50 protein-coding genes are annotated in these 57668 nt (G+C 30.0%); 31 read left to right on the top strand and 19 right to left on the bottom strand.

The window, feature by feature from the left end; all coding sequences use genetic code 11:
• Window positions 1-871 (bottom strand): hypothetical protein (locus ACXLDF_RS06910; protein ID WP_457557771.1); only part of this gene is annotated, 871 nt, incomplete at its 3' end.
• Window positions 872-971: 100 nt separating this feature from the next.
• On the bottom strand, window positions 972-1898 hold the full coding sequence (locus tag ACXLDF_RS06915) for a hypothetical protein (protein ID WP_457557772.1): 927 nt from the start codon (window positions 1896-1898) through the stop codon (window positions 972-974).
• Window positions 1899-2252: 354 nt separating this feature from the next.
• Here ACXLDF_RS06915 and ACXLDF_RS06920 point away from each other — a divergent pair, with 354 nt between their 5' ends.
• Together ACXLDF_RS06920 and ACXLDF_RS06925 are read left to right on the top strand one after the other, a co-directional pair.
• A complete protein-coding gene (locus ACXLDF_RS06920) occupies window positions 2253-2783 on the top strand; it encodes a Rab family GTPase (protein ID WP_457557773.1) in 531 nt (176 codons plus the stop codon).
• Window positions 2784-2949: 166 nt separating this feature from the next.
• Window positions 2950-4239 carry an MFS transporter gene (locus tag ACXLDF_RS06925; RefSeq protein ID WP_457557774.1) on the top strand — a complete coding sequence of 430 codons (1290 nt, stop codon included), beginning with the start codon at window positions 2950-2952 and terminating at the stop codon, window positions 4237-4239.
• A 78-nt stretch (window positions 4240-4317) separates the two neighbouring features.
• On the opposite strand, the gene ACXLDF_RS06930 is transcribed toward ACXLDF_RS06925, so the two are convergent.
• A complete protein-coding gene (locus ACXLDF_RS06930; RefSeq protein ID WP_457557775.1) occupies window positions 4318-4926 on the bottom strand; it encodes a carboxymuconolactone decarboxylase family protein in 609 nt (202 codons plus the stop codon).
• A 323-nt stretch (window positions 4927-5249) separates the two neighbouring features.
• Window positions 5250-5537 (bottom strand): hypothetical protein, encoded by a 288-nt coding sequence (locus tag ACXLDF_RS06935; RefSeq protein ID WP_457557776.1) that lies wholly within the window; start codon window positions 5535-5537, stop codon window positions 5250-5252.
• Between the two features lie 271 nt (window positions 5538-5808).
• Here ACXLDF_RS06935 and ACXLDF_RS06940 point away from each other — a divergent pair, with 271 nt between their 5' ends.
• A complete protein-coding gene (locus tag ACXLDF_RS06940) occupies window positions 5809-7296 on the top strand; it encodes an NAD(P)/FAD-dependent oxidoreductase (protein WP_457557777.1) in 1488 nt (495 codons plus the stop codon).
• Between the two features lie 215 nt (window positions 7297-7511).
• Here the strand turns inward: ACXLDF_RS06940 and ACXLDF_RS06945 are convergent, their stop codons facing one another.
• On the bottom strand, window positions 7512-7940 hold the full coding sequence (locus tag ACXLDF_RS06945) for a type II toxin-antitoxin system VapC family toxin (protein ID WP_457557778.1): 429 nt from the start codon (window positions 7938-7940) through the stop codon (window positions 7512-7514).
• A gap of 9 nt (window positions 7941-7949) precedes the next feature.
• The gene (locus ACXLDF_RS06950) at window positions 7950-8234 is read right to left on the bottom strand and encodes a hypothetical protein (RefSeq protein WP_457557779.1); all 285 of its coding nucleotides are present in this window, start codon (window positions 8232-8234) and stop codon (window positions 7950-7952) included.
• Window positions 8235-8512: 278 nt separating this feature from the next.
• Between ACXLDF_RS06950 and ACXLDF_RS06955 the strand changes: the two genes are divergently transcribed.
• Together ACXLDF_RS06955 and ACXLDF_RS06960 are read left to right on the top strand one after the other, a co-directional pair.
• The gene (locus ACXLDF_RS06955) at window positions 8513-10003 is read left to right on the top strand and encodes an MFS transporter (RefSeq protein WP_457557780.1); all 1491 of its coding nucleotides are present in this window, start codon (window positions 8513-8515) and stop codon (window positions 10001-10003) included.
• Window positions 10004-10018: 15 nt separating this feature from the next.
• Entirely contained in the window at window positions 10019-10747 is a 729-nt protein-coding gene (locus ACXLDF_RS06960; protein ID WP_457557781.1) for a hypothetical protein, read from the top strand.
• Window positions 10748-10996: 249 nt separating this feature from the next.
• On the opposite strand, the gene ACXLDF_RS06965 is transcribed toward ACXLDF_RS06960, so the two are convergent.
• A complete protein-coding gene (locus ACXLDF_RS06965) occupies window positions 10997-12106 on the bottom strand; it encodes an aminopeptidase (protein WP_457557782.1) in 1110 nt (369 codons plus the stop codon).
• A gap of 291 nt (window positions 12107-12397) precedes the next feature.
• Here ACXLDF_RS06965 and ACXLDF_RS06970 point away from each other — a divergent pair, with 291 nt between their 5' ends.
• From ACXLDF_RS06970 to ACXLDF_RS06995, 6 genes are all read left to right on the top strand, one after another.
• On the top strand, window positions 12398-12880 hold the full coding sequence (locus tag ACXLDF_RS06970) for a hypothetical protein (protein WP_457557783.1): 483 nt from the start codon (window positions 12398-12400) through the stop codon (window positions 12878-12880).
• A gap of 290 nt (window positions 12881-13170) precedes the next feature.
• The gene (locus tag ACXLDF_RS06975) at window positions 13171-13722 is read left to right on the top strand and encodes a cob(I)yrinic acid a,c-diamide adenosyltransferase (protein WP_457557784.1); all 552 of its coding nucleotides are present in this window, start codon (window positions 13171-13173) and stop codon (window positions 13720-13722) included.
• 201 nt (window positions 13723-13923) lie between these two features.
• A complete protein-coding gene (locus ACXLDF_RS06980; protein WP_457557785.1) occupies window positions 13924-15636 on the top strand; it encodes an acyl-CoA mutase large subunit family protein in 1713 nt (570 codons plus the stop codon).
• 34 nt (window positions 15637-15670) lie between these two features.
• On the top strand, window positions 15671-16066 hold the full coding sequence (locus tag ACXLDF_RS06985; RefSeq protein WP_457557786.1) for a cobalamin B12-binding domain-containing protein: 396 nt from the start codon (window positions 15671-15673) through the stop codon (window positions 16064-16066).
• A gap of 99 nt (window positions 16067-16165) precedes the next feature.
• Window positions 16166-17212, top strand: coding sequence for a methylmalonyl Co-A mutase-associated GTPase MeaB (gene meaB, locus ACXLDF_RS06990; RefSeq protein ID WP_457557787.1), 1047 nt, complete (start codon window positions 16166-16168; stop codon window positions 17210-17212).
• Window positions 17213-17247: 35 nt separating this feature from the next.
• Entirely contained in the window at window positions 17248-18012 is a 765-nt protein-coding gene (locus ACXLDF_RS06995) for a hypothetical protein (RefSeq protein ID WP_457557788.1), read from the top strand.
• A gap of 68 nt (window positions 18013-18080) precedes the next feature.
• Here the strand turns inward: ACXLDF_RS06995 and ACXLDF_RS07000 are convergent, their stop codons facing one another.
• The 3 genes from ACXLDF_RS07000 to ACXLDF_RS07010 all read right to left on the bottom strand — a co-directional run bounded on the left by ACXLDF_RS07000 (window position 18081) and on the right by ACXLDF_RS07010 (window position 22337).
• Window positions 18081-18533 (bottom strand): hypothetical protein, encoded by a 453-nt coding sequence (locus ACXLDF_RS07000; RefSeq protein WP_457557789.1) that lies wholly within the window; start codon window positions 18531-18533, stop codon window positions 18081-18083.
• A 285-nt stretch (window positions 18534-18818) separates the two neighbouring features.
• The gene (locus ACXLDF_RS07005) at window positions 18819-21227 is read right to left on the bottom strand and encodes a hypothetical protein (RefSeq protein WP_457557790.1); all 2409 of its coding nucleotides are present in this window, start codon (window positions 21225-21227) and stop codon (window positions 18819-18821) included.
• 6 nt (window positions 21228-21233) lie between these two features.
• Window positions 21234-22337, bottom strand: coding sequence for a hypothetical protein (locus ACXLDF_RS07010; RefSeq protein WP_457557791.1), 1104 nt, complete (start codon window positions 22335-22337; stop codon window positions 21234-21236).
• A gap of 300 nt (window positions 22338-22637) precedes the next feature.
• On the opposite strand from ACXLDF_RS07010, the gene ACXLDF_RS07015 reads away from it, so the two are divergent.
• The 3 genes from ACXLDF_RS07015 to ACXLDF_RS07025 all read left to right on the top strand — a co-directional run bounded on the left by ACXLDF_RS07015 (window position 22638) and on the right by ACXLDF_RS07025 (window position 23744).
• A complete protein-coding gene (locus ACXLDF_RS07015; protein WP_457557792.1) occupies window positions 22638-22946 on the top strand; it encodes a roadblock/LC7 domain-containing protein in 309 nt (102 codons plus the stop codon).
• A gap of 63 nt (window positions 22947-23009) precedes the next feature.
• Window positions 23010-23351, top strand: a complete 342-nt coding sequence (locus ACXLDF_RS07020) for a hypothetical protein (protein WP_457557793.1) — start codon at window positions 23010-23012, stop codon at window positions 23349-23351.
• 60 nt (window positions 23352-23411) lie between these two features.
• Complete coding sequence (locus tag ACXLDF_RS07025) at window positions 23412-23744, top strand: hypothetical protein (protein ID WP_457557794.1); 333 nt, start codon at window positions 23412-23414, stop codon at window positions 23742-23744.
• Here ACXLDF_RS07025 and ACXLDF_RS07030 read toward each other — a convergent pair.
• The 3 genes from ACXLDF_RS07030 to ACXLDF_RS07040 all read right to left on the bottom strand — a co-directional run bounded on the left by ACXLDF_RS07030 (window position 23741) and on the right by ACXLDF_RS07040 (window position 31497).
• Window positions 23741-24520 (bottom strand): hypothetical protein, encoded by a 780-nt coding sequence (locus ACXLDF_RS07030; protein ID WP_457557795.1) that lies wholly within the window; start codon window positions 24518-24520, stop codon window positions 23741-23743. The genes ACXLDF_RS07025 and ACXLDF_RS07030 overlap by 4 nt on opposite strands.
• Before the next feature lie 286 nt (window positions 24521-24806).
• Window positions 24807-28838 (bottom strand): hypothetical protein, encoded by a 4032-nt coding sequence (locus ACXLDF_RS07035; protein WP_457557796.1) that lies wholly within the window; start codon window positions 28836-28838, stop codon window positions 24807-24809.
• Between the two features lie 94 nt (window positions 28839-28932).
• Window positions 28933-31497, bottom strand: coding sequence for a DEAD/DEAH box helicase (locus ACXLDF_RS07040; protein WP_457557797.1), 2565 nt, complete (start codon window positions 31495-31497; stop codon window positions 28933-28935).
• A 185-nt stretch (window positions 31498-31682) separates the two neighbouring features.
• Between ACXLDF_RS07040 and ACXLDF_RS07045 the strand changes: the two genes are divergently transcribed.
• The 5 genes from ACXLDF_RS07045 to ACXLDF_RS07065 all read left to right on the top strand — a co-directional run bounded on the left by ACXLDF_RS07045 (window position 31683) and on the right by ACXLDF_RS07065 (window position 36923).
• A complete protein-coding gene (locus ACXLDF_RS07045) occupies window positions 31683-32795 on the top strand; it encodes a coiled-coil domain-containing protein (protein ID WP_457557798.1) in 1113 nt (370 codons plus the stop codon).
• A 228-nt stretch (window positions 32796-33023) separates the two neighbouring features.
• Window positions 33024-33824 (top strand): acyltransferase, encoded by an 801-nt coding sequence (locus ACXLDF_RS07050; RefSeq protein ID WP_457557799.1) that lies wholly within the window; start codon window positions 33024-33026, stop codon window positions 33822-33824.
• A 54-nt stretch (window positions 33825-33878) separates the two neighbouring features.
• Window positions 33879-34727, top strand: coding sequence for an acyltransferase (locus ACXLDF_RS07055; RefSeq protein ID WP_457557800.1), 849 nt, complete (start codon window positions 33879-33881; stop codon window positions 34725-34727).
• A 63-nt stretch (window positions 34728-34790) separates the two neighbouring features.
• A complete protein-coding gene (locus ACXLDF_RS07060) occupies window positions 34791-35609 on the top strand; it encodes a hypothetical protein (RefSeq protein WP_457557801.1) in 819 nt (272 codons plus the stop codon).
• Window positions 35610-35759: 150 nt separating this feature from the next.
• The gene (locus tag ACXLDF_RS07065) at window positions 35760-36923 is read left to right on the top strand and encodes a 2-hydroxyacid dehydrogenase (protein ID WP_457557802.1); all 1164 of its coding nucleotides are present in this window, start codon (window positions 35760-35762) and stop codon (window positions 36921-36923) included.
• A 25-nt stretch (window positions 36924-36948) separates the two neighbouring features.
• On the opposite strand, the gene dsdA is transcribed toward ACXLDF_RS07065, so the two are convergent.
• Entirely contained in the window at window positions 36949-38340 is a 1392-nt protein-coding gene (gene dsdA / locus ACXLDF_RS07070; protein ID WP_457557803.1) for a D-serine ammonia-lyase, read from the bottom strand.
• 123 nt (window positions 38341-38463) lie between these two features.
• Between dsdA and ACXLDF_RS07075 the strand changes: the two genes are divergently transcribed.
• Both ACXLDF_RS07075 and thpR read left to right on the top strand, forming a co-directional pair.
• Complete coding sequence (locus ACXLDF_RS07075; protein ID WP_457557804.1) at window positions 38464-39222, top strand: HEAT repeat domain-containing protein; 759 nt, start codon at window positions 38464-38466, stop codon at window positions 39220-39222.
• Window positions 39223-39237: 15 nt separating this feature from the next.
• Window positions 39238-39873: an RNA 2',3'-cyclic phosphodiesterase gene (gene thpR / locus ACXLDF_RS07080; RefSeq protein WP_457557805.1), complete on the top strand. Its 636-nt coding sequence runs from the start codon at window positions 39238-39240 to the stop codon at window positions 39871-39873.
• Between the two features lie 52 nt (window positions 39874-39925).
• Here the strand turns inward: thpR and ACXLDF_RS07085 are convergent, their stop codons facing one another.
• A complete protein-coding gene (locus tag ACXLDF_RS07085) occupies window positions 39926-40900 on the bottom strand; it encodes an ADP-ribosylation factor-like protein (protein ID WP_457557806.1) in 975 nt (324 codons plus the stop codon).
• A gap of 147 nt (window positions 40901-41047) precedes the next feature.
• Between ACXLDF_RS07085 and pyrF the strand changes: the two genes are divergently transcribed.
• Both pyrF and ACXLDF_RS07095 read left to right on the top strand, forming a co-directional pair.
• Window positions 41048-42073: an orotidine-5'-phosphate decarboxylase gene (gene pyrF / locus ACXLDF_RS07090; protein ID WP_457557807.1), complete on the top strand. Its 1026-nt coding sequence runs from the start codon at window positions 41048-41050 to the stop codon at window positions 42071-42073.
• Window positions 42074-42129: 56 nt separating this feature from the next.
• Window positions 42130-43116 (top strand): tetratricopeptide repeat protein, encoded by a 987-nt coding sequence (locus ACXLDF_RS07095; protein ID WP_457557808.1) that lies wholly within the window; start codon window positions 42130-42132, stop codon window positions 43114-43116.
• A gap of 24 nt (window positions 43117-43140) precedes the next feature.
• Here the strand turns inward: ACXLDF_RS07095 and ACXLDF_RS07100 are convergent, their stop codons facing one another.
• Window positions 43141-43707 (bottom strand): hypothetical protein, encoded by a 567-nt coding sequence (locus ACXLDF_RS07100; protein ID WP_457557809.1) that lies wholly within the window; start codon window positions 43705-43707, stop codon window positions 43141-43143.
• Window positions 43708-43711: 4 nt separating this feature from the next.
• A complete protein-coding gene (locus tag ACXLDF_RS07105) occupies window positions 43712-44278 on the bottom strand; it encodes an ADP-ribosylation factor-like protein (protein ID WP_457557810.1) in 567 nt (188 codons plus the stop codon).
• 195 nt (window positions 44279-44473) lie between these two features.
• Here ACXLDF_RS07105 and ACXLDF_RS07110 point away from each other — a divergent pair, with 195 nt between their 5' ends.
• From ACXLDF_RS07110 to ACXLDF_RS07145, 8 genes are all read left to right on the top strand, one after another.
• Window positions 44474-45256 (top strand): hypothetical protein, encoded by a 783-nt coding sequence (locus tag ACXLDF_RS07110; RefSeq protein WP_457557811.1) that lies wholly within the window; start codon window positions 44474-44476, stop codon window positions 45254-45256.
• Window positions 45257-45531: 275 nt separating this feature from the next.
• Window positions 45532-45882 carry a restriction endonuclease gene (locus ACXLDF_RS07115; protein WP_457557812.1) on the top strand — a complete coding sequence of 117 codons (351 nt, stop codon included), beginning with the start codon at window positions 45532-45534 and terminating at the stop codon, window positions 45880-45882.
• A 203-nt stretch (window positions 45883-46085) separates the two neighbouring features.
• Complete coding sequence (locus tag ACXLDF_RS07120; RefSeq protein WP_457557813.1) at window positions 46086-47051, top strand: serine/threonine-protein kinase; 966 nt, start codon at window positions 46086-46088, stop codon at window positions 47049-47051.
• Window positions 47052-47573: 522 nt separating this feature from the next.
• A complete protein-coding gene (locus tag ACXLDF_RS07125) occupies window positions 47574-48566 on the top strand; it encodes a 2TM domain-containing protein (protein WP_457557814.1) in 993 nt (330 codons plus the stop codon).
• A 193-nt stretch (window positions 48567-48759) separates the two neighbouring features.
• On the top strand, window positions 48760-50373 hold the full coding sequence (locus ACXLDF_RS07130) for a hypothetical protein (RefSeq protein ID WP_457557815.1): 1614 nt from the start codon (window positions 48760-48762) through the stop codon (window positions 50371-50373).
• 205 nt (window positions 50374-50578) lie between these two features.
• On the top strand, window positions 50579-52885 hold the full coding sequence (locus tag ACXLDF_RS07135; protein ID WP_457557816.1) for a GTP-binding protein: 2307 nt from the start codon (window positions 50579-50581) through the stop codon (window positions 52883-52885).
• Window positions 52886-53117: 232 nt separating this feature from the next.
• Window positions 53118-54581: a TldD/PmbA family protein gene (locus tag ACXLDF_RS07140; RefSeq protein WP_457557817.1), complete on the top strand. Its 1464-nt coding sequence runs from the start codon at window positions 53118-53120 to the stop codon at window positions 54579-54581.
• Between the two features lie 12 nt (window positions 54582-54593).
• Entirely contained in the window at window positions 54594-55988 is a 1395-nt protein-coding gene (locus ACXLDF_RS07145) for a TldD/PmbA family protein (protein WP_457557818.1), read from the top strand.
• Window positions 55989-56090: 102 nt separating this feature from the next.
• Here the strand turns inward: ACXLDF_RS07145 and ACXLDF_RS07150 are convergent, their stop codons facing one another.
• Both ACXLDF_RS07150 and ACXLDF_RS07155 read right to left on the bottom strand, forming a co-directional pair.
• The gene (locus ACXLDF_RS07150) at window positions 56091-57344 is read right to left on the bottom strand and encodes a DUF711 family protein (RefSeq protein ID WP_457557819.1); all 1254 of its coding nucleotides are present in this window, start codon (window positions 57342-57344) and stop codon (window positions 56091-56093) included.
• Between the two features lie 90 nt (window positions 57345-57434).
• Window positions 57435-57668: leucine-rich repeat domain-containing protein (locus ACXLDF_RS07155; RefSeq protein WP_457557820.1), on the bottom strand; the 234-nt coding region annotated here is incomplete at its 5' end.

Genomic DNA, 57668 nt, shown 5'->3' on the forward strand with positions numbered 1-57668 from the left:
AGGGATTTGCTGCCCTAATCAACCAAGCACGATGAAGCTCAGTAAAGCCATGCGGAAATCGTCGATCATCCAGAACAGCATCGGGGTTATTCTTGAGGGTCACATAGGTTACTGCCAAATCGGGAACGGTAGGCGTGAAAAGGGGCACGAAATAGGGCTCTCGCTCCTTGCACATCTGCTCGTAGGTATAAAAAGTGGTACGCTGCATGTGTGAATCGATATGGTCCAGATAAGGAATTTGGTCGTCGATATACTTATCATCAATAATAAAAATACCGAAAAAGCCATTGCCTGCACGAAAAACCTTCAAAAATGCATCCCGATTAAAAGGCTCAGGATTATAATTCCAACTCTTCAAATACTCCTCATCTTGATTCAATTCTTTTTGCTTGTCTCTTTCAAATGAATTCAGAGGAATACCCTTCCTATCGTAAAGCGGTATCGGATATTCGGAATTTATTCGACGAGATACCGCATAAAACAACCAGTATGTCTCATACGGTAGACCATCATCATCCACCGGCACGATATCTGGCCCAGGTAAAGGGATTGTAAACTTTGTTCCACTCTCGATGCACCTGTATTTACGGAGATCAACACCCATACGCCAATAATAATCAGAAATCCGAAAAAAATATCCAAATACCTTGTTCCATGGACAAGGTACATCTAAATATTCATCACTAAGAATCTCTGGAACTGGAAAACCAATGTGGATTAACTTTTGATAATGAAAATAACGCCAAAAAGGATGAACGGGCACGCCCCACTGATCCCGCTCAAGATTCTTAGGCAAAGGTTCACCGAATTCCATATAGTAGAGACGACTTGCACTTTTCATCATTTTTTTAAATTCATCATACCACGTCATATCAATACCCTCGCTCCCAACTTTTCCCGCCAATTATAATTTAATTTTAAAATAAAAAAACTTATACAAAAAAATTCTCGCACTTTACCAATACTAATACTTAACCGGTTGGCTCTTTTCGGATAATCGTGTCGGCCGCCGTAAGCAGCTGAACTGCCCGCCAGAATACTCTTTTTTTGGGTTTAGGATGATTTTTCACTTGTTGCCAGGTTAAACCTTCCGCAATTAATTCATGAAGTTCATCCCGCTGATCCCACCAATTTTGGAAATGTTCATCTTTAAAATCGAATGAATATTCCATGATCGAAGGATTAGAATTTCTGCGTTTAATCCCATATGAAGCATATAATCGATCAATCATTTCTGAATTCGAAAACCCACAAGCCGCTGCAAAACTATCCGTAATAAATTCATCGTTCTTCTTCTTCTTCGTCTGAAAATTCCTCGAATACCAGTTGAAAACAGGCACCTGCACATCAGATTTCAGCAAAAATAACGCAATCCGTAGCGGATCACCCTTTAATCCAGCGTAAAGACCGGGATACACTTGCTCAACTGCAGATTTTACCTCGGGTAAATTAATATACGCCATCGCTTTAAGCAAACGAACCGCCTCGGGACTATTAGATGCGGGCGAAGTCTTACCCACATTTTCGGCGTTTCTCGAATACCAGCCCATATCTGAAGGTATACCGATTGATATCGTGGGAAATTTCCAATCTTTTACTTGTTTTCCTATTTTATTATCAGAATCTGCACCGTAAAGCATTCCAGCCAGCTTGCCCCATGTTATTTTTTCACCGTAGTCAAGAATTTCAAAGCAAATAGGCCAGCCGTTTATCAGCATGCTGAAATCCAATTGACCAGGCGAATTTCCCTTCAATGCACCTTTTGATCTTCCAGACCAGTGCATTAAACTCTGCATCTCATACGGACCTTGTAAATTCTTAATGATAGCACCCCAATTGCCCGTTTTCGCCTCCACTATCTTAAATAATCCAAAATACGGAAGAAGTCGGCTTTCCAAAAGAGACATGCACCTTATCAAACGAACTCCTTCAGGATTGTCGGCATCACCCCACGATATGCTTTCATAATAAGTAAATTTCTGCATTAAAACTTATGCAATGGGAAGAATACTTGAAAAAGAATAAAAAAACTCTGTAAATTCATACATCCTTCGTTTTAATATTTCATCTTCAAAAAAATATTAATCATTTTTATTCCGATACTTTTACAAATCCAACCATTTATTTTCACCCTCATTATGGAGACTGAAAAGAATTAATAGATTCTGAACCCAAATCATTTTAAGGTGTTTTCACACAATAATAACTATAGAGTTCTTGCTCCATTCTAAAAAAAAAAGGGATCGAATATTATGGTTGACTTTGTGCTCAAAATTGTTTTATTAGGTGAAGGCGGTGTAGGAAAAACCTCTCTCGTCTACCGATATATCGAAAATAGATTCAGTCAAGATTTCAAATCCACATTAGGCGTCAATCTTTTAAAAAAAAAAGTAGCACTTGAAGATGAATTCGCAGGAAAATCCGCCTCAATTCAACTTTGGGATCTAGGGGGTCAGTCAGCTTATAGAAAATTGCGAAAGTTGTATTTAGAAGGTTCGCAAGGTGCTTTGGTTGTTTTTGACGTCACATCACAAGCCAGCTTCGATGCTTTAGAAGATTGGATTGAATCTTTGATAGAAATTCGGGGAAAAGAAGTACCCATGATTATAATTGGAAATAAAATTGATCTTGAATCTGATAGGGTAATAAGCGAGGAGCAGGCTCTGGAATATTCTAAGAAATATAATACAGATGTTCTATTTACTTCTGCAGCAACTGGTGAAAAGGTTGAAGATTCTTTTAAAGATCTGATAATGACAATTGTGCGTAAGATTTCAACATAATTTTTTCAATTTAAACTTCTTTTTAACTATTAAAAACGAATAAAAACAATTTTCTGATTATTTTTCTTGATTTTTACACAACTTGATAGATTGTTTTAAGTGCGAATAAATTTGCATTCACTTTGCTTAATATTCAATTATGATGAGAAATTAATATTTCATATATATGAAAAGAACACCCAATTCCCGGCGAATTTTATTCTTTTTGTCCTCTTTAGCGTGGATAGGTGATTTTTGCAATTCAATGCTTGATATTTTGTTTATTTTTTATGCTGTGCAGTTAGGTTTTGAACCCGGCCCAATTGGGTTAATTTCCTCAATCTATGGCATTATTTATCTTATTACACCAACGCTTTTTGGAAAATTAATTGATAAACTGCCCCACCGCCAAAGTTTACTTATAGCAACCACAGGACAAACGGGAATTTCAATCATATATATATTTTTAATTAATATTAGTCCAGCACCATCAAAAATTTTATTTTGGATTTTAGTCGGGCAAGCATTTAGAGCTACAGCTTATGCATTTTACTGGCCAACAATTGAGGTGCTTTATTCTGAAACTGCACATGGTGATGAACGAAAACACGAACGTTATATTAGCTTTTTTTGTATTGCATGGTCTTTGGGGGCAGCTTTGGGAACGTCCTCTGCAGGAATTTTTGGAGAATGGATATTAATAAGTGGATTTATTATTACTTCAATAGTGTATTTAATTGGATTTTGTATAGTTTGTTGGGGTTTACAGAGTAATAAAAGCGTGATCATAGTAAAAAATAATAGTATCCAGCAAAATGACAATAGAAAGATTAGTAATTCAACTGTAGAAATAAAAAAGCCAATATATTTTAATCCCACACACCAAAATTTTTCAAAAACATCTGTTACACCAGATTCAAGTCAAGTGATCTTGCAGACTTTGATAGGCACTTTAGTCTTTGCAATTGTTTCAAAAGGGATCTTATCTTATGTTCCTAATTATGCAGTTATTCCTGAAGGTTTGGGATTGTCTAAATTAATTTCTGGACAAATTGCATTTGCTTTTGGAATCGGTCGTTTTCTGGGTTTCATAATGGGCCAGTTTATACCTAATTCATTCCGTAAATTAAGCCAAAATATGGGATTAGTGAGTATTTTCATGATTAGTGTGGCATTTAGCAGAAATTCTTGGTTATTGATTGTAGAGCTTTTTATTATTGGATATGTGACAGGACGCATCTATTATATTGCCTTAGAATTAATGATGAAATACGTTACTCATGGAAAAGGTTCAAAAGCAGGATTATTTGAAAGTATAGTAGGGTTAGGAACGGGAATTTCACCTTTTATTGCAGGATGGTTGGCAGAATGGAATTTAATTGCACCTTTTTTCTTTTTCAGTATAATTGCAGGAATGGGTTTTGCTTATTTAGTATTTCAAAGGATTTCCAACAATTTTGGAATAAAAAACAGTTAAAATTGGAATAAAAAACAGTTAAAATTAAAATAAAAAACAGTTAAAAAACTAATTCGCACATTTTCTTCTAAAAATATTTCAATGATTTCTTCTATCGAATTTATTTAAAACTCGAATCGAGCTATAATAGAGTAATGCTTCAAAGAGGCGATTTCCGTTCTTTGGTAACCTTCCCATTAATCGATTTCTATAAGCATCAACAGTATTTCCGTATAAATTACCAATTGTAATCATCCAGCAAGATGCGATGATTTGTTTTGCCCGATGTATCCCATAATAGCGAATCAATTCTAATAAAGATTTTCGGCTTGGATTTTCACGTGATTCAGCAAAATGTTGAGCAAATGCCAAAGCAAGAAATTCTTCAGGATCAGCACAAGATAAATCTTTATCTAATAATTGTTGTATTTCTTGTTCTTCACATCCACTTTCAATTGCTACCTGCATATGAAAATAAGAGCAATATGGACAATCATTCACTGAAGTAACCGCTAGAAGAATCTGTTCTTGAAATTTTCGAGAAATTTTTGGATGAATCAACAATTCTCGAAAAAAAGAAAGGTGTTTTAATACTCGAGCAATTAAATTGAAATTTTCTTTCCAATTCAAGCTTCTTTTTGAAAATCTCTTTTTTGATAGAGTCAATGTAGAATGATGTAAAATATCAACTGAATCCATTAATGACATGAATATCAAGCGGAATTTAAAGATATTGGCAAAAAATATAAAATTTTTGAGCAATATAATTCAAAACAAACAAGAAAATAATATATTAAAAGAATATAGAGAATGAAAGATTGAAAGATTGAAAGATTGAAAGATTGAAAGATTGAAAGATTGAAAGATTGAAAGATTGAAAGATTGAAAGATTGAAAGATTGAAAGATTGAAAGATTGAAAGATTGAAAGAATGAAAGAATGAAAGAATGAAAGAATGAAAGAATCAAAAAATGAAAGAATGAAAAAAGAACCAAAAAAAAGTAATAATTATTAAAAGATTAAAATTTAAAACTATAACAATTTTTCAATTTCATTAATTTTGTTCCAAATTTCGACCCCTTTTTCAGTTAAGTATATGACTTTATTGTTATCCTTATCCAGTTTATAGGCAATGATATCATGTTTCAGTAAGTCATTTTTAACTCGGAAGTAAATATTCGGGTAAGAATTCGAATCAACAAGACGCTTGAAAAAATCCGATTGCAAAACTTCACAGTTTGGATAATCTGCTAAAATTTCAAGAGTTTCGGAAAATCCTCTACGTCTAAATAATCTAAAAAACTTTGTATTGTTCGACATAACTAATCCCCATTTGTATTTTTGGGAATAACTATCCTTTATATTAAGATATAAGAATTACTGATTAGTTAAAAACCGAATACTATTTAAAAATTTGGAAGGATAGAAAATCTATCATGGCAATGAAGAATAAATAGCACCCATTTGGTATAAAGAACTAATTACATAAATTTAGCGAAGTTTTCAACCAAAATTATAATTTTCATTTTTTTCAATTGATTTAATTTTTACGAAAATTTCAAAATAATTGCAGTATTACGTGAATTCAATCATGGAAATTGAATTTGCTATAATCGGATCAGGAATGGCGGGTTGTAAACTTGCTTATCATATTTCACAGTTCGCTTCATGTGTACTTATTGAGAAAAAGAATCAAATAAAACCCTATTCAAAAGCCAAGATAATTTGTAAACATTCTTGGAAATGGTATTCTAATCTTAATATAGAAGATCCAGATTCGCCTAAAATTCAATTTTTTCCCCATTGGAAAACAATTTACGCAAGCCGAAATCGGGAAGTATTCATAGATGGAAATGAATTTGGGGAACAATTGGGAGTAGTTATTAACGAATTTGATGTTCGAGATTGGTATTTACGAAATTCAAATCAAAAAAACTTGAAAATTATTTGGAATACAGAATGTATTGACATTCAACAACTTACAACTGAAAAAGAGAAAGAAAAGTCAACTAGTAATAAGGATAAAAAGAAAAAATGGCAATTGATTCTAAAAAATAATTCTCCAAATTCGACAGATGAATTAATTTCTTCTGAGAATATTTTCAATGTGCAGGAAAATCTTCAGAAAATTGAAGCCAATTGCATTATTCTTGCCACAGGTTCATCAAGCTTAACTTCACCAAAGTTAGATTCATCAAATTTATCAAATTCATCAAATTCATATAACTCATATAACTCATCTAATTCATCAAATTCCCTGCATAAAATTTTAGGTTTTTCAAAACCTCAATCTTTAAACACCATCGTTTGTTCTTTTTATGCCCCAAAAGAAATATTAGATCAAAATTTACCCATGCAGTATTTGTATCGTTTGCATCCTCAAATCAGTAAGAGTGGAATGCTTTTTATAAATAGGTTTATTGATTTTTTTGATATTGGATTTGTAGATGAAAGACCATATTCAGAAATGGCAGAAAAATTCTTAAGAATTTTAAAAAACTACGCACCAATACAACCCTTTTTACAACAAGTTACACCAAATCCCAGAGAGTTATCCAATCAAGATTTTATTTTTGGAACTACAAGTATAGGTAGAATTCCTTCATTAGTTCAAGATGGGGCCGCTGTTGTTGGTGATGCAGGTGGATTGTTATATTCAATGTATTTTGAAGGAACTGTTGGAATTGGTGCATCAACTACTATTTTAGCTGAAGTTTTACAAGAAATTTTCAATAAAGGTGAATCTTATTCGGAGCAAAACCTAAAAGAGTATGAGAAACAACTTGAAATATCAATTGGAAAGCGATATTTGACAGCAGGAAAGATGGCGAGGGAACTTTTTTTTCTTTTCGGAGAAACACCCCCTTTTTCTATTTGGGATACGTATTTGCAAAACATCGAAGATATTCGAAAAGTGCGAAAAAATATTCATCATGCTTATGTATATCCGCATCTAGATAAATATCCAATCGACAATGATTTATGGGTTGGAGAGAAACTCTTTCAACGATTACCAGCTGCTAAAAAATTTGTACTTCTACCTAAATTTCTTGAATTCAAGTTAAAATATTCTTTTTAAGAAGAGCTAAATAAATAAGGGAGTGCATCCGAAAATTATAGAAATTTGAGAAACATATTTTTTTTTATTTACAAGAGAGAGAAAAATGAATGGATGGCAGCTTCTATCTATTAGCATTCTTTCATTGCTACAAATATTATGCAAAATAATATGCAAAATAATATGCAAAATAATATGCAATATAATATTTTTTTAACTGTGCGAATATGTTTTTTTCATATTCGATATAAATACCCATCAAAATCACTATCAACAGCAAGGATATTTAAAATTCCATTCTCATGACATATTGCAATATTAGTTGCATCAACAAAACTTAAATATTTTTTTTTATTTTTGGCTTTTTGATTATGAATGAAGAAAATCTTCCAAGCTAATGAATTGATATGTTGACTGGATTCATAAATTCGTATAAACTTCTTTTTACCATAAATTAATTCCCAAAATGCTTTCAATGTTGTTGGATTATTGTGTGTGCGTAATAAAATAATTGTTGCTGTCTCAGAAATTACATATGATGAAGTAAATATTAATCCATACTTTCCTGAACTTATTTTTCTAAATTTTTTTTTACATAAATTATGATTTATATCTTTTTTATGTAATAATCCCAAAAAAAAACCAGTATCTAAAAACACTCCCATTAAAAAGACCTACATGCAGTAAATATCCTTATCAATTTCGTTAGCAGATGAAAGAGATAAATCATATAGAACTTCATCGAATTTTTCAATTTCATTAATAATTTCTTCTGCTAATTGAGGAGTCAATTTGGGCATGTTTGAAGCTCGAATTATCAGCTCATCAAAATTATCTTGAGCAAATTCAATGCATAAATCCACGATCTCTTGTTGAGTAAATCTTTTTCCAATTTGAAGAGTTAATTTTGCCTGAAGTTGATCGATTATTTCTTTATTTGTTGTTTTAATTACTGCCATGAGGTAACTTAGTAACTATTAATTATTAAATATAATCTATTTATTAATCTATTTATTAATCTATTTATTAATCTATTTCTGTCTTCTTTATAATTTTATTAGCAATTTTTCAATTCAGTAAAAAACCAAAAGCAAATTTTTATCTATTCAAATGAAGAAAATTATATAAATCTTTTTTACAATTCAATTTGCTACTTTCTGAATCTTTGCTTAATAATGAGTAAAAAAAAAGGAATTAGCAAATATTAAAAAAAAAATACAAATACAAGTGATACTGTATGACTGAAGAAAACGTTGATAATCGGGTAGTAACAGAAGAACTTCTTTTTATTCCGAAGATGAAGCCAAATACACCAGGAAAGCTCAAATATGGCCGAACTTTCCTAATTGGTTTGGCATTTTTCTGTTCTTCCTTAGCTTGGAATTATTATAATTTTATAATGCCAATTTTGCTGAAAGATTATTATAAAAGCATGGGAATCGTACAAGGTATTGATACTTCAATCGGTATTGTCATGATTTTGGATAATATAATCGCAATTTTACTGCTTCCTATTTTTGGCGCGTTATCAGATAAAACAAGATCAAAATTTGGTAAACGAATGCCATATATTTTAATTGGAACAACTTCAGCGATCATAGCTTTTTCTGTTATCGGATTATTATCCCATAATCGAGGAGTCGCAGCTTTTGTTGGATTTATTGCCGTTGTGATGTGGTTTAACTTTTCAATGGCATTTTTCCGCAGCGCAAGTGTCTCTCTTATGCCAGATCTGACCGATCCAGAAGTTCGATCTACAGGTAATGCCATTATTAATTTAATGGGTGCTTTTGCAATGGTTATTGCTTTAGCTGGTCCTACAATAATGAAAATGTTTTTCGATGTCCGGTGGATTCCAGAAGAAAATAAAACTCGAGCTGGAGGATTTTATTATGTTAGTATTCTTACCGCCTTAGCTTTGTTAATCCTATTTTTAACGATTAAAGAAACCCCTACCGGCAAAAAGTTTATGGAAATCGCAGATCATCCAATAGCAGTAGATCCGATTTCATTGGAATATATTGGTGAAAATGTTGAAGGCAACGAAAAAAAGGAGACGATATGGCAAAGTTTGAAAGCAATTTTCACCGAAAAAGAAAAAAGTGCAGTATTCATGCTACTCGTAATTTTCACATGGTTTTTGGGTTATAACGCTATGGACACTTACTATTCTCTTTATGCTACCCAATATATGGGATGGGAAGAAGCAAGTGCTTCACAAGCTTTGATGATTGCACCTGTTACAATGATCATTACAGCAGTTTTCTCTGGAAAAATAGCCGAAAAAATCGGTAGAAAAAAAACTATATTTATAGGCCTAATTGGACTCAGTATTACCGTTTTTATCATGATGTTCATGAAATCTTTTCCAATGATAGTATTAATGATCGCAATTATAGGAATTTTTTATGGTATGATCAATATTAATACAATTGTAATAATCTGGCAAATGGCACCTAAAGGCAAACTTGGAACTTATACTGGAGCTTATTATTTCTTCAGCCAAATGTCTGCCACCATTGGACCATTAGCTGCAGGAGCCACCTTTGATTTATATAAGATAATAACACATCCTGTTGAAGGTGCACAATATTTCATGTTATTCCCATATTTGATATTTTGGGAGTTAATTGCAATGATTTTTCTAAGTCGAGTCAAAAGAGGCGAAGCTAAAAGCTTTACCAAGAAACAAATTGATGAATTAAGAGATAAATATGAGGGGGACTAAAGGAGGTTAACAATTATGAAAAAGAATACATATTTTGCATTGGGAATCATATTAACAATTTGTTTTAACATCATAGTTATGAATGCTTCAGCAGCTACAGAATGGACAGTAAAACAAGGTGAATACTTAGAATACTCTGTAAAGATCCAAAACAATGGCATTATAACAGCCGAAGGAACTTTCAATTTGACAATAGGTGCAATCGATACTGCAGCAGAAACATTACAATATAGCATATCTTCTGATCTTAGCGTAGATACAATCAATTTGGCACAATCATTAGATGTGACCTCACAACAAATTAACGAACCTTCTTTATCCTTAACTGCATTCAATGTTATCGCCATATACGATTACAATGCATTTATTATATTCAAGAATGACACTGATAACTATATTAAAGAACTTTCAGAAGATTACATGGAAAATTACGGAGATTTTGATACTTATCGATACGGAATAAAGCAATTATCATATGGCTGGGAGATAAAACTTTGGAATATTCCAAGTAATGTTAATACTTATTTCAAAATACAATACGATAAGGATGGCATTCTTACAACGTTTGAAAACAGCACCCTTTCATCTGATGGAAAAGAAACAGGAGTAAAAATAAGCCTTTTGAAATATTCAGGTGCATCTGGAGGAATTCCAGGATATTCTGGATGGTTTGTAGCTGGATTTTCTTTGATCACATTAGGAACTCTAGCGATTATTGTGATAAAGAAACATAAATCCAAGTAATTTCGAAAAATTATTTTTTTGCATCTTTTTTGCATCTTTTTTGCATCTTTTTTGCATCTTTTTTGCATCTTTTCTGCATCTTTTCTGCATCTTTTCTGCATCTTTTTTGCTTATTCTTCTCTAGTTTCGATTTTTATGTAATACATTTACAGAAAATGAGAGAATGATAAAATAAAATTAGGAAATATAGAATATAGAAGAAAAAATTACAAAAAAAAAAAAATTCCAAAAAAAAAGATTAAAAGACCCTTAGATTAGCCATTTACCTGCTTGATAAATCACCTTACCATCTGCAATTACTTTTGATTCTGGTGATTTCATGTCTTTAAGTATATCCCAATGAATGGCACATTCTTGATTTTCACTTTTTGTTTCAGGAAATCCCATTCCCAAAGCCATATGTAATGTACCACCAATTTTCTCATCGAAAAGCATGTTTTTTGTAAATTTAGTTATTCCGTAATTAGTTCCAATTGCAAATTCGCCCACTTTATCAGCATTTTTTATTTTTAGAATCGTATCGAGCAATTCCTGCCCTTCTTCAGCAGTGGCTAGTACTACTCGACCATCCTTAAATTCTAAATATATATTCTTGATTTCTTTTCCTTGATAAATCCCAGGATATGTAAACCGAATGTGGCCGTTGATTGATGTTTCAATCGGACTTGTAAAGATTTCTCCATCGGGTAAATTCTCATGTCCGCAACAATTGATCCAAGGTCGATTTTTTACTGAAAGTGTTAAATCTGTATCTTCGCCAAGTACTTGAATTTGATCAAATGTATTTAAAATTTGAACTTTTTTGTCTTGTTCTACCTCAATTTGCTTCCAATATGCCGCTGGATCTGATTCTCCAAGTTTTAAAGCGTTATACACGAATTCTTTGTAAGATTCAGTATCCATTTTAGCTTCTTGAGCCATACTATCACAAGGATAAGGAACAATCAACCATTTTAACTCCTTTTTAGCTACTCTTTCTTGATAAGTGCGCATTAAATCAGGAAATTCTGGATTATGTTGAATCATATTCAGTTTTTCTGGTTGAATTAAAGCCATTTTTTGACGATTATAATCTGCAAAAATCTGAATTCGTTTCTGAAATTGTTTGACTATCAATTTTGAAATAGGATCAATGAATTTGAGCTGCTCATCATTTCCATATTTTAATTTTGCAACATGTATTCCCTTAATTTCAGAAATAGCATATGGATTGGCACCTTTTTTAATACATTCAATGTAAATTGCCCGAATTAAATCGTTGGCAACTTCAGAACCTTCAATTGACACTAAATCCCCTGGTTGAACATCAAGGGCATAGTTAACAGCTAATTGAGCTAATTTTTCATTAAAATCGTTCATATTGCATACCTTGTTATATTTTTCTAAAAAAAGAAAAGTAAGTATAGAAAGTGTGTATCATATATAAAATTATGTATTGATAATATGTAATTAACTATTAAAACAAAATTTAAACTTATTCGCACTAATCTCGATTTATTTGAAATTTCTTTATCTATCTTAATGAAATATATTAAATTCGAAAAAAAAAATGATACAATATAACTAGTTAAAATCAGTTGAAAATTGATGATGATTAACTAAAGAATACTAAAACGAACTTTTTTAGGAAACCAATAGTTATTCTTTTTTATGCCAACACGACGAGTGAAAGTTCCAATAAATAAAAAAGCTAAAGGAGAATCTTTTTCAAAAGAATTAGAAAAATCAGGTCGTTATATGATTGGAATTACTCTAGAGAGCTTAAAAACTGTTGGAAAATATGATTTAATGAATCGGACAAATGAATTCTATTTTAGAGTAGATTCGAAAGGTGTATTTCATACTCGAGTTCCCAATAAAGGATGTATAGAGTTACGAGAAAATCAAGCATTTCTTGGAAAATCAGATAAATTAACATTATGGAGCGAATTTGTAAAATTCAAGAAGGATGAAGAGCGTGTTGTAGAGGTGGAAATTCAAATGCGAGAAGAAGATCCAGGAAAAGATCAAATTTTAGCAAAGAAAACTTTTACAATCAAATGTCCTTCTGCAACAAAATATGAAATTTTACAAAGCAAGGATGGCTTAACCAAGGCAAAATTAAAGATTTATGCAAAAAAAACACTTTATTAAAATTTAATTCAAATTTAATTCAAATTTAATTCAAATTTTTTCAAATTTTTTCATTTTTATACTTTTTTCCAAATTCAATCTGAACTTATTCGCACTATTATATTTAAGAATCAATTCAAAAATTTCAATAAAAAAATAGAACGAAATTTGAAATGAAAACAACCGTATGTGGCAAAAGGCGCAAACTTTTTAATATTTCAAATAAATGTCTACCCAAATGAATAAGTTTGATTCTACCTAATTCTACAAGATGGAAACGAATTTATTTGTAATAAAAGAATGAAATTACTATGAAACAGTTAGAACTTGGAAAAATTCATTTTTATTATGGAATGGGAACAGGAAAAACATCTATTGCTATGGGTCGAATTGTCCGCTGCTTGGGACATAATTTACGCCCAATTTTGGTGCAATTCTTAAAGAAACACGATCCATTAGCTTCAAAAGGCTTCTTTTATGGAGAATACATTACTTTCACAGAACGTTTAGAAATTCCTGTAATACAATTTGGTAATTATAGTTTTGTCAAAACACAGGAACAGATTGAAGCAAATCGTGAATTAGCTGCAAATGCTTTAAAAAAAACTCGAGAAATTTTAAAATCTGAAAATTATGACTTGATAGTTCTTGATGAAATTGGTTCAATGGTGGAATTGGGCTTATATTCTGAAGATGATGTTATTTTACTTCTAAAAGAGCGAAATCATAAAGCAGAAATTATTATGACTGGCCACAAACCCCTTGAAAAGATAATAGATATAGTTGATTATGTGACATATTTGCAAGAAATAAAACATCCTTTTCAAAAAGGAGTACAAGCTCGAAAGGGAGTTGAATTTTAAACTAAATTAGAAGAAAATGAGAACTTATATTCAAAACCGACATTATTTATTTAATGGACTATCATTAAAAAATAAATAGATAGAAAAAAACTAAACGGATTCAATAAAACAGAATCTATATCAGAATCAAATAAAAATATTTAATCAACAAAAAAAACACAGAAGCTAAAAAGAAAAAGAAATGAAAAAAATGTGAGTAATATGACAGAAAATACGCAAGAATCGCTCAATAAAAAAATCTTGGAAGAGACTGAGCGCTGGATTAGCACTACTGTAGCCCAATCTTTAAAGAAAGTGCCGGAGCGAAAAAGAAATTTTAAAACATTATCAAACATTCCAGTAAAAGCTTTGTACACACCTGTGGATATCGAGAATCTAGAATATTTTAGAGATTTAGGATTTCCAGGAGAATATCCATATTTACGAGGTGCACAAGCCACCAGCTATCGAGCACGATTTTGGACTATGCGTCAATTTGCTGGTCTTGGAACAGCAAAGGAAACCAATCAAAGATTTAAGTATTTAATCCAAAATGGGCAAACAGGTTTGTCAGTTGCCTTTCATCTTCCAACAATTTATGGTTATGAATCAGGATCGCCCATGAGTGCAGGTGAAATAGGTAAAGAAGGAGTTGCAATTGATACATTAGCTGATATGGAGGTTGTTTTTGATGGAATTGATCTCAGCAAAATATCAACTTCAATGACAATTAACGCCCCTGCATCAATACTTCTGGCAATGTATATTGCAGTAGGTGAAAAAAAGGGAGTCCCTATGGAAAAACTCACAGGAACCATACAAAACGATATTTTAAAAGAATATCAAGCACAAAAATCTTATATTTTTCCTCCAGAACCTTCCATGCGCTTGATTGTGGATACTATTGAATTTTGCACTAAACACGTACCAAAATGGAACACAATCAGCATTAGTGGATATCACATTCGAGAAGCAGGTTCAACAGCAGTGCAAGAGTTGGCGTTTACTTTAGCAAATGGTTTCGCCTATGTTGAAGCAGGAATGGAACGAGGATTAAATGTTGATGATTTTGCGCCCCGTTTATCATTCTTTTTCAATGCTCATAACAATTTCTTTGAAGAAATCGCTAAATATCGAGCAGCTCGACGTATTTGGGCACGACATATGAAGGAGATATATCATGCAAAAGATCCACGATCATGGCGTTTACGATTCCACACGCAAACTGCTGGTGTTTCACTAACAGCGCAAGAACCATATAACAACATTGTTCGAGTTACTTTACAAGCTCTGGCAGCAGTATTAGGAGGAACTCAATCACTTCACACAAATTCATTTGATGAAGCACTAGCACTTCCATCTGAAGAAGCGGTTAAAATTGCTTTACGGACTCAACAAATTATTGCACACGAATCAGGGGCAGCTGATGTTATTGATCCTCTTGGTGGATCATATTATATTGAATGGTTAACCAATCAAATGGAAGCTGAAGCAGAAAAATATTTTGCACATATCAAGAAACTGGGAAATGGATCTATGCTTCAAGGCGCTTATGTTGGTATAAAGAATAATTTTTATCAGCGTGAAATAGCGAATGCATCTTATCAATACCAGAAAGAAATAGAAACCAAGGAACTTGTGCAAGTGAGTGTTAATGAATTCAAAATTGAGGAAAAACTAGATAAAAAACCTGAAATTCTTAAAATTTCAGAACATGTTGCTGAAGAGCAAATAGAAAATCTTCAAAAAGTAAAAAGTGAACGAAATGATGCTCAAGCTCAAGAATGTTTGCAAACCTTGCGTGAAAAAGCAAAGACTAATGAAAATTTGATGCCATATATTTTGGATGCTGTTAAAGCCTACTGCTCAGTTGGAGAAATTGTAGATGTATTTCGCGAAGTCTTTGGAGTTTACCGTGAGGATTCAATTTTTTAAAATTCTCAAAAAAAAAAAAGAAAGTTGTGATTAAATGGAACGCAAAATTAGATTAATAGTGGCTAAACCAGGTTTAGATGGACATGATCGAGGGGCAAAAGTGATTGCTCGTGGACTCCGAGACGCTGGTTTTGAGGTAATTTATACAGGATTGCATCAAACTCCAGATGATATTGTGCAGAGTGTGATACAAGAAGATCCCGATGCGCTTTTATTATCAATTCTCTCTGGGGCTCACCCAGTTTTGTTTCCTGAAATAACCAAGAAATTACATGAAAATGATATTGATGATGTTTTGGTTTTAGGAGGTGGAATAATTCCTGAAGAAGATGTTCCAGCTCTGAAAGAAGCAGGAATTAGTGAAGTATTCGGACCCGGAACAAAGATTCAAGAAATTGCAGATTATATTCGCGCTAATTTAAAGCGTTAAGAAGATTTTCAAGTTTATTTTAATTTCTTTTTTTATATCTGTTTAAAAATGAAAAATTTTTTCTTTCGGTGTTAATGCTACATTTACGGAGTTTAAAAGATGCAAATGCAATATTCTGATGACCTCATTCAATCTTACATAGATTTAATAAAACAGAAAGAAGATTCAGTCAAAAAAAAGAGAGCATTGGCGCGATTAATTACTTTAATTGAAAATGGAGGACCAGAAATCGCGCAGAAGATCATTCCTCAACTTTACAATTTAACAGGACATGCAAAAATCATCGGTATTACCGGTGCACCTGGATCAGGTAAGTCTACTTTAACTTCCCAAATAGCAGATCATTATTTAGAGCAAGGTCTAAAAGTTAGCGTAATTGCTGTTGATCCTACCTCTCCATTCAGTGGAGGTGCTCTTTTGGGAGATCGAATTCGAATGAAAAAAAATTTTACAAATCCACGATTTTTCATTCGATCCATGGCAAATCGGGGCCAATTAGGAGGTTTAGCCATGGCAACTAAAGATGTTATTCATGTTTTAGATGCTTATCATAGCGATATTATTATTATCGAAACTGTAGGAGTTGGACAATCAGAAATTGATATTTTTAAAAGTGCCCATACTACTTTAGTAATTACACCCCCAGGATTAGGAGATGAAATTCAAGCGATTAAAGCAGGTTTAATGGAAATAACCGATATATTCGTCGTAAACAAAATGGATAGAGAAGGAGCAGACAAACGCGTAGCAGAGTTGGAAACAATGCTAGATTTTGCAGAAAATATTGAAATTAAAAATGATCAAACCCAAGCAAAAGTTGTTCGTTGTGATGGATGGCGCCCTCCTGTGATAAAAACTAACGGAGTTACTGGAGAAAATGTTCCTCTTTTATTAGAGAATATAAAAAAGCATCAAGAATTTTTGAACCAAACAGGTTTTATAAAAAAAAGATTGCAATTTAGATATAAACATTATGTAGTTGAAATTCTGAAATATTTTTTGGTTAAAAATGTAGAAGAAATTGTTTTTACTAATGAGAAAATTAATGAATTCATCGAAAGAATTTTAAGTCATGAACAAGGTGCAGACCCTTACTCAATATCTGGAGCAATCATGGAAATATTTCGGGATCGTTATTTTTCATAATTTTTCATAATTTAGAAATAAGGAAATGAAATAGAATGCAAAAACAACTGCTTGTATACGGAGGTGGAAAATTTGGATCTCATGTTTTTGAAAAATTCCATGAAAGATTCCGTTTATTTATTATTGATAGTGATCCAAATTGTTCTGCGAGCAGTTTACCAATTTCAAAAGATTATAGTGCAAATTGGGAACATATTCGAGATCAAATTAATCATACAAAAAATTCACTTTTCATTTTAGGAGATATTGAAATAGTTATGCATTTTTTGGAAGAAATTCCATTTGAATACCTAATTCCAGTTGTTCCAATCCATGTTATGAAAGAAATATTACTTAGATCATTAAATAAATGGTTTCCAAAAATCGACTTTAAAGATGGTGTAATTCCACCAATTCCCACTGATCTAATTCCAAAAGAATTACAAATTTTTTCTGATAATTCACATACTCTTTTCTTTTCCTATGCAAAATGGGAAGAAAAATGCCCAATTAATTGTTCTGGACCATTAGGTTATTGTCCGATCCATAAACGACTGAAGCCAATTTCTATTACTGATCTTTGCCGCACAGCTTGGCCAAATCCCTCAAATTTCTTATTTGAAAGTTATCAATTAGCACCAGGAATAGGGGGAATTCCTTCTATAGAGATTAGGGAAAAACAGACTAAATTACGAAATTTATGTGAAAAAAAATTGAATGCTCCCAGAGAGATAAAATCTGCAAAATTATCAGAAGTAATTCTTGTATGTACCACATGCAATTGTCATGGAGTCGCTTCTGGTCTCACTTATGTAAAGTAAAGTAGAAAAAGGAAGAAAAAAACTAATCTACACCAAAATAAGTATTATATAAAATTAACATTTTTTCCTTAATAATTCGGCATTCTTCGTTTATTATGATATTCATCTTCAATAGTAGCAATATAAGTTCGTTGATCTTGCAGATCTCTAATTATTTCATTAAGGTGATAATATACTTGTTTTTGAATATTTTCAGTATAATCTCCTGCATGCATAAATCGAGTAATTTTAACAATTAACTTAGCACTTTCTTTATATTTTTTGTTAACATTTGCCAATTCACGCGATGTATTCACATTATAATAATAATCGACTGCATTTGATATGTTCTGAATATTTATTGCTAACATTTTCGCTTTTAATGGGCTGTTAAGACATTTTTCGAGATTATTCTTAATTTGTTCAAGATTTTTATTCAATTTTGCGCGTTTTACTTCATATTCTGCTTGAGAAAATTTGTGGGAAACTCTATCATCATTTTTTTTTATGTTCTTACTTCTTATCATATGATTTTGAACCATTTTAATTATACCTCCAAAATAAATTTAAGTATTTTTCTGGAAAATATTCGTATGAAAGTCGCTTCAAATATCAAGCAAATCTATGATTCTAAGGAAATATCTGCATTTCTGAAGTGTAATAAAAACATCGAAAAGACTTTTTCTTATTTCATACTTAGAAATTCAATTGACTAGATCGATCAATTTTACTTATCAAATTTACCGAGTACATGCATATTAATATTTGCTTTTTTTGAATAAAATTATTAAATAGTATTTATATTTTTTTTAATAAAAAATATTATTTTAACTTACTTCTAGCATGGACCAAATGGTAGATGCAAGTAAAATATTTCCATTATAGAACCACTTTAGCCCAATTGAGAAAAGTAACCAATTGATTTGCTGTGAAATACCGATAAACTCTTCTATAAAATAAAAACTGTTAAATTGTTCAAAGAAATTAATCATATCAGCTGAACGAATATTAACAAATTCAGCAATAAGTGAAGCATTAATATTTTTAACAATTTCAGGTATTTCAGCACGATTATTCATCAATCGAATTGCATTTAGGAAAAAGATGTATGTTTCTATGGATGAAAATTGAAAAGAACCAAGATAATCATCCCAATTATTTGTAATCTGTGCAAATTGTAAGTGTGAAAGAAGAATATTCTGAGGAATGATAGATTCATGTGGATTTCCTGTTAAATATATTTGAATTTCAGGAATTATTTCCCCAAATTTTGCTCGCCTGGAAATTAATGGATCTCGTGGAATCATTAGAACTTGAGGTCCACCTTTTGGATTGTCATAGACATAGAATTGGTGGGGAATATGAGAAAACTTATAATAATATAATGAATTTAAAGGAAGGTTAATTCCATGATTGTATAGAAACTTGATCTCTACTTGACTTAATACTTTTCTTTCATTATGTTTCTTCAAATAAACGTAAATTTGTTTCAAAGAGCGCGATTGAGCATAATTTTGGGAAAATTCTTCTATTGCTGAAGCAGAAATAATTTGAGTCTGCTCAGGATCAATTTTAAGTGTTGATTCATAAGATGTAAACCATGTTGAATCAATTAATACACTTGCAGATTTTGTCTTTGACGTGGGAGAATCTGTTAATTGTAGTAGTGGATCTCTCTGAATTGTTTTTTCAAGATCGAATGAAACATCTGGTTTTGTTTTTTTCTTCTCCTCATTAGAAAAAATATTTTGTGGTCTTTGGAATTTTAATTTTGGTGCATTATCATCTTGTTCTGCTTTTGTACTAAAAGTTAAATTCTCAAAATATTTCTCTTTTTTCATCTGTTCAATTTTCTGCCAATTGATCTTAGGTTTAAGTTGCTCAATCTCTTTTGCGATTTTATATGTGTTTTTTTCACTATTCATTTCATAACTAAGTAAATGCATTTCTTCCAATAATAGGAACTTTAACTCATAATCATGAGCTTTTTCCGCATTTATAATTGATTTAGACAATAATTTATAACGCAATTTGCTTAGTGAAGTTATTTCCATATTTACTTTTTTTAATTTTTTTATTTTTTCTCCTTTTTGATAGAAATATTTTGCTTCATTCAATAAGGATAATTTCTGAGCAATTTCTGAAATAGAATTAGCAGCAAGTTTCATAGCTTGAGAGTGAAGTTGATCTCCACGCTTTTCATTGAATTTTTGTAATCGGCTTAAAATTCGAGAGATTTCTTTTTTAGCATTTATATCCTCAAAAATATGTTTTGCTTTCTCATAATCATCTAAGGTTTTTTGTGGGTCGCATTTTAATTCAGATTTATAAGCTCTCTCTTCAAACCAACGACCAAGTAAAATTGCAGCATTTAGATACTTTGCTTTTGCGATTTTTTTTTTTGATTCATCTTTTAATACATGATATTTAGCGAAAGCTGATTTATATTTTTGTAAACTTGAGTAATAATCTAGTTGTTGTTCAAGTAATTCTCCTTGATGAAGATCGATTTCAGCTAATTTTTCTGTTAATTTTAATTCGAATTTATAGAATTGAATTTCTAATTTCTTTGAATTATTGATTAATTTTAAGATACTTTTCAATTTCTGCCAAAAATCTAAAGCTTGAATTATATTTTCTTGTATTAACATTTGATTAAGTTGTTCAATTAAATAATTAGCAATTTCTTTAAAAATAAACTGCTGAATTTTCGCAAATTCATCCTCATTTGGAATAAAATATTTTTTTAATTGAGGAATTTTCAAAAAAAAATCAGTATAAAGTGATGAAACATAACCAAATAGATTAAGAATTTCCGAAAAATGTCGTTCTAAATGTCGCCGTTTCAACTCAACACTTTGAATCGTTGATAATACCTTAAATATCCAAGTCTCAAAAAGGCTAAAGGATTTTTTATAACTATGATTTAGAGATTTATCTGATGATGGTGAAAATTGATAAAGGGAGTTTTGCAAATCTAATAGATTGATAAAATTTACGCTTGTTTGAATTTCATTGTTATTTTGAAGAGATTTTTCCGCTTTCACTAATTGCTTATCAAAAAGTATTTTTAAACAGAGCAGAAAATAGTGTTCAACATCATTTTTATCGTTTAAGGAAAGAATTCCAATATTTCGTTTTAAATAATAGAGATATTTTAAAGCTGGCTGATATTGTCCACTTTTTAAAAGACTTACTGCTTTCGAGACTGTAATTTGTGGGGGTATTCCAGCCATAATTTATTATAAAATTGGCGTAATAAAAATATTTATGCCAGAATCATCATATGATGAGAAATTTGCATGATTTTTAGATTCATCTTCTGGAATTTTTTGCCAAATTTCAATTTTTTTTCGATTTACGAGTTGTAAAAGATATAGTAATGTTTTAACAATACCTTCAGGTTCAGGAGATAAAACAAGATAGATAAATGAAATAGGTTCATTAGCTCTATATCGCTTTTGAATTGTCTGAAAGAGTTGTTGAATTTGCTCCTCAATCAATGCATGATTTTCTTCTACTTCTTTCAAGATATTTGCAGGAAAAATTTGGTCTTCATTAATATTTATATATTTTCGTTTATAGTTTTTAGAACTAGAACGAATTTGATATTTTAAAGTTTTAATTAATGCATTTCCTAACTCAGAAAAATCGACTTTACGATAGACTTTTCTCATAGGAGAAGCTAAATATCGATTTCCATTTCGATCTTGTTTAAAAAATGCATTTGTTGAAATATATTTTGCTAATTCTGAATCTCTTTCATGCAAATATTGGGAAATATTTGAGTCTGAATTAATATTTCCTTTAAATTTAGAAATTTCTAATTCTTTTTTTCCTAAAATCGCGTTTAAGCTCACCTTTTTAAGGAAATCTTTATCAAAATTATCATCTTCGAAATTTTCATCAAAATCGTGGAAATCTTCTTCAATTACTTCATTTTCTTCTAAGATTTCTTGTGTATGATGCGAATCTTTGATAATCGAATCTGATTTTGCATGAATTAGTTTTGAAGTAGAATAAAGAACGCGCCCTCCGATACGAAATTTAATTTCACTGTTTTTATATATTCTCTGCTGAATTTTTTCTAATGTAGTTTTAATATCAATTTGCCAAGGATTTTGTTTAATTATATCAGAAAATTCATCATTATTTAGTAAAATACCAAGATCTGCAGCTTTTTGAGATATAATTGAAGATTTTTTAAAACATTGCTTATTTTTACTTGCTAAATCTTGAAACTTTTGAGAAACTACTCCAGTTAGGATATTTTCTGAATTTTCTGTTTTTGTGGGTAATTTTTCGCCAATAACAGCAAGATGATTATCTGGTTGTGTTATTTCCATGATGAAATAAATTCCTGTGTCTACAAGTTCTTATAATAATTATAACAATCAAGCGAGATAATGAGAAATTGATTACAAAAATACATTTATTCAACTATTATGGAGATATCATGGAAATATTACAGAAATATTACAGAAATATTGTGTGAATCATATTACTTCATGATAATGTTAATGTTATAAAAAATTCACAATTAAAAGCATTACAAATAGAAATGTTCAAATAATTATTTAAGCGAATAAAATCAAATACTAGCTAAATACTTAAGAGTAGGATCATTTGAAAATAAGTGACGAGTTATGATTGATTCAAAAGCGATTAAAGCAATTATTAATAAATTTATGGCAGACGACCAAACGCGAGCTGTAATCATCTGTGATTCAGAAGGTTTACCAATTCAATCTTCATTTAGAGGGGAACAAATTGAAAGAACAGAAGAGATTTCGGCATATATTACTGCTTTGATTTCTCGAGGAAAACAAACCGTTGAAGTTTTAGGAGAAGGGAGATTAAATTTTGTAAGATTAGAAACTGATAAAGGTGAAGTAATGATTGCACCTCAAGAAGGCTTAATTTTAATCGTTTTACGAAATCTAACTGATTATTAAATCATAATTTTTCTTCTTTTGGAAAACACTAATTTTTTATAGATTTCTAACTAACTGAAATATATGAACATCGAAGAAATTGGTCCGAAATTGTCAGATGTAATGGATGTTGTTCCTGTCTGTGAAGGTTTAATTTTAGCAAAAATTTCTGGAGAAGTGCTAATTGGTCAAACTCTTATAGAAATGGATCATTCAAACATCGCAAAAAATCTCAGTAAATTATTTGAAGCCGATTTATCTAATATTGGAAAAGGAAACATTCAAGATTTTACCATTAATCTTGAAAATGGAGCAATAATTGCTGTGAAAAATGATGAACATATGCTTATTGGTTTATTAGGAAGTGATGGAAAGTCTTCTGTTGGTTTATTAGTTAGACAATTAAGAAATATTATGTGGAGTTAACGAAAGAGATATGGATAAATCCGCTCTATTTTTTAATTTTATTATTTATTGGTGTTATTAATGACAAGATTTGATTATTTAAGAGCGCGAAGACATCCAAAAGGTTATATTCCTCAAAATAGTATTTTAAATGATTTTTGTTCAAAACATCGAATGTATACATATGAAACAATTCCACTAAAAGATCGAGATTATGAAGTAATTCTTGAACTATATTGCTTAAGATATTATTTAAATCGACCTGTTTGTGCTTGGTGCTCACAAGAGATGTTAGAACAAGATCCTTATTTTGTAGAAAATGTGTCAAATTTCACTAAAGAGACATTAAAAAGAGAAGGTAGAACTTGGGACGAATTTGAGAGAGCGGTGAAATATAATGAGGAATTCAGTTAAAATTCAAGTACATATGCAATTTTGGCTTTTTGATAATTCCATAAACAAAGTTCATCATTTTGGACGATATTATTGAATCCACCATTTTTAAATGACCAATTTTCAACATAGACTCCCTTTGTGACCTCAATTCCATCATATCCCATCGATTTTAATCTTTTTACAAAATTAGAGTTATTTGCGGTAGGTTTTGGTAAATTAATATTAGTATGATCTACACTATATCTTGCAATAGACACATCAGGAGGAAGAAACACTAATAAAATTAATTTCCCAAATTTCAATGATTTTTCAATTTCTTTTGATATGTAAAAACCAACTCCAAAAGTGTTATTGTTTGCAGAAATTGACGCATTAAATCCTCTTCTTGAAAGATTTGAAGCTTCTGCGAAAGCAGTTCCATGAAAATACCAATTTTCTTTATAGTAAAAATCTGCAGGATTACTTCGTCCTTCAACTTTCTTTATTATATGTGGTCGATAATGATTTCCAATTATTGATATAATTTTTGTACCTTCAGTAGAATACAAATCAATTTCTTTTAAGATAATTGATGCAACATCAGTATTCATATATATTGAATCAAATATACTTCTGTATTTTTTTTTTTTTTTTGAAGTTTCAAATGAAGAAAAATTGCTTTTATATGGAAATAAATTAATGTCAGAATTGTGTTTATGTGAAAGATAAGAATCATTTACATTAGTATTTCGATTAGTATTTTTAGAGAATTGATTAAAATCAAAAATTGAACTTCTTCGTTTTTTTTTTTCCATATATATAAAGAGTAATTTAGAAAAATAAAAATATGCAGAAAAGAAAAAATCAACAAAAAATCAACAAAATATTTTTTAAATAACAAAAATTAGAAAGTGGTCTGTTAATAAGAAGATGGATAGAAATGAACTTATTCGCACTTTTCACTTGAAGAATACTGATAAATATATTGAATCTCTTAATATAAAGTAATAATGACAAAAAGGAAATTGCTATTATGATTAACTATAGGAATTTGATAATTCTTAAAAAAATAAAAATTTAAAAAATAGGTGTGAATTGAAATTAGTTTGTTTTTTCATCATCAAGCAATTCATCAAGAGAAGTACCTTCTTCAGTAGAAGGTGTTTCTGTTTCATCTGCTTTCTTAGCGGATAAATCTGCTAAATTCACATATTTACCCCCTCTTCTTCGTGATTTCTTTGATTTAACTGAAGTTTCTGGGGTTATTGGAGCATTTATTTCATCAACTTTCGTTTTGATATATTTTGCACTGAATAACCACAATCCAATTGTAAAAACGATAAATCCACCAACAAGAGCAGAAGTCAACAAAGTATTAGTATTCACTTCATAAGTAGTAAACTCGTGAACAGATCCGATTTTGAAGATTTCACCAGTCTCTTTCACAGTGGCAACAATTGTAATATTTACTATAACTGAATCTAATTGATAATCATTATCATAAAAATCAATAACAAATTCATAAGTTTCGCCGCTAGATATTACCAACAGAGCCAAAGCATCTTTAATATTTATTTCAGCATCAAAATCTGAGTTAATGGTAATAGAAACATTACTAAAGGAAGAATTACCTGTATTTTCAATTCGCACATTAACTAAATTATGTGCACCTTTAATCAAGGTTTTGCTTGTATCAACATAAACTAAGAGATTTTGTTCATATGTATTTAGTTCAATCGTTAATGAAGAGTTAACAGTCGCGTGTGTACTATTTCCAATATATTTTACCATTATCTGAACTTCTGAATTTAATGGAGTCTGTGACATATCAAATTCAAACTCAAATAAACCTTCATCATCAGTAAAAGTGCTTGTATCATTGTTTTTTGAAGTTAATGGAGTCCACACAGGTTCGCTATTATCGCTAGAGTTTTCACGAGAATCATAGAAGAATTTAATTTCAGAGTTACGCATTATTTCTGAATTTTCATCAATAAATTTACCTGTTATCGTTTGTGTTGCATAGTGATCTATTGGATCGGTTTCAGCTTGTAAATCGGAAAAGATGCCAAATATTTTATTGCCTGTAGTTGATAAATTACTCTCCATTGTCATACTCATATAATAATCATTGAATACTTGGATGAAATATGTTACATCTCCAGGAAGTTCTAACATGTCTCTTTGAATATTTGAAGTGAAGGATGGTCCTGTTAAATCATTATAAGATCTAACAGTTAAGACTTTACCCTCAAAGTCCTTATCGTTAAGATGACTATAGTATAAATATTGAGATTCTACAGAATTATATATCTCAGAATCATCAATATTAACAGAAATTTGGATCTGCATGGGCATATTGCGAATTGGACAATTTAATCCTCCAGTATTCATATCTGGAACAGTCAAATTCAAATAGAATGAATGTTCATCTGAATCATTTGCCGCACCATACATATTTAATAAATATGTTGAAGAGACATTCGATAAAATCCATTCATGATTATTTGCATATACTAAAGTGGCCATCACTGAAACATTATAATCTAGACTATGGTGTCGGTTTTCTATTATAACTTCAATAGAAATATTCTCATTTGGATTCAACACTGTTTCGTTAATCGCATAATTTGTTATATACAAATCATCTCCAAGTGAAATTTCTCGAGATTCATTTAGAATGAACGAAGATTCACTTGAAACAATTGGTTCAACTGCGTATATTGTATAATCGTATGTATTAATATCAGTTTTAAAAGGTGTTATTGTCCCAATTAATTGATTTACTTGTTCTTCTTCTAAATGATTAAATTCATGAATAGCTGCTTTATATTCATTCAAATAGAATGAAATTTTCAGAAATCCTAGTTGATTTCCATCTGTCCAATTAAGTAAAATAGTATATTCACCAAGTGGAGTAGTTTGATTTGTATTAAATAGAGCCATATTTTCAAAATTGAACCATGAATAACTTGAGTTTTCATCAATTGAATCATCTGTTAAGATATTTGACTGCATAAGATTTCCAGTTGTATTATATAAACGAGCAGTAACTTTTCCTGTTGTTGAAAGATATGAATTATCATCTGTTAATAGCCCAACAGATAAAGCAATTACATCATTTTGCATGAATCCTTTAGTTTCCCATAAGTTATCATTATATTTCAAAAATAGATTAGAATCTTTAATGTAATTTGGGGAATTTGCAGATAATGTATAAACAGCTTGCGAATCTGCAACAGAAGAATTTATTTCGATAAATGTTTTTTCATCTTCAATAAAAGGATCTTCTGCTAAGGAAAGAATTTGGGTATTATTTTCAAATAAATCTGAGATTTCCCAATTATCAGGAATTACATATGCAAATTTAGTAAAATTCCAATCAGAAAATATTGATTCATTTGGATTAAATGAAAAAGTGATATTCCAGAATGGATCACTATCAATCTCTAGTTGATAAGTGCTGACAGCGGTTTTAATTAGGTATTTTTGAACTAAATATTCAACTGTAAATGAGATATTTCCAGAATATATTTCTTGATCCCAATCAAGTGTGATTGTAAAATTCTGATTAGATAAGCCAATTGGAGTGGAAAAATCAAGTTTTATTGTTCCATAACCCCACCAATAAGAAGCATAGTAGGCTTGATCAATTGGATCATCGAGTGTATCATGTGGATAGTCCCAAATATAGGTATCTTCAACTGGAATATCATCAATAGTTAATCCAATTTCAGATGGTAAATATGGTCTGCTAAGATTTATGATAAAATTACTTGCATCTAACTGTGGATGATCACTTGTTGATTTAAGAGTTGCTTTTGCTTGTTCCCATGTAGTAGATTTTGTTAGTAAAAGATGATCAATTTTATTGTCAGGATCTTTTGGATCAAAGGGTGCGTCAAATGGAATTGAGACTAATGTAAAACGTTTTTCACCTACTACGCTTGAAGTATTTGTTGAAATAACTATGAAGTAATTTCCGACAGACAAATCAACACCAAGATGATTTGAGGTAAAATTAAACCACATAGGCTCATCATTTGAATAGTTTAGAATTGAGATCTCAGAAAGTATTGCTGTTTCATCAGGTGTTGCTAATAATTGAGAGTTTGATGGATTTAATAATTGACTTCTCGCTACTGGTTCAGAAATGTTTGCTTGACATAGTTGAATTGTTAAATTAGATGTAACAGAATCCTCGATGTCTAGTGCTCGAATCCAAGCTTGAAATCCAAAAACAGTTGAATCGCCTCTAATATCAAATTCTAAAGCAATCGGATTATTCAAGCTGAAACTTACTTCATGTCCCCTTATCACATCAACTTTAAGGCTATTAATTAACAAAGTGAATGCTTCAGTCGCATTTCTAAAATGCAAATTTAACACAAGGTTTTTTGAAATATTGATATAATTATTATTTTCATTTCGTATATAATATGTAATTGTTCGATAATTTGATGAGATCTCTTGAATATAACGATCTGAATCTAAAACATCAAAATTAGTCGAATAATAATTATAGAGAGATGAATTAAGTAATAAATCAGAACCCGATTGAATTTCTAATTGAATTTTAAATCCTAAAATAGTAGATATTTCTTTTGGATATGCAGAAGCATCAATTGAAATATTTGTTTCAACAACTTGATCACCAGATAAAGCACTATCCACTGAAATAAAATCAGCTCCTGCATTTTCAGAACCAGTTACAATTGTAAACATATCAGATGTAGTGCTAATTGAAACTTTTTCACGTTCATAATGTAAAGAGTCATCATTTTCGAGAGTGTAATTTGCTAAGTGATTTTTATTCATAGTAAAGTTGAAAGTTCCATCATTAAGATAATATGCGCCATTCTCGCTCGAAATGTTAAATTCATTAACCCCATTGGCAATCGAGTGATTTTGCATGTAGACATAGACGTCTTGAAGGTTACCTTGTCCTGAGATAGGAATTTCATAATCTAATTGGGAAACCAGTGGAGTTTGTATAGTATTCGGGTTTGTTTGAGTAGATGTAACAGAATTAAAAGGTTTATAAATCTGAATACTCATTGACAAAATAAAAATCATACCCAAAACCACTGGAACTATTTTCTTTTGTATCGATTTCCATCGTATCGTGATCATTTAATGGTCCCTTTCGTAGATTTTTTAGGTTAAAAAATTTCATTTAGTTTTTTAATATATTGGATCAGATATTGTTATTCGACAAAATCTGCTGTTATGTATTATTAAAAAGAATATTATTACGAATGAATAATACATCTACTTCAGAAAATTCTGTGAGTTGTATAAGTGACTTGGATTTTAGCCCAAAACGGATTCTTTTCATTAGTATTTTTAATTCCCCTACAAAAGTACTTGGAGATATCAATTGAATTAGATCTATTAAAACTTTTATCAATTGTGCTGTTTTTTCTGTAATGTGAAGTAGATCATTAATTGAAAATCTGTAATTTGTTAGGTTTTGAATTTTTTTAATAACATAATTATAATCATACTCTGAAATCCACAGATTTAGGCAAGTATTTATGTGATCCGCATCAATTTTTAGTACATTCTGGATAATTGGAATTAATCCTGGAAGAATATAAAATAAGGTAAATTGTACAGATGATTTAATTAAATGTTTAGCAAAATGATAAAGAGGTAATATATATTTGGGGAAAAGAAAATTATTTAAACAAATCGTTCCCAAATTTGTGCATCGAAAACGGGGAAATGCAATTTCTTTTTCGATTTTAATTTCTTCAATAACACTATATCTTTCTAAATTCTCAACAATAGATTTTTTAAAAATACTTTTATTACAAATTTTCTCTGCATCCTTTTGAAAATCTAAAATTTTTATTTGTTTTCCTGAATCAGAGAAATTCTCCGTTTGAATTGGTAAAAATAGAAGTAATTTCTCATTTTTTGACAAATATTCTACCTTTCTTAACGTATGCAGAATAATTATAAGTAAAAAAACCAGAAAATCATCATTATCAAAAGGAAATTTAGAATAAGAATTTGTAAATTTAAAATTAAATTCATTTTTTGTTATTCTCGTATACCTAACACCTTTACTGATTAATAACTGAACAACAAAAATTGAATCTTGATTTTCTCGTTCTTTCTTTGGTTTTTTATTATTCTTTAAATTAACCTTAAATATCAACTCTTTTTCTGGAATATACTCTAAAATTGTTACAGAATATCTTCTTTTTTTTAAAGATAATTCTGGAATTTTATTTGATAATACCATAATCATAGATATTAAATCTAAAGGATGTAAGTTAATTTGAGCCCAAACTGGAAGATATTTGCTAGAATTATAACTATGAAATGTGGTTCTTAGAAAATCTTCTAATTCAAAGAAATTTGATGAACCTTGTTCATATACTCTTAGAAGGACTATCTCTTCCAGTACATCTTGACTAACACTTATCGAAGATTGAATATTTTGATATTTTGGAATTAATGATTTGTTATTCTTAGTTGTGAAATAGTTTTGGATTAACCATTCCCTTTCTTGAAAATTATCAACCAAAATATATGCATAACCATTAGATTCATACTCCATCCTTCCAGCTCTTCCACAGATTTGGTGAAATTCATTACAATTGATTATCTTTTTTTTATATTTCTTTCTTCTATCAGTATTTTTTTTAAACACAGGATTGATTGAATGATCTTCAACTTTCTCATAAAGAAAGATTGACTTTAAAATTACAATTTTTGCAGGTGTATTAATTCCTGCACTTAAAGTCGAGGTCGCAACTAAAATTTTTATTAAACCATGTAAATATAATTGTTCAATCAATAATCTTTCATCAGTAGATAATCCTGCATGATGATATCCTAATCCATTTTGAATATATTTCCATTGTCTAATATTTTGAAAATCTATATTTTGAAAATTTTCAGTTAAAAATTGAAGTAAATACATTTTATTGGGTTTAGATTTGGTGATAATAGATTCTTGTAATAGAAAATCGCATGTCTTTTCTGTATCGTTCCTAGAATATGAGAAAATTAATATTGAACTATAATATACAGAAGATTTTTCTAAAATTTCTTTAATTGAATTATTTTTATTTTTACTTATTTGAACTATATATTTTAAATCAGTTGGACGCTGATTTGTGGTGACTAAATGAAATTTTTTATTAGGATTGTGAAATTTGTAAATTTTAGCACACCATTGATGAAATACTTCAGGATTTCCGATTGTTGCAGAAAAAAATAATGTTTGAATCTTATTTAATGAATTTAGAATTCGTATAATTAAATTTTCTAACCGAGCACCACGATTTTTTTCCCCCAGAATATGAATTTCATCTATTATTACTAATCTAATTTGGTAAATCCATGAGTTTTGCATTATTGAACGTAAATAAGAATCGAATTTTTCATAAGTCATAAAATATATATCAGCAGATTCAAGATTCTTTTTTGATACTTCAATTCCTCCGGTAATCTGAACAAATTTATAACCAAATTGTCGATATCTCTTATAAAATAAAAAATATTTTTCAGAAACTAGAGCTCTATATGGTAATAAAAATAAAATTTTTCCTTCATTAATCGAAATTTTATGGATGGCAGCCAATTCAGCTACAAGTGTTTTACCACTTCCTGAGGGTGTACATAATAAAAATGAATTTCCTGTAAATAAACCCTTATCTATAACTTGAAATTGGCTTTCAAATAAATTTATAATATTGTTTTTTTTTAGTATTTTAATAAATTTCTCACTAAATCCATATCTAGATAATAATGATATTGGATAATGCTTCACCATTATTTTTAGATCTTAATCAGCTTTATCATTTCCTAAATTTTCTTTTAACTAAGAAATAAAATTAAATCATTAAGCTCAAATTGTATTTATTTTCACATAACAAATTTTTTTAGGTACAAGCGACAAATTCTTATTAATTTATTAAAATTTATAAAACATGCATTTGAAAAAGTGAAGTGAAAAATATGAGTATAGATTGGCAAAAAGTGAAAGAAAAGCCGGACAAGCCCCATAAAGTATTAGGACAAACACTTCTTGATCAACGAGGGAAGATAAATGATCTTGAAAATAATCTTCAAAAAACAACTCAAGCGTTAAATAAAAATATGACTGAACTAGAAACTGCCAAAAGTCAAATTGAATCGCTTCAAAAGAATGTTGATAATTTAAATAATTCAATTTCAGCAAAAGATAAAGAAATTCAAACATTGACTAATAACCTACAATCAGTTCAAAATGAAAGAGATCAACTTAAACAATCACTAGATACCATATCTTCAGAAAAAGCTCAACTTGAATCTGATAAAGCATCTCTTGAAACAATTAAAAGCAATTTGGAGCAACAAAAAACAACCTTAGAACAGGCAAAAAATTCATTAGATATGGAAATCGATACCTTAAAAAAACAATTAACTGAAATCGAAAATGAAGTAGAAAATCACAAACAGAATGAAATTGATTTACAAGCAAAGATTAATGGATTAAATGAGCAAATAAATCAACAAAAACAAGAAATTGTTAATCTACAGGGATCAATTGATGAAAAGAACCAACAAATTGGAGAATTATCTACAAAATTAGCCCAAAATGAAGCAAGGATAAATGAATTAACAGGAACTATTGAAACAAAAAGTACTGAACTCGAAGGCATGGTTTCAAAGAAAGATGAGATGATTAATCAACTAAATAAAAAAGTGGATGAATTAACAAAAGAATTGGAAGAGAAAAAAGAAGAAATTTCCAAATATTTAAATAAAGTTCAAGATATGGAAGAAAGATTGGAGGATAATACCCAAGATATTAAAATTCAAGAACTTTTAAATAAAATTGAAGAATTAGAAGGTAAAATTACTGAAAAAGATAGCAAAATTGAAGAATATGAAGCAAAGATCACTGAACTTGAACCTCCAATTCCTGAAGTTACTACTTACGGAACGGATACTCGAATTATCTGTCCAATGTGTAATAGTACTGAAATTGTTGATTTTGAAGATAAAACCAAAGTTCTAAGTTATGTTGGTCATGTTCCATTATACGCTAAGAAAAAACGCTGTAGAAAATGTGGATATGAATTTTAATTCTTTTTCATTCTTTTTCATTTTTTATTAATAATCTGACAGAAATAGAAAAATACAATAAATTTTATTAATTAAAAACACTTTTTCGATGGTTTGACGGCTGTTTTGAAATTATTCTTAAAGATATGATAATTAATTAAATATAATTTGTATTTTAAGAGTATACTCCTTATTCAATAGTTAATAGTATGAATAATTTTAAAATTACTCTAATCTTATGAAGTGTTAATGCCAAAGCAAATTACAGAGATTCACCCTAACATTAAAAATTATCCATTAATTTCAGCTAATCTTTCAGGAAAACGAGTTTCACATTTTATACTATTGATAGAAGTATGGAGCACTCTCATTCTAATGTATTATATCAATAAAGGTTATTATTCTCATATTTTCAAAGGGCAAATTTGGGGTTATCTTTTACTTCCTATTTTTATTTATGGATTATTATGGCAATTTTACATTCTTACAATTTTAATCTCTGGATTGATCTATCATCTCATTAGAATTATAGAACCACCAAAAGAAGGTTTATTTGATCTTTCAAGCAGAGAATCTCAGTTCTATTTTATTAGGTTTTGGATGTGCTATTATGCTCTTTATGTAGCTCGTGCAATGCCACTTCCTTGGGCAGATATGTATTATTATCGAGTTTTTGGCGCACATATAGGCAAAAACATTGTTTTATATGATAGTTGGATAGATCCAGAAATGGTTGATATTGAAGATAATTGTATGATTAGTTTAAACACCCAATTAATTGCTCATGCTATTATTGGAAATCAACTATATGTTAAACGGGTCGTAATAAAAAAAAGTGGAATTGCTGGGGGCGGTGCAATTGTAGCTCCAGGAACAATAGTTCGTGAAGGTGCAGTACTTGGAGGAGGTTGTACATCCCATTTTAATCAAGAACTTGCACCATATTGTATTCATGTAGGATCTCCCGCAAAAATTGCATTACCAATAAAAATAAAAAAAGAATCAAAAAAGAATCAAAAAAGAATCAAAAAAGAATTAAAAAAGAATTAAAAAAGAATTAAAAAATAATAAAAAAGAAAAAAATTAAGAGGAAAGAGAAAAAAAATGAGTAGCCCTACAAGTACCAAACTAACACCTCCTATATATGTTGATCCCCGAATTCGTCGCAGATTTATTTGGTTATATCTTCTAGAAATCTGGATTTCTCTCATACCAGCAGCATTTCTTTTATTTTGGATTTTATATCCATGGTTTATCCAGATATTACCCACTATTCTTAATTTTCCAGAGATTTCATGGACTCTTCCTAATTTATTGAAAAATTGGTGGCAATATCCAACTTGGGTGGCGATTATTTTTCTTCCTATTTTATTAGGTTTAGTATATATAATTACAGTAATATGGTCTGCTTACATAACTAAAATCTTGCAAATTCTCTTAAATAAGATACATCCTCCAAAAGAAGGGGTTTTTTATCGACATCCAAAAGACAAAGACTATTTATTTTGGAATCTACGAAATTTAACTCGAATTTTTCTATTTTGGTTGAATTATTCAAGCCCCTTTATATTTTTTAAGAAAAAATTCACCTTCTCATTTTTTGGAGTAAAAATTGGTAAAAATTCAGAAATCAATCATACTTGGATTTCACCAGAATTCATTGAAATTGGAGATAATGTTATAATTGGCCAATCTGCTGCGATTTATTCCTATTTGATTCAAGGTGATAAAATTCTTGTAGCTAAAACAATTATTGAAGATAATGTACAAATTGGTCCACAAGTTATTTTATTACCAGGAACACATGTAAAAAAAGGAACAATTGTTGATGGGGGCTCCTTTTCTCATCCTTTTACTATAATGGAAGAAAACTCAGTTTATTCTGGTTGTCCTACAGAAAGACAAATGTCAATTTTAGAACTACAAAAAAAATCTAACCTTAATCATTCTTGATCTTAATAAATACTAATTAACCAAGCGCGAAATCCTTAAATTTTCTGAAGAGTTAAATTATCCATGTTTGAAAAACTCATTACATGGTGGACAACTGTTGAAAAACCCAAAGCAGAAAGAGTCTATTTAAAGGGAAAACCTATAAGAATGCTGAGTTACTTTATTTTGACTTTTGGATTAGGATTATTAACAGTGTGGTTAATATCACTTTGGGATAGTGTACTTACTCATTTACCAGATGGTAGATATGCATTTGAATCATGGGCTTTTTCCTATTTTGTTCGATTCTTTTTAATGGTTATTCCTATTATTGTTTCCATGATTATTAATAGTAAAACCAAAACCCCTGCTTATGGTTTCTCTGCAATTGGTGGTTTTTTTATTGCAGCTCTTACATTTATTCCGATAAAACCTTATTATGGCTTGTATATGGCATATGTAGTTTCTTTAGCAATTTTAGGAAATATACCAAGTCAAGGTAATTTCACTCTTAAATGGTATCATCTATTATATTATTTTCTTTTGGGAATATATGCATGCTATATTAACTCCATTTATCAAATGCTTGAATGGGATGTATGGGTATGGTTACAAATGATTCATGTGCACCTCTTCGTGGTTATCATAGCTGCAGTCAAAATACGACAATGGAGTTATATGTATATGTTTGGTTGGGCTTTTTGCTCTATAGTCACATTCTTTTTGCCAACCGACATGTTTATATTTCGAATTCTTGATGTTGACGTATTCCCAATTGCAAACTTGCAATTAACTGCAGGATATAATTTAATAGTGCCTCCAATGTTGACAATGGTTATAATGTATTATTTCTTTAACATTCAGCGTAAAGTCCAAGCGCGTTATATCGGAATGGATAAATAAAGAAATTTATGAAATTATCTTACCTTAAACGATAATTATTCTCACTTTTTTAAATTTAAATTTCTTTTACTAATTTAAGGTTCTTTTTTTTTAAGATTTATTAACAATTTATTATTAAAACTTAAGCCCTATTATTCATATTCTTTAATTATGGGAACAAAATTCCATTTACCAACTATTTATTTAACTTCTCCTGTTTTCTTTGAAATTGCAAATCATCCAAAAGTTTCGAAAAAATTCAGCCAGAAAATTATGTCTCTTCGAAATAAATTAGAAGAATGTTCCAATTTAAAGATTTCGGCGGAAAAATTTCCATCCACAACCAAAATTATTCAAGATATAACAAAATTTCAAGTGGATTTCATAGGATGCCATATTAGCCATCCAATCAAAAAAGAAATCATGGAAATACCAACAATTAAAGCAGTTTGTACAAGCACTGTGGGATATGATCATGTTCAACTGGATCCTCGAGTTTTAATTACTCACACACCTTCAATTTTACATAAATCAGTAGCAGATTTTACAATTGCTTTGATTTTAGCCAATTTGCGAAATCTTAATCATCTGCATAATTTCCTATGGGAAGGTAATTGGGAAAGAACAAAAAAATGGGATTTAGATGAAAATTTAACAAATATTTTGGACAATCTCACAGTTGGGATAATTGGTTTAGGTGAAATTGGAACTGAATTGGTAAAAAGACTTGCACCTTGGGGAATTCGAATTTTATATTATGATTTAAATCGTAACTCAATTCTAGAGAATAAATTTACAAATTTAAAATATTTTTCAGATATAAACGAAGTTTTACAGAAATCTCAAGTAATTTCTTTGCATGTGCCTTTGAATTCTTCAACAAAAGGAATGATTTCAGAAAATGAACTTCGTTTGCTACAACCAAATGCACTCTTGGTTAATACAGCTCGAGGTGCTGTTATTGACTTTTCTTCTCTAATCAAATTATTAAAAAAACAGGAAATTTCTATTCATTTAGCCTTTGATGTTTATCCTGAAGAACCGATCAATCCTAAGATTCTTGAAGACTTTAAAATAATCCAAAAAATGCGCCCAGAATTACGATTTATTTTTATTCCGCATAATGCCAGCTCAGACGCAGATACTAGAGCACAAATGAGCATCATGATGCTTGAGGATCTTCTAGCTTTTGCAAACTCTCATAAACCTGGAGATTTAAGCAAGATTCATTTAATTCCAGAATTAAAAAATTTAATCACTGAAAAAAATATAAAAAAAGTCGAAAAAGAATGGGAATCATATCGTATTTGGAATTGGTGGTATGATTCTAAATGAAATTGTTAACATGAGTAATTTTTTATTATTTTGAACAAAGTTGATAAAATTCTGTGTCACATCCTTTTTTATAATATTGCTCCCAAATATTTTGGGGGATATGTTTACCACCTGAAAGCCAAATAATATGAGTGGAATTTTCCATCTTATCCAAAATAGAATGATTCTTAAGATAATTACTATAACGTTCTGCTTGATACAAATGAACTGGGCCTAAAATAACCCCACTACTTGAAGGTTCAATTTTTATCTTTTCAGAATCCCAAAGCAATGATAATAAACCCAACAAATCTTGTTCAGTAACAGTATAAATTCCACTAATCAAAGGCTCAACTAATCTCCCAACAAATTCAGAAGGATTTGGACAAGCTAGGCCATCTGCAAGAGTTTTGCATGATATCCCAAACATCTTTGGAGATATATCATGATGTTTTTCTGTTAGCAATCCAATTAACATACTGGGGCATGCAACTGGTTCTGTAAATATACAATGCACATTATCTCCGTAAAGCATTTTTAATCCAGTAGTGATCCCACCAGGTGAAGTCCCAACGCCACAAGGAAGATAAACAAAAAGAGGATGATCTTCATCTACCAGTATTTTATTTTGATTTAATTGATTTTTTAATTCAAGAGCAGCTGTTGCATAACCTATAAATAAATTAAATGATCGTTCATCGTCAATGAAAAATACTGTTGGATCATTTGATGCCTCATTTCTACCGACTTTTACTGCTTCGTTGTAATCTCCTTGGATTTCAATTATGTTTATACCCAAACTTCGTAATTTTTGCTTTTTCCACTCTTTTGCATCATTAGACATATAGATTTTTGTTGTAAACCCTAATTTATTCGCAATTATTCCAATACTATAACCTAAATTTCCTGTTGATCCTACAGAAATTGTGTATTTCTCAAAAAATTTACGAAATTTTTGTTCTGAAATTGCTTTATATGAAGAATTTTCATTAAATCTCCATTTATCTCGTAATAATCCATCTGTAATTTTTAAAACTTCAAAAATGCCCCCACGTGCTTTAATTGAGCCGGCGATAGCCAAATCATTATCACATTTTGCAAAAACACGCCCAATAATGGATGTATTGCCGATATTTTGTAGTTTTTCTTTAATTACATCTAATTCAAAAAGGGAAGATTGGATTTTTCCTTTCGTTTTTTCAGTTTCTGGGAAAAGTTCTTGAAGCAATGGAGAAAAACGATCCCAAAGTGATTGAGCTTTCAAAATTTCTTTTAATGAGAAAATGTTCTTCTCTATTCGTTCTTTTGCAAAATTATAACTTTGAAATCGCGGATTAAACCAAAAAATTTCTCTAAACTTCATCAATGGTTCTAAAAGTGGAATTTTTTCTTTCCAGACTTTTAGAGAAACTCCATTTATTAAAGTATTTTCATTCATGTGCAATTAAAATTATTGAGACAACTAGAGAATAAAAATATTTTTCATAAAGTACAACTAATGAAAATATAATAGAAAACAATGAAGTAAAAATATTAATTTAAAAATACTGATGCAAAAAAAATGTCTCCCACAGTTAAGAAAATAGTTCAAAGACTTAAAGAAGCTAATCCCAACGAGCAAATTAAGCTTATAAAAACAATTTCAGAAATGCGAATGCAAGAAGCTGTACCCGAGCTCCTTCAATTACTTCAAAATAAAGTAGATTATGATGTTCAAATAGAAACCATTAAAGCTTTAGGAATTATCCAAGATGTCCAAGCTGGAGATACTCTATTAAAATATTTATCACAAGAAGATATTCCTATTTTGATGGAAACGGTTCTAGCTTTAGGAAAACTCTGCGAAATTGGCTTTTCAAAATCATTAAAGCCATTAGAAAATATGTTAGATCATCCAAATTATCGTGTTCGAAAATTTACAATCGAAGCATTGGCAAGTTGCGGAAGAGAAAGTACACTCGAACGATTATTTCTCATTTTACAACAAGAAAATCTTTCTGAAGAGATGCGGGAGCAAATAACCTTAGCTATTGGTCGTATAGGAGGCTCTCGCGCGATTGAAATTCTTCAACAACTCTTAATTCCATCTGATCTTTTTCCAAAATTGAGTATGGAAGTACGAAGAGCAGCAATTCTCGCATTAGGGGAGAATAAAACTCCAGTTGCTTTAGAACTTTTAGGAAAAATTTACCAAGATAAATCAGAACTGAAAATTATTCGCAAGTATTCTGAAGATGCTATAAAAAAAACAATTTTAGGCGCTAAAGAATATTTTTTAAGAATTAAAGAACAAGCAGAGAGAATTTTGAAACGAAAATAAAGGAGAACATCATAAATGGATGATAATCAATTGAAACAATCAGAACAAGAAAAAATTCGTAGTTTCATTGCCATAGATATCCCTAATCAAGGAACAATTCAACAAATATTAAAATATCAAGCACGTCTTCAAGCATGCATTGGTCCTTTGAAACTAGTAGCCCCAGAATTAATGCATATTACATTAAAATTCCTAGGAAATATCAGCATTCAAGATGCTCGTTGTATTTATAAAATTCTTCAAGAAAAGATTAATCAATCTTTTTTTGAATCAAACCAGCATTATCAAAGCAATTTTAAAGGTGTAGGAGATTTTCGCAAACAGGTCTTTTTTGTTAAGATTCAAGGACAAGAAGAGCTTTTACAAAAGTTACATGAAATTATAGATGAAGAATTATTTCAGAATCAAAATATATTAAAAGAAACCAGACCATTCCACCCTCATTTAACAATTGCCCGTTCTAGACGCCGTCATCAACGTTCTAATTCTAAATTCAAAACAAATTCTAACCCAGGACAGACTTCTTATACATCTTTAAAACATGAATACATTAATTTTGACTTTGGGAAATGGACCATATCAAAAGTCGTATTAAAAAAGTCGGTTTTGACACCTAAAGGCCCTATTTATTCCAATCTGATATTTGAATAATTCTTTTAAAAATATCAAAACATATATGAAAAAAATTTTTAATTTTAAATTTTTAATCATTAGGATTCAGCAATTCATCTTCAAATTCATCTAATAATATTGCCCGAAGAATGGTCTGGATTTCATCATGGGCATTTTCAAAGTAATTAAATTGACTGACTACTATTTCCTCATCATGTTCTTCTAAAATCAATAAAATATAAAATTTAACACCTTCAATATCAAAACTTTGAATAGTTCCTGAAATTTTTGTAAAAGGATCCAATCGATCACTAAATTCATAAGTGTTAATGTTTTCTTCAAGGATTCTTCGTTGAGAAATTTCATAAAGTGTTAGAATTTTTTTTTTCATGGATATAGTAATATGATCTAGAAAATATGAGCCAAGTTCTATTCCATTTTGTTCAAATATAAGTAAAGCCATAACATTATCCATCTTCTCAACATATTCATCTATCAATTTTTGTAAAGCAGTGTTTTGATCATAAAGATAAAAAATACCTTTAGAAAATGCATGAACAATGGTATTAATTTGATAAATTGTAGTGTTATAAAAATGAATCAAGCGTTTTTCTAACCAAGGTCGAACAAAACTTTCATATTCTTTTTGATTACTGATAATTGAAGGATCATCTTTTAATCTTGGATCACTTTTATGAAATAATATAATAATGGGTGCATTACATTTAATTTCTTGAAAATATTCCAAAATCTCATTAAGAAATTCATAAGATTCTTTAAATCTAAGTTTATCTTGAATATCAACTACAAAAAAGAGGAGATCAATTGAACTAAGATAACGTGTTTTATGCGATAAATACTCATTAACATATCGTTTTTGACCACCAAAATCATTCAAATATATAATATGATTAAGAAATTGGAAATTTGATCGCTCAACTTTTAATGTAGGTTTAATACCTTTGATTTCTTTTGGAATATCGAATTTTTTCTTCATTGCTGTCAAAATACTTGTTTTACCTGCGTTATCCAGCCCCAATAATGCGATCTTCTTATCTGATACCATACTAGTTAGCTCCTCTTTTTAATAAACGATTATATAGAATTTAATTAATGATAAATAGATCTCACATAGAAATGTTAAATAAATTTTCTATGTATTCCCAACCTAAATGAATTTTTAAATACAGAGATATTTTGTATTTTGATCAGAATGAATATTGAAAAATCTAATTATTTCAGCCAAAAATTAAATACACAAATAAAAAATAAAAAATCGATTGTATGTGTTGGATTGGATCCGCGAATTGGAGAAAAATTCTGCATTCCTTCATTTTTACTCGAGGAAATGGGAAATGATAATAATGCGGCAATTTGGGAGTTTAATCGACGTATCATTGATGCAACTTTTGAATATGCAGCAATTTTTAAACCACAAATTGCTTTTTATGAACAATATCAAGCATTAGATGCACTTCAAAAAACGATTTCTTATATCCATAAAAAAGGGGGATTAGTTTTACTTGATGCGAAACGAAATGATATTGGATCAACTGCAGCAGCTTATGCGAAGACTGTATTTGAAATACTCAATGCTGATGCTGTGACTATAAACGGTTATTTAGGTATCGATGGTGTCAAACCTTTTATTAAATATATTCCACAAGGTAAAGGAGTAATATTGTTGCTTAAAACATCTAATCCATCTAGTGGCGAATTTCAAGATTTATTTTCTCTTTCTCTTCAAGAAATTGCCCCAGATATAACTGAAATCGCAATTGATAAAATATCAAATAGAGATTTTAATAAACTAAAAATAGTAAGAAATTACGTTCAAATGACTAGATTGATGAAAAAGTGGAGTGAAGATCCAAAACTAGTTCAATTACAGACACCTATTGATTCAGATGGATTCACAAATATAGGTGGTGTGGTTGGAGCGACTTATCCGACTCAATTACAGGCAATTCGTAAAGAAGCACCTCATAATATTCTTCTTATTCCAGGATATGGTGCTCAAGGTGGTAAAGCTGAAGATATAGTGCACGGAGTAAATGAATTTGGACTAGGTGCCATCGTTAATGCATCTCGATCAATTAATTTTGCCTATCAAATGGAGCCCTATAAAAATCAATATTCTGCTGAAGAATTTGATAAAGCTGCGGGCCATGCTGCGAAAAATATGCAAGAAGAAATAAACAAAGCATTAAAAAAAGCGAATAAATGGAATTTTGATTAAGGTATGTTTTATAAATAGAAAATAATTATAGAATATGGAAAGTGGAAAAAAAAAATATGAGTACAAAAAAAACAAATCAAAATAGCCAATCTATAAAATTTGAAGAACAATCAAGAATGAATTACATGCTAGGTTGTTCATATTTAGAAGAAGGTGATTTTCATAAAGCAGAACATTATTTTGAATTAGCAATAAAACAGCAACCCCTTTATTTAGATGCTTGGAATAATTTAGGGGTATCATATTTCAATTCACAAGATTTTGTTTCTGCAGAATACTGTTTTCAAAAATCTCTCTCAATTAATTCAAATCATGAACATGCATTGATTAATATATGCAAGGTTTTTTTGCAAACAGAAAGATATGAGAGTTTTGATAGATATTTCCGACAAATTCAGAAACCTCTTGATGAAAATCTTGAAATGATCAGATTAAAGATCACTTATTTGAAAAATATTAGCGAATTCTCAGAAGCAATAAAAATTATTGAAGATTATTTTAAGAATAATTCATTGGATAAAGATTTAGTTTTTCAATTGGCAGAATTATATGAACATAATAGAAAAATCAATAAAAGTATAGAAGTTTTAGAAAAATATCAATTAATTCGACCACATGATGTAGAACTTCTAAATAACTTAGGTTATTATAGTGAACTTGAAGGAAAATTCCATAAAGCACTTGAATATTATCAAGATGCACTTTCAATCGAAGAAATGGATCCTTATCTTTGGAATAATTTGGGGAATGTATATTTAGAAATTGGTGAAAACGAAAAAGCAATAAAAGCCTATAGAAAAGCGTTACAAATTTCGCCTAATGAATTAGAAATTGTCAATAATTACTGTGATTTGGTATTAGATATGAATTTGGAAGAAAATTGGAACAGATATATCCCTATATTAGAAAATGAAGGAAATCAAAAAAATAAGGAAGTACGAGAAGTTTTAGATACATTGATGAAAATTTATCAGAAATTAAAAGAGAATGAGAAATTAGAAAAAATCAAGAAAAAAATATTACATTTAGAGCAAATCACTTAATAATATTAAAGGATAAAAAAATTTTTATAAAGCGGTCCAGAATTGTGTTCGACCGCGTTTTTGGGTTCGTGTAACAGCATTTGCTTCTTCCAATTGACTCATAACCCGCCAGATTTCAGAATTGGTCATTTTAAAATATCTTCGTAATTCAGGTGTACTAATTTCTTGATCATGAAGCAAATTTATAACAATTCTCTTTATTTCCTCATAATCCATCTCAGATTGAAGATCAGAATATAATTCATCTGTCAAAGATTCTTCTTCAATTCCTTCCATTTGAACAATTAATTCTGTCGCTATTTGATTAAGTCTCCATAATTTATTTGATAGATCTCCAGGATGTAAGAATAAGCAACAAAGTTCTAATCCGTGAGGAAATGCAACAATATAAAAATCTGGGTATAAAATCGCAATGGGTTGTAGATTTTCATCCCCGCCCCGAAAACTTAAATAGAAATTCATAAGAAAACTTTCCATATCGATCTTCAAAGCATTTTCATGAAACTCTCGATACCATTTTATATGAGGGCCTTCAATCATATCAAATCCTATTAATGCAGCGCCCATTAGTTCATTCTCTGTAAAATTCATAATATTATTCTCCTTTTTTTATAGCTTGAATGTGATTCATCAATGTTCTGATAAGTGCCAAAATATGTTCCCTATTTGCAGCGTCAATGGCTACCATTGGAAATGTAGGTATTTGTAATACATCTTCGACCCGTTTTGGAGACATATGTCCTGGTAAGTCTTGCTTATTTGCAATTGCAACAATTTCACAACTATCTTCCACCAAATTTCGAGAATGTTCTAATAATTCTCTTGTTGTTAGTACATTTTTAGGAGTAGAATCAGTTACAATGAATATAATATCACTTCCATGAACATATTTCGACAAATGGTGCTTAAGGTACGCCTTTTGACCGCCAAAATCCCAAATACGTATATTTTTTCCATCAAATTGAGTTTGTCCTAAATTAAATCCCATTGTTGGAGAATAACGGTTTGATATCTGCTGACCCCTCATTAATTTGGTCAATGTTGTTTTTCCTACAGCAGGAGTTCCAATAATGGATATTTTTGCGGGTGCAATTTGATGAATACTCTTTAGATGCTGAGTACTTCTAATTTGTTCACTCTTTAAAGGTGTTTTCCACATCATTATAATTCATCTCATAATAATAAAAGATCTAAGAGAGTCTTATACTCAGAGATGATGAATATATGATGAAGATCTTTTCTACATAATATATCTTAAATACATTTACTTTTTGTTCTTTTTTTCTAATTATTTTCTTTTCTTACTTTTTGGAATGATTAAATTTTAATATTTATTAAAATTTGGTAAATTAAATTCATGGAATCAGATATTTCTTCTCAAATTATCAAGTTACTGCAGAAATTTAATAATAAAGTTCAAGGAGTGATAGAAGGTCCAAATTGTATCGATCCAACTATCTGCCATGGTGATTGCTGTTTTGTTCATCTTGATGTTCCAAAAGCTTTAGTAGATTTTTATATATCGCATGATTTTGCTAAAAAATCTGATTTCAAAAGAGGAAAAATGTTTGCATTTGAAGTTAACATGGATTTAAAGACACTGAAATGTCCTTTTTTTAGTAAAAAGATAAATGGATGCAAGGTTCACTTTTCTGGAGTAAAAATACCTCAGTGTTGGGTTTATCCAACAGGATTAGATCCTAATAAAGTAGAATATTCATGTAAACGCGCAAGCGGATGGAAAATTATAAAACCTGTTGATGCATTAGAAGGAAATAGAATTTTGGAGTCATATATTCTCAAATGCAGGCAAGAGGCTGAAAAAGAACAGTCAATAAGTGAAGTTTTAAAACGATTAAAAAATCTTCAGTTTGATGAACTTTTGTCTTTCGCACCTGCACATTTATCTGGAATCCAAGATAATTGGGATAAATTTAATTGGATCGTGACTGAATCATGGAATTTAGCTTTAAAACCATTTTGCGAATCGATTCCATGTGAATATGAATATTTTGAATGTAATCACATTTGTAAAGCACTCAGAGAGAAAATTCAAGAAAAATTAACAGATCAAGTAGAAATGTATATTAAACAGAATGGATATAAACCAAATTTGCTTTTTTATGAATTTCTCAAATAATTCAATTTGATTTTAACTTGTATTTTATACGATTTTTTTAAATCATGAATTTTGTATATCTTATTGTTCCGTATTTTGTCGGAAGCATTCTCTCTTTTTAACATTCTAGTATTCCGGTAAGGTTACGTAGATATTATATTGGATTTTATAATAACAGCCATAATTTTAACATAACGCTTAAATACGCAGTCGATCTTACTTTATATATTCATGGGTTAATAATTCAGAAAATAGACCCAAAGCGAGATCCCTGGTAACATAGGATGTGTGTGAAAATGTATGAAGATATGTCATTGAAAGAACTAACTCGTGCTTTCTTTAGCCGGAAATATAAATATGAAGAACCAGAGGAACCAATTCGCGGGCGATCAGGTCAAAAATGGAAATTCAATGCAATAATTCAATATAATGGTGATCGATACGGCGTTTTCATTCGAGACTGGAATCGTTCAATTGGGGTCAATCAAATCAGACAATTAGAAAAAGCCTGTCGTGATACAAAATGTGCAGGTGGAATTATTATTGGAGATAATTTTTCATCCCAAGCCGAAATTTTTGGTGAAACATTAGGAATCCAAGTAGTAAATCGCACCAAATTATTATCTAAATTCCGCAATAGTTTTTAACCAAATTTTTTCTTTCTTTACCCTCTTTCAATTAACTACTTTCATCATTTATGAAAATTAATCTGTAAATTAATTATAAATTGCTTTTCATTCAATCAGAATGATTTATTTTATCTTGATCATAATTTAATTATTTATTTTTTTTCCTTTTCTAAAATCGAAAGGCTCAAATGGATTGCATCATAAATTTTCTTGGAAACGTAATGAGTAAGATTTTACGCCCGGGTTCTCTTTTGCGTGTAAAACGTAAATATCAAATTTTAGAATTTCTGGAATCTGGGGGCTTTTCTGATATATACATTGGAAAGAATACAGATAATAATCGTAAGGTCATCATTAAAATTTTGAAAAACGATAAATTTGATGATAAAATTCAAGCAGAAAATTATTGGCGAAGAGAACGCGCTTTTATTAATATTCAATCAAAATTTGCACCTTATGCACTTCAATTACATGATGCTTTTATCGACAGATTTAATCAGAATAATCCAAAATTTATTTTCATCACTTCATATATTAATGGATATGATTTCGAAACCTGGTTCCATCAATTTCGTGAACAAGGACGGCATGATTTTCATGAATATTTGATAAGAAACATATTCATTCCGTTAGCAGATTATTTTGTTTTCACACATAGTCATGGTTTAATTCATCGAGATTTTTCTCCCAGTAATATTATGATAACAAAATACAAAAAACGAATAACTCCTGTAGTTATTGATTGGGGTGCTGGTTTGAATTTTGACCCTGCCACAATTGAAAATATCCCCCAAGATCTGAATGATTTACCCTACAGTGATGATGATCAAATTTATACGCCAGGTTATGCACCTCCTGAAATAGATTTAGGAAAAATACAAGTACCTCAATCAGATATTTATTCATTTGGAATGATCTTACACTATGCTGCCAGTGGTGGTGAAGAACCGAAAGAATTATCTGGAAATGCATTAAAAAGGTTTAAAATCCAGTGGGAAGACTATGATTATCATGAAATGCTAAAGAAGGTAGTAGAAAAATGTATAAAATACGAACCCAGAGATCGATATAGAACATTTGAGAGGGTAAGAGAAGATTTAAAAAAATATTTATCTGTAATTAATATAAATAATAAAAAAAAGAAGCGATCTTCTTTCAATAACAAAAATATTTCAGGAAAAAGCTAAAAATTAATATATTTTAATTATTCCCTGCTATAATTATAAATTTCTTTTTATTTATGTAATATATGATATACTGCATATTTTTTCAATAGGATTCTGGACATATCCCTTTTCACAAATTTAACACATTATTCACGCCAAAATGTAATATCTGAATGATTTTAAAGAAATTTTAATTATATATCTAATACTAATTATAATTCTAATATTCTTTATCATTATGAAATTTTTTACATTTTCTACAAATTAATCTACATTTGATGATATGATTTATTTTTATAAGTAAAAAGACATGTTTTATATTTTAAAATGCAGAATCTAAAAATATAATCAGCCTAATCAATTAAAAATAATAATAGTAGATGTTATTTTTGATGAAAATTGATTCATTTTATTAAATTATTTCTCAGAACTTGAATATTTTTTTTATTTTCAACTTGAAGATAATAAAAGGACTCAAAACCATTTAAAAACTTTGGAGATATAATGTAGCTAATTCAAATTTATTTATAGGTAGATGAAAAAATGTCTTTTGAATCAGAAGAAGTAAAAAAAAAACATAAAAGATTCTTACGAAATAAATGGTTGAAAGTCCATTTGATTACTTATGTTTTTATCAATTTAATCCTTTTTGTGGTAAATTACACCACTAATTTCGATAATATGTGGTTTATTTACCCTCTTTCAGGATGGGGAATGCTTATTTTAATTCACACAGTCGCTGTGGTTATACTTAACTTTTTATCTAATTCAAAACAAGCATCTTTAGCGATCCATGCTTCAATTACAATGATTACATCCAGTTATTTAATTTGGAATGATTGGTGGGATAATCATCGCCTGAATTGGATTCTTTTTGCCGTGGTCCCATTAGTACTAATCTGGATTAATCATTTTATACTATATCAAATGATGAAAAAATCAGATCTTTCAGGTAAATCGCGCTTAGATTTACTCATTCAAAGAGAATATGATAAATTTCGATTGGAAGGACGGACTATTTCGGTTCCTGTTACAAAAAAAATCGTAATGAATAGATTATTACTGCAAAACCATATTTTTATTTATGCTGCAGTCAATTTATTCCTTTTCCTGGTAAATTACTTTAATAATGTCGATTATTGGTGGTTTCTTTGGCCAACAATTTCATGGGGTATGAACATTCTTTTCCATGCCTTGATTTATGTAAATATTAAGAAACGATCGTTTGGAGAAAAGGTGACTATCAAATATTTCTTAGTGTTTCCGTTAACAATTGCAGTGTATTTAATTTTCATTGATGTTTTTTCAGACAATCATTTTAACTGGTTTTGGTGGCCTGTTGGTGGTATTGTAATAATATCCTTAATTGTAGCAAAAATCAGTTCAAATCAACAAATTCGAAAAAAAGCATCTGTGAAACTAATAAAAAAAGAAAAAAGGCAATCTAGTAAGCTTGAACGACGGTTTTGCCGTAATTGTGGTGCACCAATAAAGCCGAATTTTCAATTCTGCGAAGTTTGCGGTCAAAGAATTTAATTATTATTCAAGATATTCAATTCTAAAATCTTTCATTTCATTTTTTTTCTTTTTATAATCAACTTTTATCTTTTCTTAATCAAAATAATTTTATTCTTTTCAGTAATATCAAAATTCCATATAATTTTGAAATTCTAAGATGTAAACTTTTTAAGGAAATATTTCCTCAATAGATTACAAAGGGTGTATGTTAATGATAACTCGGAGAAAATGGGGCGCCTTTTTCAAAAAAAATTTCGAAGAAGCAAGTACTCCGATTGAAATGCAAGATACTGTAATCGAACAGCATGATCGTTTTAATTTTGAGGTCAAACTAGACTATCCCCTTATTGATACAATTCCTCACAATCAATACGAATTAGAAATATACTTTTTTATTCCAGCTGCACTCCAGATTAATCCTATAACATACAGTAGTAAAGAATTTTTCTCCGATATGACAAATTACATTCGTTTTAAAACCCCTCAAATGGCACTTTCTGGTCTAATAAATCCAAATAATCCAAAATCACCTTTTACAATCATCCAAGAACGACTTTTTCGTATAAAGAATGGTGACGTTTCCCATATACATTTTGATCGAATAAATTATGAACTTAGAGTATTAGGTTGTATTGTGAAATCAACTTTGAGAGATCAACTCGATTTTTTCAATACTAATCGAGAAAAAGTAATAATTGAACCTACTGAATCTATTTCACAAGAAATTGATCCAGTTATTTCTAGTCAAATAGTTTTTTTTCAAGATGTTCAGAATCTTCAAAAACGTCTTGAAGAATTAGAAATACAATTACAATTTGCCCAAATACCACAAGAAATTCAAGAAACTTTTATTTTTGTTGATAAATATATTAGTCGTCAGATTTCTGAGCATTGTGCTGTTGTATATTCAAGAATCAAAAATGATATTCAATCAAAATTTGATAAAGAGATCGTAAAATTGCTTGAAATGATATTAGATTTTGAATCTGCAAAAAAATCTCCTTTAAATCCAATTTTTAAGCAAAATCCTAAAAAATCTAATGAAAATATAACTTATTGGGATGGAATTCTTAAAAAATACATACAAAATGTGCTTTATTTAGATGTTCAACCTTCTAAAGAAAAATCAAAAACACTAGAATTCTTGTACTCATTAGCTGCAGGTGTAGCTATGTTTATTTCTATATTGTTAGGATTTTTAGTTGTTGAACATTTTTCAGGCAATACATATTTATATTTCACCCTTTTAATCGTGGTATATATGCTTAAAGATAGATTTAAAGAATGGATTAAAAATGTATCAAATCATTTTGTTCAGAAAAATTTCCCAGATAGAAAATTTACAATTTTTGATTCAGCACACAATAATAAAATTGGAATTAGTAAAGAATCAATGAGATTTCTATCATTTAACCAAATTCCCCAAGAAATTTTAAATATTCGAGAACGTGGTACAAAAATTTCAATTGAACATGAAGGAAAACCAGAAGTAATTTTTAAATATATAAAATCTGTAAGTTTAAGAACAGAAAGGATAAAAGAATTTCATGAACGCCACCGTAATGTGAACGATATTATTAGATTTAACATAAAACATTTTCTTCAATATGCAGATGATCCATTAAACACAGAATTAGTGTGGGATCCAATTCGTAAAGAATTTTACGAACTTGCATGTGCAAAAGTTTATCATTTGAATACAATATTTAAATTGCGCGCCATTTCTTCTAAAAAAGTGCCTTCTCAAATATATTATAAAAAAGTTCGCGTAGTTATCGATCAAAATGGAATTCGGCGAGTTACCGAACGTAAAGTAGTCGGATAAATAATCTTTTTTATGGCGAATCCTTGTTCTTTTCATAGGAAATACTCTAGAAGTCTTTTGTAGAAATGAAAATTCTGACCCTGCAGAGTATCCATTTTCGCTAATTATAACATTATGCTATGATTATGCGACTAAATTGTATACAATGATGAAGATCTTGAGTTTTGATCCGCATTCTTCTAAGTATTTCCTTTTGGTGAGTTTCATGTCTAGACGCGTAAAGATGACAGAAGATATCCTTCAAATGATGCAAAATCCCGAAATTATTAGAAATGTTGGGTTAATTGGTCATATAGATCACGGAAAAACTACTTTAAGTGATAGCCTTTTAGCTGAAGCAGGTTTATTATCAGAAGCCATTGCTGGAGAAGCACGAGTTCTTGATTATTTAGAAGAGGAACAACGGCGTGGAATTACAATGAAATCTGCAAATATTTCTCTATATTATGAGCATTCATTAAAAGGATCTAAGCCATTTCTAATTAATTTAGTAGATACCCCTGGACATCTTGATTTTTCTGGAAAGGTTACCCGCGCTCTTCGATTAGCTGATGGCGTAGTAGTAATCGTTGATAGTGTAGAAGAAGTAAGCTCCCAAACAGAAACTGTAGTAAGACAAGCCTTGGAAGAAGCAGTTCGGCCGATTCTTTTTATTAACAAAATTGATCGCCTTTTCAAAGAATTAAAGCTTGATATGTCTGATATTAAGGAAAAATTCGGGCGTATAATACGCGATTTTAATAAACTTATTACTATGTATGGCAGTGAAAGAGCACAAAAAGAATGGATGGTTTCAGCAGAAAAAGGTTCGGTTATTTTTGGTTCTGCACTCCACCGTTGGGGTTTTGTTATACCACAATTAGTACCACACAAACATAATTTAGAATATTTTGAATTAAAATATGAGGATAATTCATATCATGAATTGACTAAAGAATATCCTGTGTGGGAATGTGTTTTAGCAGCCATTGTGAATTTCTTACCAAATCCTATTGAAGCTCAAGAATATCGAATTCCAACTATATGGAGCGGAGATACTAAATCTGAAATTGGAAAACAATTATTAAAATGTGATCCCAAGGGAACAACAATTGTATTCTTAAGTAAGGTACAAAAGTTAAAAAATCGATTGATAGGTACAGGGCGTGTTTTTTCTGGTACTCTTCATCGTGGTCAAGCACTTTGGCTTGTAAATGGACAAAGAAAAAGCAATTTGAACCAATTAAGTATATTTATGGGATCTAGAATTGAAAGTGTAACAGAAATTCCTGCAGGAAATATTGTGGCGATTGGAGGGATTAAACAAATACGAAGTGGTGAGACCTTATTTGATAGCCAATCAAAAGAAAATGCCGCACCATTTGAATCTGTGCACTATGTAAGTGAACCTGTCGTAACTGTTGCAATTGAACCCGATATGTTAAAAAATCTCGAAAAACTTCAAGAAATATTAGAAGAAATTTCAATTGAAGATCCCAATATTTCAGTTGAAATCAGTGAAGATTCAGGAGAAGTACTCCTTTCAGGCATGGGGCCTTTACATTTGGAAATTGTAGCTAATACCATCAAAGAACGCGGCGTTGAAGTTTCAGTATCAAAACCATCAAGTGTGTTTCATGAGTCTGTTGCAGGAGAAAGTTCCATTATTACTGTTTCCAGCCCCAATCAAGCAAATAATATATCATTACAGATCCATCGTTTGAAAAAAGAGACAAGCCAATATATCCGAAAAGTTAAACGTTCTATATTAGAATTTGATTATTTAAGAGAACAAGAGTTACCAAAATATACAGATTTTACTCCTAAAGAAGCTTTTGGGATTTGGAATATTGATAAATATCAAAATGTCCTAATTGTTCTACCCAAATCATACCAACCAACTAATAAAAATAATGATTCTTCGAAAAAAATTACTTCTTCAAAAAGGACTCCTCGTAAAACTAAATCTCAACGAAAAAGCAAACTTAAAAAAAGCGAAGAAGATAGGGAACAATTTTCAGAAGAAGAACGTAAACAGGTAATCAAAGCAGTAGAAGGTGTGTGTGCCCATGGAAAACTTGCTTATGAACCTATTTCTGAATTAAAAATTACTATCCATGAATTATTCTTATCTTCAGATTCAGAAAAAGCCAACTATTTTGAAATTTCAACTATGATTCAAGATGCTTTACAGCAAGCTATAGATGAAGCTCATCCTGTACTATTAGAACCAATTTATACAATGCTTATTACAACTCCTGAAGAATATATTGGGACTGTTAGCTCATTAATTTCACAATATCATGGAAAAATCATTAACATCTCACAAGATGCCTATCGGGCTCACATTACTGCAAAAATGTCTGTAAGACAGTCTATTGAATTTGCTCAAGAAATTAGAGGTGCCACTTCTGGAAGAGTTTTTTGGCAGAACCTATTTGATCAATTTGCTCCTATTCCTGAAAATCAATTAGATGATATTATTCAATCTATAAAATTCAGGAAAGGTATTATCTTTTCAGATAATTTTTAAATATTTTTCTGTATATTTTTTCTCATTTTTAATTTTCCTATTTTTTGTTTTTATCGTATTATTCGTATTCTTTTCTTTTTTTTAAGTTTTTCAAATATCATTTTACTTTTTATTGATTTTACTACTATATTCATTGATTTTACTACTATATTCATTGATTTGTTTAGAATATTTAAAAAAGGTGCTTCTAATTAGGTAACACACTAATTTTTTTAAAAACAAGGTTAGAATAATGAACACAGAAGATGAAGATATTTTTACTAATAACTTAAAATTGGCTGAATTAATAATAGAAGAAGGACAAAAAAGTCAATTAGATTATATTGAAGCGCGATATATTCATCTACGCGCAGAAGGTTATACTTTACGAAATGGATTAATATTAGGTGGAGGAGTAACTCAATCTGATGGGATTGGAATTCGAGTTCTCCATAATGGTAATATGGTTTTTTTAAGCACTGCTAATATGAAAGCAGAATTTTTACAAGAATTGGTACATCAAGCAAAATCAATGGCATTAGCGTCTAAAAGAAAAAACCCAATTCAATTTTCAGAAGAAAAGGCAGTAGAAACCAAATGGAAAACACCTTATCAAATAAAGTTTAAAGATATTCCCATTGAGCAAAAACAACAATATTTCATTGATATAGATAAAAAATTGCAACAAGAATTTGGTGAAGATCTTCCCAATCGGACAATCATGGTTAATTTATCCCATGAACTAAAATATATTTGTACAAATGAAGGTTCTAAAGTAAGATCAGAAATAATGCAACCTATTCTCCACACATTCAATACTGCATTAGGAAAATATGGAACAGAGCAACGATTTTTTGGAATTGGAGGAACTGGAGGTTGGGAATGGTTTGAAAGACAAAAAATACAGCAAACAGTAATGAACGATGCCAAAGCAATGGTAAAAGCTGCAAAATTCGCTGAACCTATGAAATTAGATAAAGTAGATGTTATTGTCAGTAGTGAAGTTGCAGGAATTATGGCTCATGAGAATGTGGGACATCCGAGTGAAGCAGATCGCATTTTAGGTCGTGAAGGGGCTCAAGCAGGCGAATCTTTTTACATTGATTTATTAAAAAATAAAAATCTTGGAGAAGTTCGATTAGGAAATCCAGAAGTAACGATTATTGAAGATCCTACTATTCCAGGAAGTTCAGGATATTATTTATATGATGATGAATGTGTCAAAGCTCGACCTCGAACTCTCATTAAAGAAGGAATGTTGAATGAACTTTTATTAAATAGAGAATTTGCATTTAAATTCGGATTACAATCCAATGCAGCTGCCCGCGCTGAAACATTTGAAAGAGAACCCATTGTAAGAATGGCTAATACTTATTTCAAACCTGGTTCATTCACATTAGAAGAATTGGCTGAAGATATTAAATATGGAATACTAATGAATTCATTTACTGAATGGAATATCGATGATCGTCGTTATCAATCCAAATATGTTGGGTTAGAGTGCTATCTAATTCAAAATGGTGAAATAACAGAAAAAATGGTTAGGAGACCTATTTTAGAATTAACAACAAAAGGAATTTTAGGTTCTGTTGATGGTGTCTCAAAATCTACAGATTATTCACATGGAACTTGTGGAAAAGGTGATCCTGGACAAGGTGTTCCGGTGTGGATGGGTGGTGGCCAAGTAAGAATGAGAGGAATTCAATTAGGAGATTAAGAGGTGAAATAAATGAATAATGAAGAGAAACAGCAATTAGATTCAAACGAATTACTTTTAAAGACATTAGAAATAACAAAAAAATATGGTATTGATGATGTAATTGCCCAGTATCATTTGGGTAAAGAATGGCAAATTAGGTTTTCAAATTCAGAGCAGGATATTATCAAACAGTGGGAAGTTGATAATCTAGAATTATTTATTGTAAAGAATAAAAGAACAACAATGATTCCAATACAAACTCCAACACTAAAAAAAATTGAAGAAAAAATTAAACAATCCCTAATATACTTAGAAAATTCGCCACCCAGTCAATTATATGCTGGAATTGAATCAAATATTCAAACTCCTGCAAAAATTGATGGATTATTTTATAAAAAAACCGAAAATTTAATAGAAAGTGGTTCAAGTTTAGTTTATAAGGCAATTGATGCTGCTTTAGAAGAAGGCGCAAAAAAGGTAGCAGGAGTTCTCTATTTTGGTTCACAAAATTCAGCTTTACGAACGAGTAAGGGATTTTCGGGAGAATTTGATCATTCATACTATAGAGCAACTTTACGTGCATTTGTAGAAGCTCAAAGCAGCGGACAAGATCTTCTCTGTGGGAGAAATTTGGATAATTTAGAAGCAAAAATGATAACTATGGGTAAAAATGCTGGAAAGATTGCATCAATGGCTGTTAATCCAAAACAGGGAAAAGCGGGAACTTACGATATTATTCTTTCTCCAACTGTTGCTGGAAATATTTTTGGTGAAATTACTGATGCAGCTAATCCATTGTTTGTTATGCTAGGTTTAAGCCCGTTAAAGGATAAAATAGGAAAGCAGATTGGTCCTAATTTTCTATCAATTCGCGATAACAATCTATTAAGTGAAGGATTAAATGCCAGACCTTTTGATGTTGAAGGTACTCCTGGACAAATCACACCCTTAATTGAAAATGGCAAATTGATGAATTACGTTCACAATACTTCAACTGCAATACAGTACTCCACAAAATCCACAGGAAATTCAGTTTTTATCGGTTTTGGAACAGGAACCAAATTACTGGCTCCATATTCGAGTAATATTGAATATACACCAGGTGATTTTTCCAAAAATGAGATTATTGAAGAAAGTAAAAAACCAACAATCTACATTACATCAAACTGGTATACCCGATTTACAAATCAGATGGAAGGAACATTTTCTACAATTCCCCGAGATGGCCTATTTTATGTAGAAAATGGGGAAATTCAATATCCAATTCGTAATGTACGATTATCTGATAATTTATTGCGTATGTTAAAAAATATTACTCAAATAGGTAAAGATATTCAACAAATTCAATGGTGGGAAGTAAATACTCCTACTTTTATTCCCACAATTAAAGTTAAAGATGGAAATATCACCGCTGCAACAAAATAAAGAAATTTTTTCATTTTTATTTCTGATTATTTTTTTCTACTTTTGCTGATCTTTTAATTCTTTCAAAAATAGGTTAATTTCCATTTATTTTAATTTATTTATTTAAGTTAAATTATAATATAAATTGTTCTTTCGTATTTTATCCCACTTATTTAATGGTAAGAAGTCAATTGAACAAATTTTACTATCAGTAAAATATTCAAAAGAAAATTTAGTATATTCACCCGCTTTTTTATTAGGAATAGGCATTAATCGAGCTGTAAGCGGTTTATTTAATCGAATCGAAATCATTCCTAAATCCATCAATAATAATTTTACTGCTTCACGAGGTAGATCCCCCGGTATAGGTACACAATCCAATCCTAATCCACACATTGTTGAATATAATAAAAATTTTGATAAATCAATCTTTCCTTCGCTATTACGTTGAGCAATTATATAATCTTCTAAAAGTGGCTGCATAAAACCAGAAAACCCTATCTTCGGACGATTTACTGTTTGTAATGCTTGTGTAATAAATCCCACACTGAATACTGAGCCTACAGAACCAAATTCACAAAATCCTAATTGTTCCAAAGCATTTCCAATTGATTTGGATTTACTTGGATAAGGAGCGGGGCTAAAATCTATTCCTACAAATTCAATATGATTTTTTTCGCAGAATGGAATGGCAATTTCAGTGATTTCATCATAAATTTGACAAAATCTCTTTTGGATTTCGGTTTTGATTTGTTGAAGAGAATTGTTACATACATTTTTTCCATCAAAAATAGAAATCAATTCATCTGCTGCCTCTAAAGCAATAGATAATTTTGGTTTGGATCCTGTGTGATAAGCAGAAGGAAAGAAAGGAGTATTGGGAGGAACATTAAAGGTTGTGGCAAATTGGACATTTTGGAATGGATCGGGGTTAGATAATGCAAAAATAACATCAGTAGCGATATCAATACTTTGGAAATTGAGTCCTTGCTGAGTAGAACCAATTTGCATGCTTGAAAACATATTTCGATGCTCTTTTAGTAATCTTGGAATTGACTGAGTTAAATTGGATTGAATATTTTCCAATGATTCAGAAAAATCCAATAATCCTGGAGCGAAAGAATAAATACCCATCAATCCATCATCAATGCATTCATCCAGTTTATATGCGATTTCATCATCCAGAATTTGCTTTAATTCAATAGGTGATGAAATAGATGTATACGGTGGAGATGCCAAACGAATATATTCCACTTCATAAAGTTTTTGTATTTCATTCTTAAGTTCTTGAATCAATCCCAGATAATGATGCAACCCTTGCAGATCAAAATTATCGTTATATATATCATATCCCAAGGTCAAGGCTCTGATTTTCATAAATTAATAAAAGCAAAATTCCATAAAGGTGTGATCAAATAATTAAATTGGTTGTAATTTTTGGTTGTAATTTTTGGTTGTAATTTTTTGCTATATTTTTGTTATGGATATTCTGTTAAGAAATTCTGGAATATATTCCAAGGGATTATTTTTCAAAGATAGATGTTTAAGATGAATCAAATCTTGCATGGAATCTGGAATTTGAGAGATTCGATTATTATCAAGAAGAAGTTCTTCTAAGTTGCTAAGATTTCCAATGTTTTTCGGTAAAGATTGAAGTCGATTATTATTTACATCCAATATTTTTAGAGCACTGAGATTTTC

The organism is Candidatus Harpocratesius sp., assembly GCF_054039255.1.

Bases quoted from the DNA above. Each gene is read 5' to 3' on its own strand.
- ACXLDF_RS06920 (WP_457557773.1), top strand. From the start codon at position 2,253: ATGGTTGACTTTGTGCTCAAAATTGTTTTATTAGGTGAAGGCGGTGTA.
- ACXLDF_RS06925 (WP_457557774.1), top strand. From the start codon at position 2,950: ATGAAAAGAACACCCAATTCCCGGCGAATTTTATTCTTTTTGTCCTCT.
- ACXLDF_RS06930 (WP_457557775.1), bottom strand. From the start codon at position 4,926: ATGTCATTAATGGATTCAGTTGATATTTTACATCATTCTACATTGACT.
- ACXLDF_RS06935 (WP_457557776.1), bottom strand. From the start codon at position 5,537: ATGTCGAACAATACAAAGTTTTTTAGATTATTTAGACGTAGAGGATTT.
- ACXLDF_RS06940 (WP_457557777.1), top strand. From the start codon at position 5,809: ATGGAAATTGAATTTGCTATAATCGGATCAGGAATGGCGGGTTGTAAA.
- ACXLDF_RS06945 (WP_457557778.1), bottom strand. From the start codon at position 7,940: ATGGGAGTGTTTTTAGATACTGGTTTTTTTTTGGGATTATTACATAAA.
- ACXLDF_RS06950 (WP_457557779.1), bottom strand. From the start codon at position 8,234: ATGGCAGTAATTAAAACAACAAATAAAGAAATAATCGATCAACTTCAG.
- ACXLDF_RS06955 (WP_457557780.1), top strand. From the start codon at position 8,513: ATGACTGAAGAAAACGTTGATAATCGGGTAGTAACAGAAGAACTTCTT.
- ACXLDF_RS06960 (WP_457557781.1), top strand. From the start codon at position 10,019: ATGAAAAAGAATACATATTTTGCATTGGGAATCATATTAACAATTTGT.
- ACXLDF_RS06965 (WP_457557782.1), bottom strand. From the start codon at position 12,106: ATGAACGATTTTAATGAAAAATTAGCTCAATTAGCTGTTAACTATGCC.
- ACXLDF_RS06970 (WP_457557783.1), top strand. From the start codon at position 12,398: ATGCCAACACGACGAGTGAAAGTTCCAATAAATAAAAAAGCTAAAGGA.
- ACXLDF_RS06975 (WP_457557784.1), top strand. From the start codon at position 13,171: ATGAAACAGTTAGAACTTGGAAAAATTCATTTTTATTATGGAATGGGA.
- ACXLDF_RS06980 (WP_457557785.1), top strand. From the start codon at position 13,924: ATGACAGAAAATACGCAAGAATCGCTCAATAAAAAAATCTTGGAAGAG.
- ACXLDF_RS06985 (WP_457557786.1), top strand. From the start codon at position 15,671: ATGGAACGCAAAATTAGATTAATAGTGGCTAAACCAGGTTTAGATGGA.
- meaB (WP_457557787.1), top strand. From the start codon at position 16,166: ATGCAAATGCAATATTCTGATGACCTCATTCAATCTTACATAGATTTA.
- ACXLDF_RS06995 (WP_457557788.1), top strand. From the start codon at position 17,248: ATGCAAAAACAACTGCTTGTATACGGAGGTGGAAAATTTGGATCTCAT.
- ACXLDF_RS07000 (WP_457557789.1), bottom strand. From the start codon at position 18,533: ATGGTTCAAAATCATATGATAAGAAGTAAGAACATAAAAAAAAATGAT.
- ACXLDF_RS07005 (WP_457557790.1), bottom strand. From the start codon at position 21,227: ATGGCTGGAATACCCCCACAAATTACAGTCTCGAAAGCAGTAAGTCTT.
- ACXLDF_RS07010 (WP_457557791.1), bottom strand. From the start codon at position 22,337: ATGGAAATAACACAACCAGATAATCATCTTGCTGTTATTGGCGAAAAA.
- ACXLDF_RS07015 (WP_457557792.1), top strand. From the start codon at position 22,638: ATGATTGATTCAAAAGCGATTAAAGCAATTATTAATAAATTTATGGCA.
- ACXLDF_RS07020 (WP_457557793.1), top strand. From the start codon at position 23,010: ATGAACATCGAAGAAATTGGTCCGAAATTGTCAGATGTAATGGATGTT.
- ACXLDF_RS07025 (WP_457557794.1), top strand. From the start codon at position 23,412: ATGACAAGATTTGATTATTTAAGAGCGCGAAGACATCCAAAAGGTTAT.
- ACXLDF_RS07030 (WP_457557795.1), bottom strand. From the start codon at position 24,520: ATGGAAAAAAAAAAACGAAGAAGTTCAATTTTTGATTTTAATCAATTC.
- ACXLDF_RS07035 (WP_457557796.1), bottom strand. From the start codon at position 28,838: ATGATCACGATACGATGGAAATCGATACAAAAGAAAATAGTTCCAGTG.
- ACXLDF_RS07040 (WP_457557797.1), bottom strand. From the start codon at position 31,497: ATGGTGAAGCATTATCCAATATCATTATTATCTAGATATGGATTTAGT.
- ACXLDF_RS07045 (WP_457557798.1), top strand. From the start codon at position 31,683: ATGAGTATAGATTGGCAAAAAGTGAAAGAAAAGCCGGACAAGCCCCAT.
- ACXLDF_RS07050 (WP_457557799.1), top strand. From the start codon at position 33,024: ATGCCAAAGCAAATTACAGAGATTCACCCTAACATTAAAAATTATCCA.
- ACXLDF_RS07055 (WP_457557800.1), top strand. From the start codon at position 33,879: ATGAGTAGCCCTACAAGTACCAAACTAACACCTCCTATATATGTTGAT.
- ACXLDF_RS07060 (WP_457557801.1), top strand. From the start codon at position 34,791: ATGTTTGAAAAACTCATTACATGGTGGACAACTGTTGAAAAACCCAAA.
- ACXLDF_RS07065 (WP_457557802.1), top strand. From the start codon at position 35,760: ATGGGAACAAAATTCCATTTACCAACTATTTATTTAACTTCTCCTGTT.
- dsdA (WP_457557803.1), bottom strand. From the start codon at position 38,340: ATGAATGAAAATACTTTAATAAATGGAGTTTCTCTAAAAGTCTGGAAA.
- ACXLDF_RS07075 (WP_457557804.1), top strand. From the start codon at position 38,464: ATGTCTCCCACAGTTAAGAAAATAGTTCAAAGACTTAAAGAAGCTAAT.
- thpR (WP_457557805.1), top strand. From the start codon at position 39,238: ATGGATGATAATCAATTGAAACAATCAGAACAAGAAAAAATTCGTAGT.
- ACXLDF_RS07085 (WP_457557806.1), bottom strand. From the start codon at position 40,900: ATGGTATCAGATAAGAAGATCGCATTATTGGGGCTGGATAACGCAGGT.
- pyrF (WP_457557807.1), top strand. From the start codon at position 41,048: ATGAATATTGAAAAATCTAATTATTTCAGCCAAAAATTAAATACACAA.
- ACXLDF_RS07095 (WP_457557808.1), top strand. From the start codon at position 42,130: ATGAGTACAAAAAAAACAAATCAAAATAGCCAATCTATAAAATTTGAA.
- ACXLDF_RS07100 (WP_457557809.1), bottom strand. From the start codon at position 43,707: ATGAATTTTACAGAGAATGAACTAATGGGCGCTGCATTAATAGGATTT.
- ACXLDF_RS07105 (WP_457557810.1), bottom strand. From the start codon at position 44,278: ATGATGTGGAAAACACCTTTAAAGAGTGAACAAATTAGAAGTACTCAG.
- ACXLDF_RS07110 (WP_457557811.1), top strand. From the start codon at position 44,474: ATGGAATCAGATATTTCTTCTCAAATTATCAAGTTACTGCAGAAATTT.
- ACXLDF_RS07115 (WP_457557812.1), top strand. From the start codon at position 45,532: ATGTATGAAGATATGTCATTGAAAGAACTAACTCGTGCTTTCTTTAGC.
- ACXLDF_RS07120 (WP_457557813.1), top strand. From the start codon at position 46,086: ATGAGTAAGATTTTACGCCCGGGTTCTCTTTTGCGTGTAAAACGTAAA.
- ACXLDF_RS07125 (WP_457557814.1), top strand. From the start codon at position 47,574: ATGTCTTTTGAATCAGAAGAAGTAAAAAAAAAACATAAAAGATTCTTA.
- ACXLDF_RS07130 (WP_457557815.1), top strand. From the start codon at position 48,760: ATGATAACTCGGAGAAAATGGGGCGCCTTTTTCAAAAAAAATTTCGAA.
- ACXLDF_RS07135 (WP_457557816.1), top strand. From the start codon at position 50,579: ATGTCTAGACGCGTAAAGATGACAGAAGATATCCTTCAAATGATGCAA.
- ACXLDF_RS07140 (WP_457557817.1), top strand. From the start codon at position 53,118: ATGAACACAGAAGATGAAGATATTTTTACTAATAACTTAAAATTGGCT.
- ACXLDF_RS07145 (WP_457557818.1), top strand. From the start codon at position 54,594: ATGAATAATGAAGAGAAACAGCAATTAGATTCAAACGAATTACTTTTA.
- ACXLDF_RS07150 (WP_457557819.1), bottom strand. From the start codon at position 57,344: ATGAAAATCAGAGCCTTGACCTTGGGATATGATATATATAACGATAAT.